Origin of the sequence: Achromobacter sp. B7 (assembly GCF_003600685.1) — a bacterium.
Classification (GTDB): Bacteria; Pseudomonadota; Gammaproteobacteria; order Burkholderiales; family Burkholderiaceae_B; genus Achromobacter; species Achromobacter spanius_B.
In genome coordinates this window covers 5,244,898-5,300,725 of the sequence record NZ_CP032084.1, presented here as the reverse complement: position 1 = coordinate 5,300,725, position 55,828 = coordinate 5,244,898, and the positions used below count along the sequence as shown (strand labels likewise).

The 55,828-nt window shown below is 65.3% G+C and carries 55 protein-coding genes, 1 tRNA gene and 1 pseudogene (2 of these 57 running past the window's edge); 31 read left to right on the top strand and 26 right to left on the bottom strand.

Annotation, left to right across the window (positions count from 1 at the left end):
* The 3 genes from DVB37_RS23990 to mutM form a co-directional block, all read right to left on the bottom strand.
* A protein-coding gene (locus tag DVB37_RS23990; protein WP_120156979.1) for an FAD-dependent oxidoreductase crosses the window boundary here: on the bottom strand, positions 1-499 show its beginning. Its footprint begins 1,181 nt before the window's first position; only the first 499 of its 1,680 coding nucleotides appear in the window; its start codon is at positions 497-499; its stop codon lies off the left edge, out of view.
* 116 nt (positions 500-615) lie between these two features.
* Positions 616-1,569, bottom strand: a complete 954-nt coding sequence (locus tag DVB37_RS23985) for an MBL fold metallo-hydrolase (protein ID WP_046805058.1) — start codon at positions 1,567-1,569, stop codon at positions 616-618.
* Between the two features lie 136 nt (positions 1,570-1,705).
* Entirely contained in the window at positions 1,706-2,533 is an 828-nt protein-coding gene (mutM, locus tag DVB37_RS23980; RefSeq protein ID WP_104141966.1) for a bifunctional DNA-formamidopyrimidine glycosylase/DNA-(apurinic or apyrimidinic site) lyase, read from the bottom strand.
* Here mutM and DVB37_RS23975 point away from each other — a divergent pair.
* Both DVB37_RS23975 and lolB read left to right on the top strand, forming a co-directional pair.
* Positions 2,532-4,418 carry a tetratricopeptide repeat protein gene (locus DVB37_RS23975; protein WP_104141967.1) on the top strand — a complete coding sequence of 629 codons (1,887 nt, stop codon included), beginning with the start codon at positions 2,532-2,534 and terminating at the stop codon, positions 4,416-4,418. The genes mutM and DVB37_RS23975 overlap by 2 nt on opposite strands.
* The gene (gene lolB, locus DVB37_RS23970) at positions 4,418-5,020 is read left to right on the top strand and encodes a lipoprotein insertase outer membrane protein LolB (RefSeq protein ID WP_120156978.1); all 603 of its coding nucleotides are present in this window, start codon (positions 4,418-4,420) and stop codon (positions 5,018-5,020) included. The genes DVB37_RS23975 and lolB overlap by 1 nt, the downstream gene beginning before the upstream one ends.
* A 74-nt stretch (positions 5,021-5,094) precedes the next feature.
* Here the strand turns inward: lolB and DVB37_RS23965 are convergent, their stop codons facing one another.
* Positions 5,095-6,681 carry a BCCT family transporter gene (locus DVB37_RS23965; protein WP_205571587.1) on the bottom strand — a complete coding sequence of 529 codons (1,587 nt, stop codon included), beginning with the start codon at positions 6,679-6,681 and terminating at the stop codon, positions 5,095-5,097.
* Positions 6,682-6,945: 264 nt separating this feature from the next.
* On the opposite strand from DVB37_RS23965, the gene betI reads away from it, so the two are divergent.
* The 11 genes and pseudogenes from betI to DVB37_RS28805 form a co-directional block, all read left to right on the top strand.
* Entirely contained in the window at positions 6,946-7,569 is a 624-nt protein-coding gene (gene betI / locus DVB37_RS23960) for a transcriptional regulator BetI (protein ID WP_104141970.1), read from the top strand.
* A gap of 17 nt (positions 7,570-7,586) precedes the next feature.
* A complete protein-coding gene (gene betB / locus DVB37_RS23955) occupies positions 7,587-9,053 on the top strand; it encodes a betaine-aldehyde dehydrogenase (RefSeq protein ID WP_120156977.1) in 1,467 nt (488 codons plus the stop codon).
* A gap of 78 nt (positions 9,054-9,131) precedes the next feature.
* A complete protein-coding gene (gene betA / locus DVB37_RS23950; protein WP_120156976.1) occupies positions 9,132-10,805 on the top strand; it encodes a choline dehydrogenase in 1,674 nt (557 codons plus the stop codon).
* Between the two features lie 32 nt (positions 10,806-10,837).
* Positions 10,838-11,737 (top strand): 4-(cytidine 5'-diphospho)-2-C-methyl-D-erythritol kinase, encoded by a 900-nt coding sequence (gene ispE, locus DVB37_RS23945; protein WP_120157628.1) that lies wholly within the window; start codon positions 10,838-10,840, stop codon positions 11,735-11,737.
* 1 nt (position 11,738) lies between these two features.
* Positions 11,739-11,815: transfer RNA gene (locus tag DVB37_RS23940), tRNA-Gln, on the top strand.
* 140 nt (positions 11,816-11,955) lie between these two features.
* Complete coding sequence (locus DVB37_RS23935) at positions 11,956-12,906, top strand: ribose-phosphate pyrophosphokinase (RefSeq protein ID WP_006227587.1); 951 nt, start codon at positions 11,956-11,958, stop codon at positions 12,904-12,906.
* Positions 12,907-13,053: 147 nt separating this feature from the next.
* The gene (locus DVB37_RS23930) at positions 13,054-13,665 is read left to right on the top strand and encodes a 50S ribosomal protein L25/general stress protein Ctc (RefSeq protein WP_046805051.1); all 612 of its coding nucleotides are present in this window, start codon (positions 13,054-13,056) and stop codon (positions 13,663-13,665) included.
* 97 nt (positions 13,666-13,762) lie between these two features.
* On the top strand, positions 13,763-14,362 hold the full coding sequence (gene pth / locus DVB37_RS23925) for an aminoacyl-tRNA hydrolase (RefSeq protein WP_046805050.1): 600 nt from the start codon (positions 13,763-13,765) through the stop codon (positions 14,360-14,362).
* Positions 14,359-15,138, top strand: a complete 780-nt coding sequence (locus tag DVB37_RS23920) for a type II CAAX prenyl endopeptidase Rce1 family protein (protein WP_046805049.1) — start codon at positions 14,359-14,361, stop codon at positions 15,136-15,138. Before pth ends, DVB37_RS23920 begins: the two co-directional genes overlap by 4 nt.
* 95 nt (positions 15,139-15,233) lie before the next feature.
* The gene (gene ychF / locus DVB37_RS23915) at positions 15,234-16,325 is read left to right on the top strand and encodes a redox-regulated ATPase YchF (protein WP_046805048.1); all 1,092 of its coding nucleotides are present in this window, start codon (positions 15,234-15,236) and stop codon (positions 16,323-16,325) included.
* A gap of 127 nt (positions 16,326-16,452) precedes the next feature.
* Positions 16,453-16,697 (top strand): annotated as a pseudogene (locus DVB37_RS28805) (PDDEXK nuclease domain-containing protein); the annotation flags it as partial.
* A 69-nt stretch (positions 16,698-16,766) separates the two neighbouring features.
* Here the strand turns inward: DVB37_RS28805 and DVB37_RS23905 are convergent.
* Together DVB37_RS23905 and DVB37_RS23900 are read right to left on the bottom strand one after the other, a co-directional pair.
* Positions 16,767-17,207, bottom strand: coding sequence for a MarR family winged helix-turn-helix transcriptional regulator (locus DVB37_RS23905; RefSeq protein WP_104141978.1), 441 nt, complete (start codon positions 17,205-17,207; stop codon positions 16,767-16,769).
* A 3-nt stretch (positions 17,208-17,210) separates the two neighbouring features.
* Positions 17,211-18,809 (bottom strand): MDR family MFS transporter, encoded by a 1,599-nt coding sequence (locus DVB37_RS23900; RefSeq protein WP_046807924.1) that lies wholly within the window; start codon positions 18,807-18,809, stop codon positions 17,211-17,213.
* A 417-nt stretch (positions 18,810-19,226) separates the two neighbouring features.
* Between DVB37_RS23900 and DVB37_RS23895 the strand changes: the two genes are divergently transcribed.
* Positions 19,227-21,725, top strand: a complete 2,499-nt coding sequence (locus DVB37_RS23895) for an AsmA family protein (RefSeq protein ID WP_120156975.1) — start codon at positions 19,227-19,229, stop codon at positions 21,723-21,725.
* Positions 21,722-22,108, top strand: coding sequence for an MOSC N-terminal beta barrel domain-containing protein (locus DVB37_RS23890; protein WP_046807922.1), 387 nt, complete (start codon positions 21,722-21,724; stop codon positions 22,106-22,108). Before DVB37_RS23895 ends, DVB37_RS23890 begins: the two co-directional genes overlap by 4 nt.
* A gap of 12 nt (positions 22,109-22,120) precedes the next feature.
* On the opposite strand, the gene DVB37_RS23885 is transcribed toward DVB37_RS23890, so the two are convergent.
* From DVB37_RS23885 to DVB37_RS29015, 5 genes are all read right to left on the bottom strand, one after another.
* A complete protein-coding gene (locus tag DVB37_RS23885) occupies positions 22,121-23,335 on the bottom strand; it encodes a benzoate/H(+) symporter BenE family transporter (protein ID WP_046807921.1) in 1,215 nt (404 codons plus the stop codon).
* The gene (locus DVB37_RS23880; protein ID WP_006221659.1) at positions 23,332-23,583 is read right to left on the bottom strand and encodes a YfhL family 4Fe-4S dicluster ferredoxin; all 252 of its coding nucleotides are present in this window, start codon (positions 23,581-23,583) and stop codon (positions 23,332-23,334) included. The genes DVB37_RS23885 and DVB37_RS23880 overlap by 4 nt, the downstream gene beginning before the upstream one ends.
* A gap of 106 nt (positions 23,584-23,689) precedes the next feature.
* Positions 23,690-24,193, bottom strand: a complete 504-nt coding sequence (gene coaD, locus DVB37_RS23875; RefSeq protein WP_046807920.1) for a pantetheine-phosphate adenylyltransferase — start codon at positions 24,191-24,193, stop codon at positions 23,690-23,692.
* A 58-nt stretch (positions 24,194-24,251) separates the two neighbouring features.
* Positions 24,252-24,818, bottom strand: coding sequence for a 16S rRNA (guanine(966)-N(2))-methyltransferase RsmD (gene rsmD, locus DVB37_RS23870; protein WP_046807919.1), 567 nt, complete (start codon positions 24,816-24,818; stop codon positions 24,252-24,254).
* Positions 24,819-25,144: 326 nt separating this feature from the next.
* The gene (locus tag DVB37_RS29015; protein ID WP_371683152.1) at positions 25,145-25,399 is read right to left on the bottom strand and encodes a hypothetical protein; all 255 of its coding nucleotides are present in this window, start codon (positions 25,397-25,399) and stop codon (positions 25,145-25,147) included.
* On the opposite strand from DVB37_RS29015, the gene ftsY reads away from it, so the two are divergent.
* Positions 25,369-26,373, top strand: coding sequence for a signal recognition particle-docking protein FtsY (gene ftsY / locus DVB37_RS23865; RefSeq protein WP_371683091.1), 1,005 nt, complete (start codon positions 25,369-25,371; stop codon positions 26,371-26,373). The genes DVB37_RS29015 and ftsY overlap by 31 nt on opposite strands.
* A 93-nt stretch (positions 26,374-26,466) precedes the next feature.
* On the opposite strand, the gene DVB37_RS23860 is transcribed toward ftsY, so the two are convergent.
* The 9 genes from DVB37_RS23860 to DVB37_RS23820 form a co-directional block, all read right to left on the bottom strand.
* Complete coding sequence (locus DVB37_RS23860) at positions 26,467-28,665, bottom strand: phosphocholine-specific phospholipase C (protein ID WP_046803761.1); 2,199 nt, start codon at positions 28,663-28,665, stop codon at positions 26,467-26,469.
* Positions 28,666-28,701: 36 nt separating this feature from the next.
* On the bottom strand, positions 28,702-28,896 hold the full coding sequence (locus DVB37_RS23855; RefSeq protein WP_104141982.1) for a hypothetical protein: 195 nt from the start codon (positions 28,894-28,896) through the stop codon (positions 28,702-28,704).
* 368 nt (positions 28,897-29,264) lie between these two features.
* Positions 29,265-30,923 (bottom strand): CYTH and CHAD domain-containing protein, encoded by a 1,659-nt coding sequence (locus tag DVB37_RS23850; RefSeq protein ID WP_120156974.1) that lies wholly within the window; start codon positions 30,921-30,923, stop codon positions 29,265-29,267.
* Positions 30,924-31,141: 218 nt separating this feature from the next.
* Entirely contained in the window at positions 31,142-31,966 is an 825-nt protein-coding gene (phnE, locus tag DVB37_RS23845; RefSeq protein ID WP_120156973.1) for a phosphonate ABC transporter, permease protein PhnE, read from the bottom strand.
* Positions 31,963-32,847 carry a phosphonate ABC transporter, permease protein PhnE gene (gene phnE, locus DVB37_RS23840; RefSeq protein ID WP_120156972.1) on the bottom strand — a complete coding sequence of 295 codons (885 nt, stop codon included), beginning with the start codon at positions 32,845-32,847 and terminating at the stop codon, positions 31,963-31,965. The genes phnE (DVB37_RS23845) and phnE (DVB37_RS23840) overlap by 4 nt, the downstream gene beginning before the upstream one ends.
* A complete protein-coding gene (phnC, locus tag DVB37_RS23835; protein WP_046803765.1) occupies positions 32,844-33,614 on the bottom strand; it encodes a phosphonate ABC transporter ATP-binding protein in 771 nt (256 codons plus the stop codon). The genes phnE (DVB37_RS23840) and phnC overlap by 4 nt, the downstream gene beginning before the upstream one ends.
* Before the next feature lie 6 nt (positions 33,615-33,620).
* Positions 33,621-34,619: a phosphate/phosphite/phosphonate ABC transporter substrate-binding protein gene (phnD, locus tag DVB37_RS23830; protein WP_046803766.1), complete on the bottom strand. Its 999-nt coding sequence runs from the start codon at positions 34,617-34,619 to the stop codon at positions 33,621-33,623.
* 155 nt (positions 34,620-34,774) lie between these two features.
* A complete protein-coding gene (locus DVB37_RS23825) occupies positions 34,775-35,590 on the bottom strand; it encodes an IclR family transcriptional regulator (protein ID WP_120156971.1) in 816 nt (271 codons plus the stop codon).
* Between the two features lie 13 nt (positions 35,591-35,603).
* Entirely contained in the window at positions 35,604-36,440 is an 837-nt protein-coding gene (locus tag DVB37_RS23820; protein WP_120156970.1) for an HAD-IIB family hydrolase, read from the bottom strand.
* Positions 36,441-36,588: 148 nt separating this feature from the next.
* Here DVB37_RS23820 and ribBA point away from each other — a divergent pair, with 148 nt between their 5' ends.
* The 6 genes from ribBA to DVB37_RS23790 all read left to right on the top strand — a co-directional run bounded on the left by ribBA (position 36,589) and on the right by DVB37_RS23790 (position 41,058).
* Entirely contained in the window at positions 36,589-37,779 is a 1,191-nt protein-coding gene (gene ribBA, locus DVB37_RS23815; RefSeq protein WP_046803769.1) for a bifunctional 3,4-dihydroxy-2-butanone-4-phosphate synthase/GTP cyclohydrolase II, read from the top strand.
* Complete coding sequence (gene ribH / locus DVB37_RS23810; RefSeq protein ID WP_046803770.1) at positions 37,776-38,306, top strand: 6,7-dimethyl-8-ribityllumazine synthase; 531 nt, start codon at positions 37,776-37,778, stop codon at positions 38,304-38,306. The genes ribBA and ribH overlap by 4 nt, the downstream gene beginning before the upstream one ends.
* Positions 38,275-38,784 carry a transcription antitermination factor NusB gene (gene nusB / locus DVB37_RS23805; protein ID WP_006227614.1) on the top strand — a complete coding sequence of 170 codons (510 nt, stop codon included), beginning with the start codon at positions 38,275-38,277 and terminating at the stop codon, positions 38,782-38,784. The genes ribH and nusB overlap by 32 nt, the downstream gene beginning before the upstream one ends.
* A gap of 139 nt (positions 38,785-38,923) precedes the next feature.
* A complete protein-coding gene (gene thiL, locus DVB37_RS23800; RefSeq protein ID WP_104141989.1) occupies positions 38,924-39,889 on the top strand; it encodes a thiamine-phosphate kinase in 966 nt (321 codons plus the stop codon).
* 90 nt (positions 39,890-39,979) lie between these two features.
* Positions 39,980-40,486 carry a phosphatidylglycerophosphatase A gene (locus DVB37_RS23795; protein ID WP_046803772.1) on the top strand — a complete coding sequence of 169 codons (507 nt, stop codon included), beginning with the start codon at positions 39,980-39,982 and terminating at the stop codon, positions 40,484-40,486.
* 92 nt (positions 40,487-40,578) lie between these two features.
* Positions 40,579-41,058: a CinA family protein gene (locus DVB37_RS23790; protein WP_370638788.1), complete on the top strand. Its 480-nt coding sequence runs from the start codon at positions 40,579-40,581 to the stop codon at positions 41,056-41,058.
* On the opposite strand, the gene pyrF is transcribed toward DVB37_RS23790, so the two are convergent.
* The 3 genes from pyrF to DVB37_RS23775 are packed head-to-tail and all read right to left on the bottom strand — an operon-like array spanning position 41,042 to position 43,634.
* Positions 41,042-41,860 carry an orotidine-5'-phosphate decarboxylase gene (gene pyrF / locus DVB37_RS23785; RefSeq protein ID WP_120156969.1) on the bottom strand — a complete coding sequence of 273 codons (819 nt, stop codon included), beginning with the start codon at positions 41,858-41,860 and terminating at the stop codon, positions 41,042-41,044. The genes DVB37_RS23790 and pyrF overlap by 17 nt on opposite strands.
* A gap of 7 nt (positions 41,861-41,867) precedes the next feature.
* On the bottom strand, positions 41,868-43,187 hold the full coding sequence (locus DVB37_RS23780; RefSeq protein ID WP_120156968.1) for an NAD(P)/FAD-dependent oxidoreductase: 1,320 nt from the start codon (positions 43,185-43,187) through the stop codon (positions 41,868-41,870).
* A gap of 48 nt (positions 43,188-43,235) precedes the next feature.
* Complete coding sequence (locus DVB37_RS23775; RefSeq protein WP_006221640.1) at positions 43,236-43,634, bottom strand: diacylglycerol kinase; 399 nt, start codon at positions 43,632-43,634, stop codon at positions 43,236-43,238.
* A gap of 167 nt (positions 43,635-43,801) precedes the next feature.
* On the opposite strand from DVB37_RS23775, the gene DVB37_RS23770 reads away from it, so the two are divergent.
* From DVB37_RS23770 to DVB37_RS23730, 9 genes are all read left to right on the top strand, one after another.
* Complete coding sequence (locus DVB37_RS23770) at positions 43,802-44,536, top strand: FadR/GntR family transcriptional regulator (protein WP_046803774.1); 735 nt, start codon at positions 43,802-43,804, stop codon at positions 44,534-44,536.
* A gap of 133 nt (positions 44,537-44,669) precedes the next feature.
* A complete protein-coding gene (locus tag DVB37_RS23765) occupies positions 44,670-45,644 on the top strand; it encodes a sialic acid TRAP transporter substrate-binding protein SiaP (protein WP_046803775.1) in 975 nt (324 codons plus the stop codon).
* Between the two features lie 84 nt (positions 45,645-45,728).
* Positions 45,729-46,373: a TRAP transporter small permease gene (locus tag DVB37_RS23760; RefSeq protein ID WP_205571586.1), complete on the top strand. Its 645-nt coding sequence runs from the start codon at positions 45,729-45,731 to the stop codon at positions 46,371-46,373.
* Between the two features lie 57 nt (positions 46,374-46,430).
* Entirely contained in the window at positions 46,431-47,840 is a 1,410-nt protein-coding gene (locus tag DVB37_RS23755; protein WP_046803776.1) for a TRAP transporter large permease, read from the top strand.
* Between the two features lie 14 nt (positions 47,841-47,854).
* Complete coding sequence (locus tag DVB37_RS23750; RefSeq protein WP_120156967.1) at positions 47,855-48,601, top strand: SDR family oxidoreductase; 747 nt, start codon at positions 47,855-47,857, stop codon at positions 48,599-48,601.
* A gap of 85 nt (positions 48,602-48,686) precedes the next feature.
* Positions 48,687-49,553, top strand: coding sequence for a fumarylacetoacetate hydrolase family protein (locus DVB37_RS23745; protein WP_120156966.1), 867 nt, complete (start codon positions 48,687-48,689; stop codon positions 49,551-49,553).
* A gap of 40 nt (positions 49,554-49,593) precedes the next feature.
* On the top strand, positions 49,594-51,129 hold the full coding sequence (locus DVB37_RS23740; protein ID WP_120156965.1) for a UxaA family hydrolase: 1,536 nt from the start codon (positions 49,594-49,596) through the stop codon (positions 51,127-51,129).
* Positions 51,130-51,292: 163 nt separating this feature from the next.
* On the top strand, positions 51,293-52,813 hold the full coding sequence (locus DVB37_RS23735) for a mannitol dehydrogenase family protein (protein WP_120156964.1): 1,521 nt from the start codon (positions 51,293-51,295) through the stop codon (positions 52,811-52,813).
* A gap of 12 nt (positions 52,814-52,825) precedes the next feature.
* Positions 52,826-53,878 carry an Ldh family oxidoreductase gene (locus DVB37_RS23730; RefSeq protein WP_120156963.1) on the top strand — a complete coding sequence of 351 codons (1,053 nt, stop codon included), beginning with the start codon at positions 52,826-52,828 and terminating at the stop codon, positions 53,876-53,878.
* A 10-nt stretch (positions 53,879-53,888) separates the two neighbouring features.
* Here the strand turns inward: DVB37_RS23730 and DVB37_RS23725 are convergent, their stop codons facing one another.
* The 3 genes in view from DVB37_RS23725 to DVB37_RS23715 are tightly spaced (each overlapping or abutting the next) and all read right to left on the bottom strand, a layout consistent with a single transcriptional unit that may run on beyond the window.
* Entirely contained in the window at positions 53,889-54,599 is a 711-nt protein-coding gene (locus DVB37_RS23725; protein ID WP_120156962.1) for an ABC transporter ATP-binding protein, read from the bottom strand.
* Positions 54,596-55,372: an ABC transporter ATP-binding protein gene (locus tag DVB37_RS23720; protein ID WP_120156961.1), complete on the bottom strand. Its 777-nt coding sequence runs from the start codon at positions 55,370-55,372 to the stop codon at positions 54,596-54,598. The genes DVB37_RS23725 and DVB37_RS23720 overlap by 4 nt, the downstream gene beginning before the upstream one ends.
* Positions 55,369-55,828, bottom strand: the final stretch of a protein-coding gene (locus DVB37_RS23715; RefSeq protein WP_240433987.1) for a branched-chain amino acid ABC transporter permease. Its footprint extends 527 nt past the window's final position; only the last 460 of its 987 coding nucleotides appear in the window; its start codon lies off the right edge, out of view — the gene reads right to left on this strand; its stop codon occupies positions 55,369-55,371. The genes DVB37_RS23720 and DVB37_RS23715 overlap by 4 nt, the downstream gene beginning before the upstream one ends.

Sequence of the window (55,828 nt, the reverse complement as noted above, 5' to 3'; positions counted from 1 at the left end):
CGATGGTCAGGGTGACGCCGTCGTCCGTCTGCGTGACGCCGGCGACTTTGTTTTTCCAGCGCAGGTCGATGTTCGGTTCCTGGCGGGCTTGTTCGTACAGATAACCTTCGGCGTAGTACTGCTGAAGGTTGATAAAGGCGGGGCGGCGATGGCCGGGTTCGGGCAAGAGGTCAAAGCGCCACACTTCCTGTTCACGGAAGAACACCTTGCCCACGTTCCACGACACGCCCTTGTCGATCATGCGCTGGCCAACACCCAGACGGTCCCAGATTTCCAGCGTGCGCTTGGAAAAGCAGATCGCGCGCGACCCGGTGGACAATCGGTAATCGTCGTCCAGCACCACCACGCGCACGCCCTGGCGCGCCAGGTCCAGCGCGGTGGTCAGGCCGACCGGGCCGGCTCCCACCACCACTACCTGATGGCGGGGGGGCGTGCCGGCGCTTTGGTCGGCGTGCTTTTCATAGGCGAACTCCATCGCCTGAAAGTCGATGTCTCCCACGGTTGTCTCCTGTGTGGGTCATTTTGTTTTTATGCGCGTAGCCACGCGCCGCCTTGCGACGCGCGCCTTCGGTTCTTGCTGCAATCAATCGGGCCGGGGCTGCCGGCCCGCCGGGGTCAGCCTTCCAGCTGCGCCCACATTTCCAGGTCGCGCTTGTCGGTCCAGATGCGCGGGTGCGTGTGGCCCGAGGCTTCGTCATAGGCGCGCGACACGTCGAACGGCATGCAGTGGTCAAAGATGACCCAGTCGCTATAGCGCGGCTTCATGAAGTCGTAGACCTCGCGGTAGATCGTCTTCAGGTCCTTGCCTTCGGCCACGCCGCGGTTCACGGCGCCGTACAGGTCGGTCAGGAACGCGCGGGTGCCGGCCAGGCCCTGGCGCACTTCGGTGGCGTTCTTAAGCGCGGGGCCGCGGCCGGGCACCATCTTTTCGGCTTCAAAGCCTGACAGCGCGTCCAGCGTGGTGGGCCAGTCGCGAAAATAGGCGTCGCCGCAATACGGGGTGGATTGGTATTCGACCAGGTCACCGGCGAACAGGATCTTCTGCTCGGGCAGCCAGGCGATGGTGTCGCCCTTGGTGTGGCCACGGCCCACTTGCAGCAGCTTGACTTCCAGGTTGCCCAGGTTGACGGTCATTTCGCCCTTGAACGTCATCGTCGGCCAGACCAGGCCCGGCGGAATCGATTCGGCGTTGCGGAACAGGCGGGGGAAGCGGCCGATTTCGCTGGCCTTGTCCTGTTCGCCGCGTTCGACGATCAGGTCATAGGTGTCGCGGCTGGCCAGGATTTCCTGGGCGTTGTAGGCGGACGCGCCGAACACGCGCACGGCGTGATAGTGCGACAGCAGGATGTATTTGATCGGCTTGTCGGTGACTTCGCGAATGCGGCGGATGACGTCTTGCGCCATGACCGGGGTGGCCTGGGTGTCGATCACCATGACGGCCTCGTCGCCGATGATCACGCCCGTGTTGGGGTCGCCTTCGGCCGTGTAGGCATAGGCGTTGTCAGACAGTTTTTCGAACGAGACGACCTTGTCGTCCATGTCGGCGTGCGAGGCGAATTGCTTGCTCATGGAGGCTCCTTCCACTGTTATAGGAATAGTGTGTGGAAGGAATATAGCGTGGCGTTAGTGTTTGTGCAATACGTTTGCTATAAACAAATGGCCGAGGGCATGCAGGGATTTCCCCAGGGATTTCAGGGCCTTAGAGCTAATTCCTTTGGCATTTCGGGCAGTAGTACGTGGCCCGTTGGCCTTGGACGAACCGCCGTATCGGGGTTTCGCACACGCGGCAGGGGCGGCCCTCGCGTTCATAGACGGCGGCGTGGATCTCGAAGTACGCACCGGGTTCACCGGTGGCGCCCACGTAGTCGCGCAGCGTGCTGCCGCCAGAGGTCAGGGCGTCGGCCAGCGTGGCGCGCACCATGTCGGCCAGCCGTTCGCAGCGGGCCAATGACAGTTTGTTGGCAGGGGTCTTGGGGTTGATGCGCGCGCGGAACAGGCTTTCTGATGCGTAGATATTGCCCACGCCCACCACCGCCATGCCCGCCAGCAGCACCTGCTTGACGGCGGCGCCATGGTTCTTGAAATGCCGGTGCAGCCAGGCGCCGTCAAAGCGCGGGTCGAAGGGTTCGATGCCCAGCTTGGCCAGCAGCGGATGCGCGTCGATGGGGCCGTCGGCATGGTCGTGCCACAACACCGCGCCAAACCGGCGGGGGTCGTGCAGGCGCAGTACCGCGTCCTGGAAGATCCATTCGACATGGTCGTGCTTGCGCAGAAATTCACCAGGGGCCACGCTGCGCAGCGATCCGGACATGCCCAGATGCACGATCTGGGTGCCGTGCTCGAACCGCAGCAGCAGGTACTTGCCCCGGCGGGCGCATTCCAGCACGTCGCGCCCGCCGATCAGCGTCGGCAGGTCGGCGGGGATGGGCCAGCGCATGCGGGCTTCGTGGATGACCAGTCGCAAGAGCGTCCGGCCGGTGATGACGGCGTCGATTCCTCGACGCGTGGTTTCGACTTCAGGCAGTTCCGGCATGAGCCAGTGTAAGATCATCAATTGCGTGTACGAAGATTGTGCCATCAACCGGACGGGCCGCGTGAAGTCGTCTTTCAAACAAATGAATATCGGGATCGCCGTGTTGGCGCTTGCGCTGGCAACAGGTTTTTCGCTGCCGGCCCAGGCGGCCGACAGCCGGACGCGTGATGCGACCGGGCCTCGCATGGCCCCGCAGAACCGCCAGCCGGAAACCGAGGTGATCCGCCTGCGGCCGGGTCAGTTGCCCTATGTCTCGCTGACCGCCGACATCTTCTACCGCGTCCTCGCGTCAGAAATCGCCGCCCAGCGCGGCATGTACGGCACGGCGGCCACCACCATGGTCGGCCTCGCCCGCGACACGGGCGACCCTCGCCTGGCGCGACGGGGCCTGGAATTCCAGTTGGCCGGCGGCAATCTTGCCGGTGCGCTGGACGCCGCGCGCGTGTGGGCGCGCCTGTCTCCCAACGACGTCGAAGCCAGCTCCACCGAGCTTGCCCTGGCGGCTGCCAACGGCCAGACCAAGGGCCTGGCCCAGGCGCTGCGCAACCGCATCGACGCCTCGCGCGACAAACCGGCCGCCATCGGCCAGGCGCTGGCCGTGCTCAGCCGCCTGAACGACCGCCGTCTGGCGCTGCGCATTCTTGACGAATCCCTGAGCGACAGCGTACGCAAGCTGCCTGCCGCCCACCTGGCCCTGGCTGACGTGGCCTCGGCCGCCGGCGACTACGAACGCGCCACGCAGGAATCCCGCGCGGCCCTGGCCGGCGACCCGAAATCCGAGCCCGCCGCCCAGCGCCTGCTGGAATACGGGTCCAAGGTGGACCCGCAGCGCGCCCAGGCCGAGGCCCGCGCCTATATCAACCGCAATCCCAATGCCCGCAAGGTGCGCTTGATGCTGGCGGGCCAGTTGGCCGACAGCGGTGACTACAACGGCGCGCTGTCCGAACTGCAAGCCATGTCGCGCCGGTCGCCGGAAGACTTCGACCTGCTGTTCATGCAGGCGCAACTGGCCTACAAGGCGGGCCAACTGCCGCAAGCCAAGACCTTGCTGCAACAGTATCTGGACGTGCAGCAGCAGCGCCAGCGCGCCACGGTGCCGGGCGCAACCGATGCCGGCGCCGCCGCGGCCGACGCGCACGTGCTGCTGTCGCGCATTGCCGAAGACCAGGGCAACTACGACGAAGCCATCCGCGAACTGGGCCGCATCGACGACCCGACGCTGCGTTATTCCGTGCAGATGCGTCAAGCCGCGTTGCGCGCCAAGAGCGGCCGCGTGGACGATGCGCTGGCCATGATCGACGCCGCCGGCCCGCAAGACGAAGAAGAGCGCACGCTGGGCGTCTTGACCAAGGCGCAGATCCTGCGCGACGCGGACCGCGTGCCGCAAGCGGTCAGCACCCTGGAAGCCGCCGATCAGGCGCTGCCGGACACGGTCGAAATCAAATACGAACTGGCGATGCTGTACGAACGCCAGAACCGCCTGGCCGATCTTGAGCGCATGCTGCGCCAGGTCATCGCGCTGGACCCGGACCACGCCCACGCCTACAACGCATTGGGCTACACGCTGGCCGACCACAACCAGCGCCTGCCCGAAGCGCTGGACCTGATCACCCAGGCGCTTGAACTGTCGCCCAACGACCCGTTCATTCTGGACAGCATGGGCTGGGTCAAGTACCGCATGGGCGAATCCGAATCCGCCGCGCAGTACCTGCGCCGGGCTTACAGCGTGCGCCCCGAGGCCGACATCGCCGCCCACTTGGCCGAAGTGCTCTGGAGCCAAGGCAAGCGCGATCAGGCTATTGAACTGCTGCGCGTGGCGCTGATGAAAGACCCCAAGAACAAGACCGTCCAGGACGTCGTCCGGCGGCTGGGAGTCAATCTGTGATGGCTTTGGCATTGCGACGCCTGCCTGGCATGGCTGCCTGGCTGCGCCTGGCGTTCTTGGCGTTGCTGGCGACGGCGCTTGCCGCCTGCACCACCACGCCTAAACCCATTGAAGGCGCCAGCGCCGACGCGTTCTCGCGCATCGGCCGCTTTGCGATCACCGTCAACGAAGAAGGCGGCAAGCAAAACGCCGTGCAGGGCGGGTTTTCGTGGTCGGATGACGGCCAGCGCTATGTGCTGGACCTGACCAACCCGCTGGGTTCAACCGAAGCGCGCGTGCAAGGGCGGCCCGGCGCGGCCACCCTGACCAAGGCCGACGGCACCCGCCTGGAAGCCGATAACCCCGATGCCCTGGCCGAAGAAGCCCTGGGCAGCAGCATGCCCGTGTCGGGCTTGCGTGACTGGCTGCGCGGCAAGTTGCCCGCCGAGCCGGAAGCGTCGGACATCACCCGCGACGACCGGGGCCGGCCTACCGCCTTCGAGCAAGGCGGCTGGCGCGCCAACCTGTCGCGCTACGACAACCTGGGCCCGCAGATGCTGGTGTTGCAACGCCAGGAACCGGGTCGCCGCATCATGGTTCGGCTGGTGGTCAACCAGCCCTGAGTCCGGGTCTGTTTGCACGAGGCGGGGCGGCCAGTCGGCACGCCGGAAGCTCGGCAGGCCTGCGAGCTTGCCACTCAGCGCGCGACGGCCTGGGAGCTGGGCTCGGGGTTGTCTCGGACCAGCGCCCGGTACAGGCTGGCCATGTAGCACAGCAAGATCACCGAAAAGGGCAGGCCGCACAGCACGACCGCGGTTTGCATTGCGTTGAAGTTGCCGGCCAGCAGCAGCCCCACGCCCAGCATCGTAGTCAGCGACGCCCAAAATACCCGCAGCCAGATGGGCGCATCGTGCCCGGCGTCCGCGTTGCGCGCGGACAGGTTGGCGATCATCAGCGTGCCGGAATCGACCGGCGTCAAGAACAGCATGAATGACATCACCACGCCCACGCCGGCCACCCACTGCGTCAGCGGCAGGTATTCCATCAACGTGTAGAACGCCATGGGCGGGTTGGCCAAGGCCATGTCGCCCAGCCCCGCCGCGCCCTCGTTCATCACGAGGTTGATGGCGGTGTTGCCGAAGATGGACAGCCACGCCAGCGTGAAGCCCAGCGGCACCAGCATCACCCCAAAGATCAATTCCCGTATCCGCCGACCACGTGAAATACGCGCGATGAACATGCCGACAAAGGGCGCCCAGCCTATCCACCAGGCCCAATAGAAGATGGTCCAGGAACTGGTCCAGCGCACGGCTTTCATGTCGTACAGGTACAGGTCGAAGCTCTTGCCCAGGAACGCGTTGAGGTAGTCGCCCAGGTTTTGCACCATGCCGTCCAGCAGCAAGCGAGTGGGTCCGGCCAGGAACACGAACAGCAACAGCAGGCACATCAGTGCGGTGTTGACGTTGGACAGCACGGCGATGCCGCGCTTGATGCCCAGCGCGGCCGCGCCGGTGGCCACCACCATCATGATGATGACGATGGGCACCTGGGCGGCAGCGGTGTTCGGAACGTTCAGCAGGTACGTCAGCCCGGCGTGCAGCAGCAAGGCGCCCAGGCCCAGATTGGTGACCATGGAGACGATCGTGGCCAGCACGCCGAACCCATCCACCGCATGGCCGACCGCTTTGGGCAGCGGTTTGTCCGATAGTCCCTGCAAGGGCGAACGCAGCGCCAGCGGCTGCTTGTGGCGATACGCAAAATAGGCAAGCGCGGTGGCGGTCAGGGCATAAAGCGTCCAGCCGTGGATGCCCCAGTGCAGAAAGGTCAGCGTCAACGCGTTACGCGCCGCGTCCTGCGTGCCACCCGCGCCGGTGGGCGGCAACAGGAAATGGTCCAGGGGCTCGTAGACGCCGTAATAGACCAGCGCGATACCGATGCCGGATGAAAACAGCATCGACACCCAAGACAGATAACTGAATTCCGGGGACTCGTCGTCATCGCCCAGGCGCAGCGCGCCGTGGCGCGACAGGGCCAGCCACAGGGCAAAGCCGACACTGACGGTCATGGCCAGCATGTAGTACCAGCCAAAGTGCGATGCCACCAGCAACTGCGCGGCTCGCAGCCATGCCTGCGCGGCATCGGGCTGCCAGATGAGCAGGGCGCCGAACCCCAGCACCGAGACGGCCGCGCTGAGGAAAACGATGGGATTGGTATGCGCCAGCCAGCTGCGCCGGGCCGGTGCGCTTGCCGATGACCGCGTCGAAGTGATCCGTTCATGCCGCACCGCTGTCTCCCCGTGTGGTGATGCTGCCTGGTGCTACCGATGTGTCGTTGTTCGCGCTGTTCGTGCTGTTCGCGTGTTTGCCGTCGATGTGTGTTGCCAGCGTTGTGGCCGTCGGCGATGTGTCTGCGGCACCTTACCGTTTTTATATTGAACGATCAATCAATATAAATTAGACTCGACCGCACTCCGCCGACAGCTAGTTACCGTCATTGCCGTCGGCCGTTCTCGTCGCTTTCTTCATGTCACCCAGGAACTCCGCGCAACATGCCAAAAGTCGGAATGCAGCCCATCCGTTGCAATCAACTTATTCAGGCCACGCTTGAATCCATCGACCAGGTCGGCCTGGCGGAAAGCTCCATCGCGCACATCGCCCGCGCGGCCAAACTGTCCACCGGCATCATCAGCCACTACTTCGGCGACAAGGATGGTTTGCTGGAAGCGTCCATGCGGGAATTGCTGCGCAACCTGCGCGATTCCGTATCGCGCGCGCGCGTCGCCGCCGCGCCAGACGCCCGTGCGCAACTGCACGCCATCATCGACGGCAACTTCGTGCCCACGCAGGTCTCGCGCAGCGCGATGCGCGCGTGGCTGACGTTCTGGGCAGCCAGCATGCACCAGCCGCGCCTGGGCCGCCTGCAACGCGCCAATGACCGCCGTCTGCATTCCAACCTGTGCTGCCAATTCCAGCGCGTGCTGCCGCTTGCCCAAGCGCGAGAAGCCGCGCGCGGCCTGGCCGCCATGATCGACGGGCTGTGGTTGCGCGGTGGTTTGATGGGCGCGGATTTCGCGGGCGAACAAGCGCGCGCCGTCGCTTACGACTATGTAGACCTGCTGCTAGCTCGCAGCCAATTCGTGGGGCAGCCGGCCTTGGGCCCACCCTCACTTTGACAATAGGACGGACTCCCATGCCTTTGCCCATCCAGCAACTCTACATCCACGGTCGGCGCACCAACGCCATCAGCAGCAAGACCATCACCACGGTGAACCCCGCCAACGGCGCGGTGTTGGCGGAAGTGCAGGTGGCCGCCCGCCAGGATATCGACCGCGCGGTGGCCAGCGCGCAAGAAGGGCAGAAGGCATGGGCGGCGCGGTCCCCGGCCCAACGCGGCCAGGTACTGCTGCGGGCCGCGCAGTTGCTGCGCGAACGCAATGACGAGCTCGCCGAACTGGAAACGCTGGATACCGGCAAGCCGCTGTCCGAAACGCGCACCGTGGATATCGCCACGGGGGTGGACGTCATCGAGTACTACGCGGGGATGGCGGCTGCTGTGCAAGGCATCCAGGTGCCGCTGCGCGAGTCCAGCTTCTTTTACACGCGGCGTGAACCGCTGGGCGTGATCGCGGGCATCGGCGCGTGGAATTATCCGGTTCAGATCGCCATGTGGAAGTCGGCCGCCGCGCTGGCCACGGGCAACGCAATGGTGTTCAAACCCGCCGAGATCACGCCCCTGACGGCGCTGCGGCTGGCCGAAATCTATACCGAAGCCGGCGTGCCCAATGGCGTCTTCAACGTGGTGCTGGGTAGTGGCCGTGACATCGGCGACTGGCTGACCGGCCACCCGGGCGTCGCAAAAGTGTCCTTCACGGGCGGCGTGGATACGGGCAAGCAGGTCATGGGCGTGGCGGCGGCATCGCTCAAGAGCGTGACACTGGAACTGGGCGGCAAGTCCGCCCTGATCGTGTTGCCCGATGCCTCGGTTGAACGCGCCGCGGACATCGCCATGATGGCCAATTTCTTCAGCTCTGGGCAGGTGTGCACAAACGGCACGCGTGTCTTCGTGCACCGATCGCAAAAGGCGGCATTCGAAGCCGCCGTGCTGGAGCGCGTGGCGCGCATTCGCGTTGGCGACCCCTTCGACCCCCGCACCAACTTCGGTCCGCTGGTCAGCGCCGCGCACATGGACGGCGTGCTGAGCTGGATTGAAATCGGCAAGCGCGAAGGCGCCACCTTGCTGGCCGGCGGCGTGCGCTTGACGGACGGCGTGCTGGCCAAGGGCGCGTACGTGGCCCCCACCGTGTTCACCGACTGCGACGACAGCATGGAAGTCGTGCAGGAAGAAATTTTCGGTCCGGTCATGACCATCCTGTCTTTCGATAGCCAGGACGAAGTCGTGCAGCGCGCCAACGACAGCCGCTACGGCTTGGCGGCGGGCGTGGTCAGCAGCGACCTGGCTGCCGCCCACCGCATCGCGCATCGCTTGCAGGCGGGCATTTGCTGGATCAACACATGGGGGGAATCCCCCGCGCAAATGCCGGTGGGCGGATACAAGCAGTCGGGCCTGGGCCGCGAAAACGGCCTGGAGGCGCTGGCCCAATACACGCAAACGAAGTCGGTCCAGGTCGAACTTGGCGAGTTCGCCTCGGTGTTCTGACGAGGCCGTCGCACATCGCGCCGGGCGCCGGGCATAACGCCGGGCCGCCCGCTTTCTGTACGTGTAGGGGGGAAGGGCATGTCGATCAAGCGGGAGTACGACTACATCATCGTGGGCGCGGGATCAGCGGGTAACACGCTGGCCACGCGGCTGACCGAGGACCCGGGCACCACCGTGCTGCTGCTGGAAGCGGGCGGGCAGGATCATCGTTTCGATTTCCGCACGCAGATGCCGGCCGCACTGGCCATGCCCTTGCAAGGCAGGCGCTACAACTGGGGCTATCAAACCGACCCCGAGCCGCACCTGAACGGGCGCCGGCTGGACTGCGGTCGCGGCAAGGGCCTGGGCGGGTCGTCATTGATCAACGGCATGTGCTACATCCGCGGCAACGCGTTGGACTACGACCATTGGGCGCGCGTCGAAGGCCTGGCGCATTGGGATTACCTGTCGTGCCTGCCGTACTTCAAGAAGGCAGAAAGCCGCGACGTGGGCGCTTGCGATTATCACGGCGGCGGCGGGCCCGTCAGCGTCACCACGCCCAAGCTGGACAACAACCCGTTGTTCGATGCCATGGTCGCGGCGGGCACGCAGGCAGGCTATCCGCATACGCCTGACATGAACGGTTATCGGCAGGAAGGCTTCGGCCCCATGGACCGCACCGTGACCCCGCGCGGGCGTCGTGCCAGCACGGCACGCGGCTATCTTGATCAAGCGCGCGGGCGCGCCAACCTCACCATCGTGACCCGGGCGTTGACCGACGTGATTCTGTTTTCGGGCCAGCGCGCCGAAGGCGTGGCGTGGGAGCAGCACGGCCAGCAGCACCGCAGCTTTGCCCGGCGCGAGGTGCTGCTGTGCGCGGGCGCCATCGCGTCGCCGCAAATCCTGCAACGGTCTGGCGTGGGCGCGGGGCAGTTGCTGCGCCGCCTGGGCATCGCCGTGCGCCATGAACTGCCGGGCGTGGGCGAAAACCTGCAAGACCACCTGGAGCTTTACGTGCAGGTTGAATGCAAGCAGCCCGTGTCGCTGGCCCCCGCGCTCAAGTTGCGCAATCAGCCGGCGATCGGTGCTGAATGGTTGTTGATGGGGACGGGCATCGGCGCCAGCAACCAGTTCGAAGCCGGCGGTTTCATACGCAGCCACGACGACTTCCCGTGGCCGAACCTGCAATATCACTTCTTGCCGGTGGCCATCAATTACAACGGGTCCAACCCGATCAAGGCGCACAGCTTCCAGATGCATGTGGGCTCCATGCGTTCGCCCAGTCGGGGGCGCGTGCACGTTCGGTCGCGCTCGCCGCATGACCATCCCAGCATCTTGTTCAACTACATGTCGCACGCGCAGGACTGGCGCGAATTTCGCGCGGCGCTGCGCATCACGCGTGAACTCTTCGCGCAACCCGCGTTGGCGCAATATGCGGGCCGCGAGATTTCGCCGGGCGCTGCCCTGCAAAGCGATGCGGACCTGGATGCCTTTGTGCGCGCGCAAGCCGAGACCGCGTATCACCCGTCTTGCTCGAACAAGATGGGGGCGTCGTCGGACCCGATGGCGGTTGTGGACGGCTACGGGCGTGTGCACGGGCTGCAAAACCTGCGCGTGATCGATGCGTCCATCATGCCGGACATTGTCACGGGCAACCTGAACGCGCCGGTCATCATGATGGCTGAAAAGCTGGCCGACCACCTGCGTGGCCGCGAGCCGCTGCCGCGCGCCAACGTGCCGTACTACACGGCGCAGGGCCCCGCGCGTAGCTAGAATGTGGGCTTGTCCCGCACCGGTTGCCTGATGTGACTCTGTACGACGTTCCCGCTCCCGCCAAGCTGAATTTGTTCCTGCATGTGGTGGGCCGCCGCGCTGACGGCTACCACCTGCTGCAAACGGTCTTCCGCTTCATCGACCTTTGCGACACGCTGCATTTCGACGTGCGCGCCGACGGCGTCATCAGCCGCGCCACCGAGCTTGCCGGCGTGTCGGAAGCCGACGACCTGACCCTGCGGGCCGCGCACGCTTTGCAACGCGCCACCGGCACACGCCAGGGCGTGCAGATCGGCCTTGAAAAACGCATTCCACAGGGGGGCGGGCTGGGCGGCGGCTCCAGCGATGCGGCCTCGGTGTTGATCGCATTGAACAAGCTATGGAACACCGGCCTCACGCGGCGCCAGCTGATGGACCTGGCCTTGCCGTTGGGCGCCGACGTGCCGGTATTCGTTTTCGGGCAATCCGCTTTTGCCGAAGGCGTGGGCGAAGCACTGACCGCTGTGACGCTGCCTGAACGCGCGTATCTGGTAGCGCAACCTGACACCAGCGTGCCCACTGTTGGCATATTTTCGGCACCCGATTTGACAAGGGATTCTTCTTACATCACAATAGCGGACTTTCTTGCTTCGCCAACTTTTTCCTTCGGGAAAAATGACTTGGAGCCGGTGGTTCACCGTCTTTATCCTGAAGTATTCAGGGCATCGCGGTGGCTTGCAGAACAGGGTTATCCTGTACGCATGTCGGGATCAGGCGCATGTTTATTCGCCGAATTCTCAGAACTCTCCGAAGCCGTTTTGGCGAAAACAGAAATATCCGCTATAATGCGCGGCGCTGTTAAAACAAACAGCACAACGCATCCACGGTTTCGGTTAGTGCAGGCTTGTACTGGTTTAACTGAACATCCGTTGCGGAATTGGATTGCAAGATAGTTGGGGAGTCGCCAAGCTGGTTAAGGCACCGGATTTTGATTCCGGCATGCGAAGGTTCGAATCCTTCCTCCCCAGCCAACCGAATACATAAAAAAGCTGTTGAACACGCCTGTAAGACACTGGCCCGGGTTCAGCAGCTTTTTTATTTTCCGGATTCGCTGGTGTTTTCACCCCGCATCACTCGTTAGTGTCTTACAACGACCATCGCATCATCCATCATGGCAAACGATAGCTTCATGATCTTCACGGGCACGGCCAACACTCGGCTGGCCGTGGACGTAGTCAACCACCTCGATATGTCCCTGGGCAAGATGACCGTCGGTCGCTTCTCCGACGGCGAGGTGATGGTCGAAATCAACGAGAACGTGCGTGGCAAGGACGTCTTCGTCCTGCAACCCACCTGTGCGCCCACCAATGACAACCTGATGGAAATCATGGTCATGGTCGATGCCCTGCGCCGCGCGTCGGCCGGCCGCATCACCGCCGCGATTCCGTACTTTGGCTATGCCCGCCAAGACCGCCGCCCGCGTTCGGCGCGCGTCGCGATCTCGGCCAAGGTTGTGGCCAACATGCTGCAAGTGGCTGGCGTTGACCGCGTCCTGACAATGGACCTGCACGCCGACCAGATCCAGGGTTTCTTCGACATCCCCGTGGACAACATCTACGCCGGTCCGATCTTGCTGGGCGACATCTGGCGCCGCAATTTCTCGAACCTGGTCGTGGTGTCCCCGGACATCGGCGGCGTGGTTCGCGCCCGCGCGCTGGCCAAGCAGCTGGAAGCCGACCTGGCCATCATCGACAAGCGTCGTCCGCGCGCCAACGTGTCGGAAGTGATGAACATCATCGGTGAAGTCGACGGCCGCACCTGCATCATCATGGACGACATGGTCGACACCGCCGGCACGCTGTGCAAGGCGGCCCAGGCCCTGAAAGACCGCGGCGCCGGTGCCGTTTACGCCTATTGCACGCACCCCGTGCTGTCGGGCGGCGCCATTGACCGCATCGAAGCGTCGGAACTGGACGAACTGGTCGTCACCGACACCATCCCGCTCTCCGAGCAAGGCCAGGCCAGCGGCAAGATCCGCCAGTTGTCGTGCGCCGCGCTGCTGGGCGAGACCATCCTGCGTATCTCGAACGCGGAATCGGTCAGCTCGCTGTTCGTCGACTGACGCGATTCGCGTCGGTCAGGCCACAGCCTACCTTTAGTTTTGCACCTTGCTGGTCGCGGCAAGGCGCAATCAACACGGCGCGCATGTTGCGCGCCGTGCCGTTAACTGGTGAAGCCTCTTCACCTTATTTTGTTTTTGGAGTTTTCCATGAAATTCATCGCCACTGCGCGTAGCGTCCAGGGTTCGAGTGCGAGCCGCCGCCTGCGCCGCGCGGGCCGCGTTCCCGCCATTGTCTATGGTGGTACGGCTGCCCCCCTGAACATCGAACTCGACCACAACGAGATCTATCACGCCCTGCGTAAGGAAGAATTCCACGCATCGATCCTGCAAATGCAGCTCGAAGGCTCGAAGGATGAGCAAGTGTTGTTGCGTTCGGTTCAATGGCACGCCTACAAGCCGCAAGTCCTGCACGTGGACTTCCAGCGCGTGGACGCCAACCAGGCTCTGCGTACCAAGGTGCCGCTGCACTTTGTCAACGCCGAAATCTCGCCCGCTGTGAAGCTGGCCGGCGCCATCATCAGCCACGTGACGACCGAACTGGAAATCACCTGCCTGCCGAAGGCTCTGCCGCAGTTCATCGAAGTTGACCTGACCAACATCCTGGCCGGCGCTTCGATCCACCTGGCCGACATCAAGCTGCCCATGGGCGTGACGTACGTGCCCCACGGCGGTGAAGACAACCCGCTGCTGGCTGCCGCCATCGTCAAGGGCGGCGCTGCCGCTGCCGACGAAGCCGAAGAAGCTGCTCCGGCTGCCTAAGTCTGCTGGAAAGCCTTCGGGCTTTCCGCGGCTTGTGCCCGAAACCCTGCGTGTGCATTTGCATGCGCAGGGTTTTTTGGTTTAAACACCCTCCATCATGTCTATTCCCATACGCCTCATTGTGGGATTGGGTAACCCCGGTCCCGACTACGAAACGACCCGGCACAACGCCGGCTTTTGGCTGGCCGACCATCTGGCGGACGATCTGCGCACTTCTTTTGCGCTTGAAAAATCTTTTTTCGGCATGGTCGCCAAGTCGCGCCTGGGGGCGGACAACGTGCTGCTGCTCAAGCCCATCACTTATATGAACAAGTCGGGCCAGGCTGTTGGCGCCTTGGCGCGCTTCTACAAGCTGGCGCCGGAACAGGTGCTGGTGTTGCATGACGAACTGGATCTGCTGCCCGGGCAGGTCAAGCTCAAGCAGGGCGGGGGTCATGCGGGCCACAACGGCCTGAAGGACATCCAGGCCGTGCTGGGCAGCCCGAACTTCTGGCGCCTGCGCATCGGCATCGGTCACCCGCGCACGCTGGGCTTGGCGCAACAGGTTGCCGACTTTGTGCTGCACCCGCCGCGCCGCGACGAGCAAAAGGAAATCGAAGCCGTCATCGACCGCTGCCGCGCCGTCGTGCCGGCGATGCTGGCGGGCGATTTCGCGCTGGCCACGCGCCAATTGCACAGCGGCAACGTCGCGGGATGAGCCACCCCGCACCGTCCCAGCCCGTCGCCAAGACCCGCTTTCGAACAGAAGTCGCGGATTTCTGGCGGTATATCCGGCACCCACGCTCGCTGTCGCGCGTGCCGGGCCGCGCGGCGGGCAGTGGTTTGCTGGCCGACTGGTGGCCGGGCATACGCCCCGGGCGCCTGTTGGCCTGGGCCGGGCTGCTGTGGGCGCTGAATCTTTTCGCGCTGGGCCCCGTTGCCGTGATGGCCGCCGGCCTGGGCGGCGCCACCCACCGTATCGACCCCACCAACCTGCCGTGGCTGACGGCAGTGATCTGGGCGCCGCTGGTCGAAGAAATGTTGTTCCGCTATGGTCTGCGCCGACCGTTGCAAGTGCTGTGGCTGGTGCCCGCGCTGATGCCGGTCGTGCTGTATGGCCCGAAGCTGTGGACCGGCCTGCTGCTGGCCGCCTTCGTGATCCTGGCATGCTGGGGCGTGCGCCAACGCGCAACGTTGCTGACGGGGTGGGACACGACGTGGCGGCGCTATTACCTGAAGCACTTTGGCCTGGTGTTTCACCTGGTCGCGCTGACGTTCGCGGCGGTGCACCTGACCAACTTTGTCTATAGCAAGACGCCGTACTGGCTGATGCCGCTGCTGGTGCTGCCGCAGTGGCTGACCGGGCTGGTGCTGGGCTGGATGCGCGTGCGTCGCGGCATCGGCGCGGCCATCCTGCTGCACGCCACGTTCAACGCCGGCCCCATTTTGATGATCTGGGCCGTGATGCGCTGGGCGCCGTCCATCGCCCAATAGCGGGGTCGCATCGCCGCGCAGGCGAAACTGCCACGGGGCGCACCCGGGGTAAACTACAACGTTAACGATCAATACCGTACTTACACAGGATTCCCATGGCTCTGCAATGCGGCATCGTCGGCCTGCCCAACGTTGGCAAATCGACTCTCTTCAATGCTCTGACCCGCGCCGGCATCGCCGCCGAGAACTATCCGTTCTGCACCATCGAGCCCAACGTCGGTGTGGTCGAAGTGCCGGATCCGCGTCTGCAAAAGCTGGCTGAAATCGTCAAGCCCGAGCGCATCCTGTCGGCCACCGTCGAATTCGTGGACATCGCCGGCCTGGTTGCCGGCGCCAGCAAAGGCGAAGGCCTGGGCAACCAGTTCCTGTCGCACATCCGCGAAACCGACGCCATCGTCAACGTCGTGCGCTGCTTCGAAGACCCCAACGTGATCCACGTGGCGGGCAAGATCGACCCCATCGCCGACATCGAAGTCATCGAAACCGAACTGGCGCTGGCCGACATGCAAACCGCTGAAAAAGCGCTGCTGCGTCACCAGAAGACCGCCCGCTCCGGCGACAAGGAATCGCAGCGCATCGTGGCCGTGCTGGAAAAGTGCGTGGCGCAGTTGAACGAAGCCAAGCCGATTCGCGCGCTGGACCTCAGCCCCGAAGAACAGGCCGACATCGCCCAACTGTGCTTCATCACCGCCAAGCGCGCGATGTACGTGGGCAACGTGGCCGACGACGGCTTCACCAACAACCCGCTGCTTGACCGCCTGACCGAATTCGCCGCCGCGCGCAACGCACCGGTCGTCGCCATCTGCGCCGCCATCGAATCCGAAATCGTCGACCTGGACGACGCCGATCGCCAGGCCTTCCTGTCCGACATGGGCATGGAAGAGCCGGGCCTGAACCGCCTGATCCGCGCCGCCTTCAAGCTGCTGGGCCTGCAAACCTACTTCACGGCAGGCGTGAAGGAAGTGCGCGCCTGGACGGTGCCCATCGGCGCCACCGCCCCGCAAGCCGCCGGCGTGATCCACACCGATTTCGAACGCGGCTTCATCCGCGCGCAGACGATCGCGTACGAAGACTTCATCACGTACAAGGGCGAGCAAGGCGCCAAGGAAGCCGGCAAGATGCGCGCCGAAGGCAAGGAATACATCGTGCAGGACGGCGATGTGATGAATTTCTTGTTTAACGTCTGATCGACGTCTGAGGCTCGACGGCGGCATGAGCGATAAGCCCGCATCCCTGATGCCCGCCTGAAGGTTACGACCACTGGCTGGGTGAGCTGAAGATCCGTATTCATACGGCGCAGCAACGGGCCGCTCAATGGCGCTGCTGGACAAGCTGCCCAGCCCTGAAGGCCGTAAGTGGTATGCCGCCAAGGCCATCGAGCACAATTGGTCGCGCAACGTGTTGGTGATGCAGATCGAAACCCGCTGGAATTGGGCGCGGGCTTCGCCTTTGTCGGCCGCCAGGTGCTGCTGAATGAAGGGGGAGATGAATTCTTCATTGACCTGCTGTTCTACCACCTGAAGCTGCGTTGCTATGTGGTTATCGAACTCAAGGGTGGGAGCGCGAACTGGGCGGTGCGGATAAATAAGCAGCGCGGCGAAGTTCAAGTCCCGCATCACCCCCCCGCCTTACCCCCTATCCCCCGCCGCCCTCAAGAAATTCGACTCCAGCACGCTCAGCACCCGGTTCAGCGTGTCCACATCCGCCGCTGACAACCCCTTCAACGCCTCTTCGAAAAACGCTGCCCGTTTAGGCAGCGCTTCGTTCACCACCGCCTGCCCAGCGGCCGTCAGCGTGGCGTTGGTCAGCCGGTTGTCCTGGGCATCCACCGCGCGCGAAATCCAGCCCAGCTTCTGCATCGCCTGCAATTGCCGGGTCAGTGATGCCGGGTCCAGCCGGCAGCGTTCGGCCAGGTGCTTCTGCGAACACTGTCCGTTCTCATGCAACGCCAACAGGATGCGCCAGCGGGGCAGGGCGTGGCCTACCTTGCTGCTGAACGCGCTTTGCATGACGCGGTACGTCTGGCCCATGTGCTGGATGACTTGCAGGCCTTGTTGTTGTCTGGGCAAAAGCTATTCTCCGACGCCAGCGGGCTCCGCCTTGGTGGGGCGGGCCAGTTGCACCAGCGGCACGCGTCGCACGCACCAGAGCGCGAAGATGGCGACGGCCAGCGCGATGAGCTGGCCTTCATGGATGGCGCCCACCAGCGCGACTCGCGCGATCTCGATCAGCGACGTGCCGTCCTGGCCTTGATGCGCCAATTGTGCCAGGAACTGTGTCTGCGCTGCGGGGTTCACCAGCATCTGCGGGTCGTTCAATTCAGGCAGCCATTGCGCTGATGCGCCGCGCAGCGTGGACTCGACGCCGCTGAAATAGCTGTGGCTGACCATGGTGCCCACGACCGCCGTGCCCAGCATGCCGCCGATCATGCGCAGCGACTGCAACAGCGCCGTGGCGATGCCCAGGTGCGTGCGGCCCGCCGTCTGCTGCGCGAACACGGTCAGGTTGGGCATGATGAACCCCATGCCCAGGCCGGCCATCAGCATGTACGCGCCAATCAGCACATGCGACGTGTAGTTGTGCGTGGTGACAATGCCCATACAGGACAGCGCCATCAGCAAAAAGCCCGCATACAGCATGCGGTTGGGGTTGCGGATACGCGTGATGATGCGGCCGTTGATGATGCTGCCCACCGTGATGAAAACGACCATCGGCGTAATCAACAGCCCCGCGTCCTGCGGCGACAGGCCAAAGCCGCCTTGCAGCAGCAAGGGCGCGTAGAACAGCAGCGAATACATCGTCACGCCCACCAGCAGCGCCAGCGTGAACAGCGTGGCCAGGCCGCGATTGCGGAACATGTCCAGCGGCAAGAGCGGATGCGGGCAACGCTTTTCCCACCAGATCAGCAGGCCGAACGCGGCAATGCTGCCCGCGCCCAGCAGCACGATGGGGCCGCTGAAGCCTTCCTTGGGCAGCAGCTCGACCAACAGTTGCAGGCTGCCCAGCGCCAGCGCGATCAGCAGCGCGCCTTGCCAGTCCAGCCGCACTTTGCCGGACGTGTGATTGCGCAGGTGCGGCAGGTAGCGCGATACGAACCACAGGCCCAGGATGCCGATGGGCAGGTTCACGTAGAACACTGATCGCCAGCCATAGTGCTCGGTCAGCGCGCCGCCCAGCGTGGGGCCGACCGCGTTGGCGATGCCGAAGGCGGAACTGAGCATGACCTGCCAGCGCAGGCGCACGTGCGGGTCGGGGAACAGGTCGGGGATCGAGGCGAACGCGGTGCCCACCAGCATGCCGCCGCCGATGCCCTGCAAGGCGCGCGCCAGCACCAGCGTCAGCATGCTGTCGGCCGCGCCGCATAGCGCTGATGCCAGCGTGAACAGAATGATGGCCGCCACCACGAACGGCTTGCGGCCGTAATAATCGCCCAGGCGGCCGAAGATCGGCACGGTGATCACCGAGGTCAGCAGGTACGACGTGGCAACCCACGCATACAGTTCAAAGCCCTTGAGCTCGGCCACGATGGTGGGCAGCGCGGTGCCCACCACGGTCTGGTCGATAGCGACCATCATCATGACGAAGCACATGCCCAGCATGGCCAGCAGCGTCTGCCGGAAGGGAAGCACCTGGCCGGGCGAATGCGGGGTGCTGGGAGTGGGGGCGGGCATTGTTGGATATATCAATGATTGATGGATCAACCATTCTAGTCCTACAATCCGCCGGACAGAAAATTGTCAGCTTCAAGGCGGGGCGGACGGGTCTCGTGACCCCACTCCGTTATTAATTCCATCCATGACTTATCGCGTTTTTGGTGTCATGGTCTGACAAGGCCGCTTTAAGGCGGCCCGATTTGTTACGATAGCGAAATCTGCACGTTGGTGATTCCAACGTCTTCAGCACGCCTTCCTGGTAGACCCTCTTTCCAAACGCCGCGGCCACAAGCTTCCGGCAGGAGCGAGGGCTCGCCCTGAAAGGCAGACAGCTCCAACTGGCGCGTGGGTTTTCCGCCGCTACAGCACCATCCCCGCGCGTTGCGCGGTGGGCGGCATCCAAGAATTTCCAGTCGAGGTACCGACGGGGCAGCAATGAAAACGTGGTTCAAGCGCATTTTGATAGGCCTGGTTGTGTTGGTTGTCGTGGCCGTCGTTGGCCTGGCCATCTTCTTGCTGACATTCGACCCCAACGCGTACAAGTACAAGCTGGAAGAGCTTGTGCAGGAACGCTATCACCGCACATTGACGATCGACGGCGAGATCGAGCTATCGCTCTTTCCGCGCATCGGCTTGTCGGTGCAGGGCGTGTCGCTGTCCGAGCCGAACAGCACGGACACCTTCGCTTCCATTGAAAGCACGCGCCTGGCGGTTGCCGTCTGGCCCTTGCTGTCCAATAGCTTCGTGGTCGACCACGTGGCCATCAGCGGCCTGAAGGCCCGGGTGGTGCGCGGCAAGGACGGCCAATTCAACTTCAGCAATCTGGTCGGCGGCGCGTCCACCGTCACCACCGCGCCATCCAACCCGGCAGAAGCCCTGGTGGGCGCGGCGCAGACGGCGGCCCAGGCCATCACCAGCGGCACCTTGCCGGCCAACCGCAACAACATGCAGATCGATATCGCCGGCCTGGACTTGAAGGACGGCGAAGTGCAGTTGCAGGACGAGATTTCCGGCATGGCGGTGGCGGTCACGAAAATCAACGCCAATACCGGCCGCGTCACGTTCAACCAACCCTTTGATGTGCGCCTGACGGCGCGCGTGGAGGGCGGCAACCCGCGCGTGGACGCCAACCTGACGGGGCAGGCCCTGTTGACGCTGGACCCGTCCGCCAAGCGCTACGCGGCGCAAAAGCTGGACCTGCGCATGGACGGCAAGTTGCCCGGCGCCGAGGCCAAGAGCCTGGCCGTGCGTGGCAACCTGGCCTTCAACGGCCAGAAATCCGCGCTGGACGTGGCGGGCCTGGAAGTGGTTTTCCAGGGTGACATCACCGACCCGGCCGCGCGCGCCACCAATGTGGAAGCCAGCGTGGCCATGCCCAAGCTGGCGATCGACCCGCACAAGAGCCAGCTGCAAATCGAAAAACTCGCCGTGCGTGCCAAGGGCGGCTCGGCTGACGGCCCGTTTGAATTCGCCGTGGATGCGCCCGCGCTGAACATTTCGCCCACCTCGGCCACCGGTGAAGCGCTGACCGGCCGCGTGCGCATCAGCGGCCTGGATGCCAGCTTTGGCCTGAACGGCATCAGCGGCAACGCCGCCGAACTCGACATCAAGGAAGCCAAGCTGGACAGCACGTCCAAGAATGGCGACCGCGTCGTGAAGCTGAATTTTGCATCGCCGCTGACCTTGAACCTGTTGCAACGTAGCGGCGGTTTGTCGGCGCTGCGCGGCGACGTCAATATCACCGACCCGGGCTTGCCCAAGGGCAGCTTGCAGATTCCGGTGATCGGCAGCCTGAACGCCGACCTGCTGAAAGACCAGGCAAGCAGCAAGATCAACGCCGTGCTGGAAGGCGGCAAGTTCGACCTGAGCGCCGACATCACCAAGCTGTCGCAAACGCCTGCGGTGAAGTTCGCGCTGGTGGTGGACACGCTGGACCTGGACAAGCTGGTGCCGCCCGTGGTGGCCGCGCCGCCCAAGCCCCCCGCCGATGGCAAGAAGGATGATTCCAAGCCCGCCGCGCCGCCCGCGCCTGCCGCGCCGGTGGACGACACCATCGACCTGTCCGCGCTGGTTGGCCCCAGCGTCAACGGCACGTTGAAGGTCGGCAAGCTGGTGGTGCGTGGCCTGAAGGCGGATGAAGTGGCCGCCGTGGTCAAGCTGGACAAAGGCAAGCTGGAAATCTCCAGCCTGACCGCCGGCCTGTACGGCGGCAAGTTGGCGGGCGCGTTGTCGGTGGACGCGGCGCAAGGCAACCAGCTGGCCAGCAAGATGTCGCTGGCGGGTATCGCGATCGAACCGTTGTTGATGGACCTGGCCAACCGCAACGTGCTTAGCGGCACGGGCAGCCTGGCGCTGGACTTGAAGACGGCCGGCGCCAATGCCTACGCCATGAAGAGTGCGCTGGGCGGCACGATGCAGGTGCGCCTGCGCGATGGCGCGGTCAAGGGCATCAACCTGACCGAGACGCTGCGCGAACTGAAGGCGGCGTTCAAGCCGGAATCGCAAGACGAAACCGTGCCCGCCGACACCAGCAAGCAGACCGAGTTTTCGGAAATGGACGCGGACCTGGCCTTCACCAAGGGCGTGGCGGCCGTCAAGCGCCTGAACATCGTGTCGCCGCTGCTGCGCGTGACGCAGGGCGATCCGGCCAACATCGACTTCGTCAAGAGCGAGCTGGACCTGGTGGCGCGTGCGCGCGTCGTCAACCCGGCGGCCAACCCCGAAGGCCAGGAACTGATCGACCTGAAAGACGTGACGATTCCCGTGCATATAAAGGGCCCGTTCGACAAGCCCACGTACACGCTGCTGTGGAAAGACGCCATCGGCGCCATCCTCAAGCGCAGCGTGGAAAACAAGCTGCGCGACGCCGTCACGGGTAAGAACGGCAATGGCGCGGCCGTGGACAAGGCCCTGAAAGGACTGCTAGGTAAATGAGCACCGATAGCTTTCAACCCATCGCGCAATGCGGCGTCACGGCCCAGCCGGCCGCCGCGGCCTATCACCGCCAATGGCTGATCGCCAACGATTCCGGCCAATGGCTGAATCGTGAGCTGTGCCCACGGCTGGCCGACGTTGCGGTGGAATTGCGCCTGGGCTACCTGGTGTTGAAAGCGCCGGGCATGCTGCGCATGGACATCCCGCTGGACGTTATCGAAGATGACGACAGCGTGCGCTACAGCATGAAGGTGGGCGACCAGACCATCGATGTGATCGACGAAGGGGAACTGGCCGCGGCCTGGATCTCGAACTTCGTGCAGGTGCCCTGCCGGATCATGAAGGTGCACCCCGACACGCCCGTGGCCTCCTGGCCGGACTGAAGGGCAGCGCCCTTACTGACGCCGCTTGAACTCGAACGCGGCATGGGCCAGCAGGCCCGCCACCAGGCCCCAGAAGGCCGACCCAATACCCCAGAAACTGAAGCCAGACGCCGTTGCCAGCAAGGTGATGAGCGCGGCTTCGCGTCGTTGCGGGTTGACCATGGCGGCCGACATGCCGCCCATGATCGTGCCCAACAGCGCCAAGCCCGCCAACGCGGCCAGCAGGGCGGCGGGCAGGGCCTGGAAGAACACGGCTACCGCGCCCGCCACGACGCTCAGGCCCACATAGCCCAAGCCGTAGGTGGCGGCGGCGATGTAGCGCTTGGAAGGGTCGTGATGTGCTTCGGGGCCGGTGCAGATGGCGGCGCTGATCGCGCCCATGGTGACGCTGTGCGCGCCAAACGGCGCGGCCAGCAGGCCCAGAAAGCCCGTGGCGGCCACGATGCGGGAGGCTGGTGGCCGATAGCCCGCCGCTTGCAGAATCGCCAGGCCGGGCAGGTTCTGCGATGCCATGGCCACGACGAACAGCGGAATGCCCAGGCTGACGGCGGCCTGGGCGCTGAACTCGGGCGTGGTCCAGACGAACTGCGTCAGGCTCCAGTCCAGCAGGTCCAGCCGGATCATGTCCAGCGCGAAGGCCAGCGCAATGGCAACGATCATCACCAGCAGCACCGCGTAGCGCGGCGCCCAGCGTCGGCACAACAGGTACGTGGCGCACATGGCCAGCACCAGGCCGGGCTGGTTGGCAACGTTGCTGAAGATGCCCATGCCGAAGTTAAGCAGCACGCCGGCCAGCATGGCGGCGGCGATTTCACCGGGAATGCGGCGCAGGATGGGGTCGATCCAGCCGAACAGGCCACAGGCCAGCGTCAGACCGGCCGCCAGGATATAGGCGCCGATGGCTTCATTGAACGGCACGCCCACCAGCGCGGTCACCAGCAGCGCCGCGCCGGGCGTGGACCACGCCATCACAATGGGCAGGCCGGTGCGCAGGCTGTAGAACGCGCCGCCAAATCCGAATGCCAGGCTTAGTGAACCGATCCACGACCCGATGCGCGCGGCGTCCAGCCCGGCTGCGTGGCCCGCTTGCACCATCAGCACGGCGGTGCCGCCGAAGCTGACCAGCACCGCGACCACGCCGGCGGCAATCGCCGATGCCGAGACATCGCGGCGGGCTTGGTGGGAACCAGGGGGAAGGGGAATGCCGTGTTGCGTGGCGTCGCTCATGCGGCACCGGTCAGGCGGCGGTACTTGGCCATGAGCTGCTCTTGGCCTTCGTTCCACTGAGGGTGCAGTTCAATGCACTCTACCGGGCACACCACCTTGCACTGCGGTTCGTCGTGATGGCCGACGCACTCGGTGCATTTGTCGGGGTCGATGACGTAATAGTCATCACCCATGGAGATCGCGTCGTTCGGGCACTGGGGCTCGCAAACGTCGCAATTGATGCATTCTTCGGTGATGAGCAAGGCCATGGTGGGCAACGGTGTAAAGCCGGGGGCGGCTGCCATTGTACTGCCGGCCCGCCCAGCGCAAGAAGGGCGCGAATCGCGCCCTTCGGGATGGTGCCGTGCCGGTGGATCAGCCCGGCCAGGATTGCTCGCGGCGTTCCTTGGCCTTTTCCTGCAACCAGCGTTCCACGGACGGGAACACAAACTTGCTGACGTCGCCGCCCAGCTGGGCGATTTCGCGCACGATGGTGCCCGAGATGAATTGATATTGGTCCGACGGCGTCATGAACAGGGTTTCGACGTCGGGCAGCAGGTGGCGGTTCATGCCGGCCATCTGGAATTCGTATTCGAAGTCGGACACGGCGCGCAGGCCGCGCACGATGACGCGCCCGTTCTGGTCGCGCACAAAGTCCTTCAGCAGGCCGCCAAAGCTTTGCACTTCCACGTTGGGATAGTGGCCCAGCACTTCGCGCGCGATTTCAACGCGTTCGTCGATGCTGAAGAAAGGCTTCTTGTTGCGGCTGTGGGCGATGCCCACCACGACCTTGTCGAAAAGCGTGGCCGCACGGCGGACCAGGTCTTCGTGGCCCCGGGTCAGCGGGTCGAAAGTGCCGGGATATACAGCGATGATCATGCGAGCTCCGTACCGTTATTAGTGGTGTACACCATCCTCCGAAGCTCGGATTATTGATCTATTTCCGCAATGCAGCAAATTCCAGCAGATGGTAGTGGACCGCGCCTGCCTTGTCCTGCCGCAAGATCTGGAAACCTTCGGGAGCTTCGATGGCCGTTTCCGCCTCGACGTAGACGAGTCCGTGCGGGCTCAGGATACCGGGCAGAATCGGCCAAAGGCGCGGCAGCCAACCCTGTCCGAAGGGCGGATCCAATAGGATTAGGTCAAAGCGGGACGCATCCATCCGTTCGGCGACCTGCATGGCGTCGCCCACGTGGATGCGTATCATGTCGGCTTTGAGCTTGTCGCGTAGTGTCCGCAGCGCGGACGCGGCGGTCTTGTCCCGCTCGACCATCTGCACATGCGCCACGCCGCGAGAGGCCGCCTCGAAGCCCAGGGCGCCGCTGCCGGCGAACAGGTCCAACACCTGTTTGTCGGCGAATTCGCCGGCCCAAAGATGATTCAACCAGTTGAACAGCGTTTCGCGAACCCGGTCGGGCGTGGGGCGCAGCGTCTCCACGTCGGGAACGGCGATGGGGGTGCGCCTGTATTGGCCCCCGACGATACGAATATACTTGTGACCCATGTTTAGCCGCTTCTTCAAGAAAAAAACCCCTCCGCCCGCCGCGCCGGCCCAGCCCGCGCCGCCGCCTGAGGTCGTGGACGCCCCGGTTGCGCCCACGGAACCCGTTGCCGCGCCAGTCAGCCCGGCGCCCGTGAGCCCGGCGCCCGTGAGCCCGGCGCCCGTCAGCCCGGCGCCCGCGCCGATTCCCGCTCCGGGTACCGCGCCTGCGCCTGCCGCGCCTGCACCTGCCGCGCCGTCGCCGCAGATTACGCCCCCGGTATCGCCCGCAGCGCCTACGGTGGCAACGCCGGCCGTCCCGAGCGCGCCGGTTGTGTCGTCTACACCGGCTACACCGCCCGCGCCCGCCGCCGAATCCGTGCGTGCACCGTTGCCGATGTCGGCGCCGACGGTATCGTCCGCGCCTGCACCGGCTGCCGCGCCTCAGACCCCTCCGGCATTCGCGCCTGCGACCGCAACGGTGCCAGCCGCCGCACCAGCACCAGCACCAGCACCAGCACCAGCACCAGCCCCGGCACCGGCACCAGCAGCAGCCGCCGCGCCAGCGCCGGTTGTGCCGCCCGCGCCGATCGTAACGCCTGCACCGGCGCCCGTGTCGACGCCGACGCCCGCCCCCGCACCCGCCCCGGCCCCCGAAGCGCCCAAGAAATCCTCCTGGCTGTCGCGCCTGAAGCAAGGCTTGTCGCGCACGGGGCAGAGCATTGGTGGCATTTTCGTCGGCGTGAAGGTCGATGAAAACCTGTTCGAGGAACTCGAATCGGCGCTCATTATGGCCGATGCGGGCCTGGAGGCCACCGAGAAGCTGCTGACCGCGCTGCGTGCGCGGGTCAAGAAAGAGCGCATTGAAGACCCCGCCAAGGTCAAGACCGCACTGCGTCAGTTGCTGGCCGACCACCTGCGCCCGCTGGAGCGCGGCTTCAACCTGACCAGCGCCAAGCCGCTGGTGGTGATGATCGCCGGCGTGAACGGCGCGGGCAAAACCACGTCCATCGGCAAGTTGGCGCACACGTTCCAGCGCCAGGGCGCCAGCGTGCTGCTGGCAGCGGGCGACACCTTCCGCGCTGCCGCGCGCGAGCAACTGGTGGAATGGGGCAGCCGCAACAACGTCAGCGTCATTTCGCAAGACGGCGGCGACCCGGCCGCCGTGGCCTTTGACGCCGTCAACGCCGGCCGCGCGCGCGGCATGGGCGTGGTCATGGTGGACACGGCCGGCCGCCTGCCCACGCAGCTGCACCTGATGGAAGAACTGAAAAAGATCCGCCGCGTCATCGGCAAGGCGGATGCATCGGCGCCGCACGAAGTGCTGCTGGTGGTCGACGGCAACACCGGCCAGAACGCCTTGGCGCAGATCCGCGCCTTTGATGCCGCCATCAACCTGACCGGCCTGGTCGTGACCAAGCTGGACGGCACCGCCAAGGGCGGCACGCTGGCCGCCGTGGCGGCGGGCAGCCAGGGGGTGCGTCCGATTCCGGTGTATTGGATCGGTGTGGGCGAAAGCCTGGAAGACCTGCAACCCTTCGTGGCGGACGAATTCGCGGGCGCCTTGCTGGCGGATTGACCCGGCGCTGATACGGCGCTGATCCGGCAGCCGATCGCTCGCCCGCCGGACCGCAAAACGGGACGACGCCCAAGGCGCCGTCCCGTTTTATTTTCAGCTGTCCAGCTGCCCCATCGCCGGGTCGCTGATGCCGTGCTTGCCCGTTTCCATGCGGCCCGCAAAGCGCCGCTTGAATGCCGGGTAGGTGTCGCAGCCCACCGTGAAGTCGTACCACTGGCCGCTGCTGGTGACCGGCCAGCTCAGTTCGCCGACCTGTCCCGCCGCCACCGTTGCCGTCCACGGGCCATCGTTGCGGTAGGCCATGGCTTGCACCGTGAAGACGCAGTCCTGCGTGCCATTGTTGTGCAGCTTCACCTGCACCTGGGCGTCGTCGCACGGCACGTAGCAAACCTGGATTTCGGGCTGTGCGCCGGCCGCGCGCATCAAGTCGCCCGAGAACGAACGGTGGTAGCCGTTGGGGCCCAGCACCCACAGATCGTACTGGCCGCTGTCGCCCGACACGTCCCAGACGTCATCCAGCGATTTGCCCGCTTCGACCACGTAGCGGCGCGGAATGCGGTCCAGGTGCAGCTTGTCGTACACATGAAAGACGGCTGCCGTTTGCGCACCGCTTGCGTTGGCGAACAGTAGCTGCACGCGGTTCTCGCGGGCTTGCTCGCGCGCGCTGGTGTGCAGCTCGTACGGCAGCGCGCGCGACGGGCGTGTGCCCGAGGCCTGGGGGGCCAGCGTTTGCTGCGTGGGGATGGCGATGGCCGGCTGCGCTTCCTGCCAGGTCGTCAGCCCGTCGGCGTCCGTCTTGGTCGTGCGGCCCGACAGGGTCGGCAGGCGGGCGCTGTTGGGCGTCACGAAGTCCAGCGTGGTGGTCAGGTCGCCGCACACGGCACGGCGGAACGCGCTGATGTTGGGTTCCACGACGCCAAAGCGCTGTTCCAGAAAGCGCAACGCGGAGGTGTGGTCAAACACTTGCGAATTGACCCAGCCGCCCCGGCTCCACGGTGAAATCACCCACATCGGCACGCGCATCCCCGGCCCGAACGGCTTGCCGTCGGCGGTCAACTGCTTGGGCGTGGCCGGCGGGTAGTCGAAATACTCGAACGCCATTTGCGCGTCGGTCAGCGTGGACTTGCCGGCCAGCGTGCCGTCGTCGTTGCGCGACGGCGCCGAGGGCGTCGGCATGTGGTCGAAGAAGCCGTCGTTCTCGTCGTAGGTCACCAGGAACACCGTCTTGCTCCAGACCTCGGGCGACTGTGTCAACGCGTCCAGCGCGGCCTGGATGTACCACGCGCCCTTGGCGGGGCTGGACGGGCCGGGGTGCTCGCTGTAGGCGGCCGGCGGAATGATCCACGACACTTCGGGCAGCGTGCCGTTCGCGACGTCGTCGCGCAGGCTTTGCAGGAAGCCGCCGTCGGCCATCGTGTTGCCAAAGCCCTTGGCCAGCGGGCTGTACTGGTCGTCGATGGCCGGGTTGTACGCGGGGCCGCCCTGGTTGGTGACGCGGCGGTCCGCCGGCATTTTTTCGATCTCGGCGCGCCAGTGCCGAAAGCTCATCATCTCGTTGCAGCCGAAGTTGTCGGGGATGTTCTGGTAGACCTTCCAGCTGACGCCGGCCGCTTGCAGGCGGTCGGCATAGGTGGTCCACGTCCAGCCTTCGGTGGACGGGCCCACGTCGGCGCCGTCGTTCCATTCGTTCATCACCACCGACACGTTGTCGCCCGACGGGCCGTTGGTGCCGGTCCAGAAAAACAGGCGGTTCGGGATGGTGCCGGCGTGCATCGAACAGTGGTAGTTGTCGCACAGCGTGAAGGCGTCGGCCAGCGCGCGGTGGAACGGCACTTCGGCGGTTTCGTAGTAGCCCATGGACAGCGGCTGCTTGGCGCTGGGCCACTTGTTCATGCGGCCGTGGTCCCACGCAGCCTGGCAATTGGGCCACGAGTGCGGCGTGCTGCCGGCGCGTTGCGCGTTGCCCTGCGCGGCGTCCAGGTGATAGGGCAATTCCTCGGTGCCGTCGCTGCGCGTCTGGTGGAATACCGATTTGCCGTTGGCCAGCGGAATGGGAAAGCGGTCGCCAAAACCGCGCACGCCGGGGAAGGTGCCGAAGTAGCCGTCGAAGGAACGGTTTTCCAGCATCAGCATCACGACGTGCTTCACGTCCTGAATCGTGCCGGTGGCGTTGCTGGCTTCAATGGCGAGCGCCCGGCGAATGCTGGGCGGAAACATCGACAGCGCGCTGACCGCGGCGGTGGCGCCCACGGTGGTCTTGAAGAACTTTCGTTTGGATGCGTCGAACGTCATTGGCTTGTCTGTCCTGGTGATCGATGGGAAACGGGCTCAAGGCGCGCAGTGCACCGCGCACGCGGCAGGGGGCGCGGGCGGGGTGGGCGTCGTGGTGGGCGGAGCAGGAGCCGGTTCGTCAGAGTCGTTGTCGTCGCCGCCGCAAGCGGACAGCGCGAACACCAGCGACAAGGCGCATAAGGCCGCAAGGCCTCGTCTTGCATGGGCGAGCAAGGGGGATTGGGTTTCCATGGTTCGGTCGTTGTGGATGGGCTGACGGCCCGCAAGGGCCGTCGTGCCGTCACACAGGACGAATGTCGGGCGGGATGCTGCGGGCCACGAATGCGTCCGGCGCAGGGCGGCCGGGCGACAGCGATCCAGTATTGACGCCGTTAATGTCGACAAATTGACAGCAAGCTGACCCGTTGCTGATTCTGGCCCCTTTTTTGAAACGCCTTGCTAGATGCGTGTCCAGGTGCAAGGCGCGCGGGCGTTTGTCGCGAAGATGCGGTAGACGGGCCGAGGCGCCGACGCACCCGTCAGGCACTGCCCCCGCAACCGATTCGCGCACGCAGGGGCCACCGCGCCGACGCGCGTGGCGCAGCCGCGCGCGGCCTGGCCTAGCGCCAGAAAGGCTTGCTTTTCGCCAGGGCGTCGAAGGCCTTTTGTGCGTCCACGGCCAGCTCTTCAAGGCGCGCGCTGATCCAGCCCAGCGCGAACCAGGCTTGCGGATGCGTGGCGGTGCACGACTCGTAATAGTCCTTGGCGACGGCCAGGTCATTGATTTCGCCCAGCACGTCCTGCACGCGGGACAACAGCTTGCGATAGCCGCGCAGCTTGGCGGCCGGCAGCAGCGATTCGGCAAACGCCAGGCTGTAGCGCAGCCGCTTGCCACGCTTGCGCAATTCATGGCGCGTGGGGATATCCAGTTTGGCGAACTGCGTGCCCTGTTCCGCCACCTTGCTGTGCCAGCGGTGCAGGCGCCGCGCCAGCTGCTTGCGCAGGTGGTGCGGGTCGGGTTCGGGCGCCAGCATGGGGATGATGGTCGGCTTCACGCTGGTGGCGGCCAGGCCGCCTTCCAGCCGGATGGCCGGTTCGGGCGCGGCATCGCTGGGCGTGCCATTGGCCACGGCCTGTGCGCCCCCGGATGGCAACGCGGGCGGCACATCCAGGCTCCATTCCAGCAGCTCCAGCAGCCAGGCCTGGAATGCCTTGCCGGCGGCAATCGTCCGCGCGTCCTGTTCAGGCGGCGCGGCTTCCATCGGAATCACCGGCATGCCTGCGTGGATCAGCGCGGGCGCCACCGTTTCGTTCAGCACGTCCTGGTCGCGGTTGGCGCCAAAGGCGGCAAAGTGCGTGCGCACGCCTTGCAGCAGCGTGTCCGGCACCGGCGCGACCCAGCCGTCGAACAGCTTCCAGGCCGAGCGCAAGCGGCGCACGCCCACGCGCAGCTGGTGCACGTGTTCGGAATTGCCGGCGCGGTAGACGCCTTCGGTATCGACTTCGGCCAACACGGCGGCGTTGCGCGCGATCTGGTCCAGGCATTCGGCGGCGATGCGGCCCAGGGCTTGCGGGGCCGTCATGTCTTCGCGCAGCTTGACCGGGGCCGCGCCGCGCGGTGCCCAGAATTGCGCAATGGCTTGGGCCCGGCGCGCTTCCAGATCGTCGCCCGGGTTGGCGTCTTCAACGGCAAGCTTGTGGGCCAGTTGCGCCAGCGCGTCGCCGCGTTCGGACTTGCTGCGCGGGTCCAGCACCAGGCTGTGGCGCTGTTGCCAGCCACGCGCCACCGCGAAGATGGCGGCGGGGCGGCCCGACATCAGCTCGAATTCCAGTTCGGAAATCGGCAGCTCCAGCGCGCCCGCGCGCAGGATGCCGGTGTCAAAGGCCAGTTCGACCGTGCCGTAACGGGTGCGGACCTTGCGCAGCAGCCGCAGCACGTCGGTTTCATAGCGCAGGCCCAGTTCGCCCTTGATTGCGGCCAGCGCCTCTTCGACTTCGGTGCCGGCATAGACGGACAGGTCCAGCACGGGGCCGGGGCGGGGGTGGTTCAGTTCGATGCGCGTAATGGCGTTGATGCCGGGCATCTTCAGGGTCTGCACCCAGTCCGGGCCTTCCTGACGCAGCCGGATGGCAATGCGCGCCCGCGCCAGCTCGCGTTCGGGCGTGTCGAAGTACATGGCGTGCAGACGGATGCGCGTGGCATCGCGTTGCTTGACTTCGTTCTGGACGGCCTGGCGCGTCGCGGCGGGCACGTGCAGTTTCAATTCCTGTTCCGACATGGCGGTGGGTGTCCGACGGCAAAAGCCGAGATCTTAATCAAGCAAAGGGGCGGATTTGATGACGGTTCATATTTTGGTCACATCGAGCATAGTCGCCATTCGCGGTGCACAACAAGCCACTGTTGCCGGGACAAAAGAAAAACGCCGCCTTTTTTCAAGGGCGGCGCCAAGGAGCGCTGGTCAGGGGAAACCGACAAGCGTAATTCAGGAAGCAGCGCTTACAGGATGCGCTTGCGCGCCTGCGTGATGATGATTTCGGCCAGCACGACCACCACAAAGATGGCGGCCAGCACCAGCGCCACGCGATCCCACTGGAACAGGTTCAGCGCCGTATCCAGCGCCATGCCGATACCGCCCGCGCCCACCAGCCCCAGCACGGCGGACTCGCGCACGTTGATGTCCCAGCGCAGCAGCACGATGGACCAGAACGCCGGGCGGATCTGCGGCCAGTAGGCATACCAAAGCACGGACGCCTTGCTGGCCCCCGTGGCGGTAACCGCTTCGATCGGCCCGCGCTGCGCTTCTTCGATGGCTTCGCCCACCAGCTTGCCCACGAACCCGATCGAGCGGAACGCAATCGCCAGCGTGCCGGCCAGCGCGCCCGGTCCGAAGATGGCGATGAACAGCAGCGCCCATACCAGCGAATTGACCGACCGGCTGGACACCAGGATCAATTGCGCCAGCATGTTGATGGTTTTGCTGGGCGTCAGGTTGTTGGCCGCCAGCAGGCCCACCGGCACTGCCATGAAGACGGACAGGATGGTGCCCAGCGTGGCGATGTGCAGCGTTTCGATCAGCGCGTTGTGCACGCCGTCCGGGTAGTAGGCCCAGTCGATCGGCCACATGCGGCGGAACAGGTCGGCCATCTGCTCGGGCGCGTCATACAGGAATTCCGGTATGACCTCCACGCCGCGTATGGCCTGCGCGATGGCTGCCACCACCAGCAGGTACAGCGCAAAGCGCAGCAGCCGCTGGCCCATGCTGTAGCGCTGCCACACACGCGGCGAGCCGGGCGGATTCAGGCTTGAGGCATGGGCGTTCATTCTTCCACCTCCGCCTTGCGGGCCACCGGCGGTTTGCCGGTACCGATGCCTCGCGCGCCGGCAAAGCGGCCTTGCAGGATGCGGTCGAACCCCAGGTTGTCCAGGAATACAGCGCGCACGAAGCCCGCGATGATTTCGCCCAGCATGATGATGGCAATCAAGGTCAGCAGGATGGCGCTGACGAAGTCGTAGTCAAAGCGCTGGAACGCCGAGAACAGCGTGCCGCCCACGCCGCCCGCGCCCACGATGCCCACCATGGTGGAGTTGCGCAGGTTTGAGTCGAACTGGTAGGTGGCAAAGCCGATAAAGCGCGCGAACACCTGCGGCAGCACGCCAAAGATGATCACGTTGGCGAACGACGCGCCGCTGGCGCGCACCGCTTCCACCTGCTTGAGCGAGATCTCTTCGATGGCCTCGGTGAACAGCTTGCCGATGAAACCGATGGACGCCACCGTCAACGCCAGGATGCCCGCCAGCGCGCCAAAGCCCACGGCCTTCACGAACAGGATGGCGACGATGACCGGGTGCAGCGCGCGGCACAGGGCCACCAGCGAACGCGCGGGCCAGGACACCCAGGCAGGCATCATGTTGCGCGCGCCAAGCAGGCCCACGGGCAGGGCGAACAGAATGCCCAGCACCGAGGCCAGCACGGCAATTTCCAGACTTTCGGCGATGCCCTTCCACAAGGTGGCGGGCTTTTCGAAATTGGGCGGAAACATGCGCGAAAGAAACGTCGACGCGTGTCCCATGCCGGTTTCAAAGCGCGCCCAGCTGAAATCCAGCTGCGCGCCCGCATAGAGGGTGTAGATCACCAGCAACACCAAGCCCGCCTTGGCGCGCCCGGACATGGCAAAGGGGCGGCTGCCCCGGGGGTGCGTCATTCCAGCCAAGACTCGCCTCCGTAGATGGTCTTGAGCATGGTGGCGTCCAGCCCCTGGCCGTCGCCGTCGTAGACCACGTGCCCGCCAGACATGCCGACGATGCGCGTGGCGTAGCGGCGCGCCAGTTCCACGTCGTGGATGTTGACGATGACGGGGATGCCGGTGGCGCTGCCCTGGTCGGACAGCAGCTCCATGATTTCAACGGACGTCTTCGGGTCCAGCGACGAGGTCGGCTCGTCGGCCAGCAGCAGCTGCGGGCGCTGCATCAGGGCGCGGGCGATGCCCACGCGCTGGCGCTGGCCGCCCGACAGCGCATCGGCGCGCTGGTCGGCAAAACCGGCCAGCCCAACGGTATCGAGCAGCTTGTAGGCGTGCTCGATGTCTTCGGGCTCAAAGCGGCGCATCCATGCCTTGAGCGCCGAGGTATAGCCCAGCCGGCCCGTCAGCAGGTTTTCCATCACGGTCAGGCGTTCGACCAGGTTGTATTCCTGGAACACCATGCCGATGCGCCGGCGTGCGCGGCGCAACGACGCGCCACGCACGCGGGCCAGGTCCACGGCGCCTTCCTTGGACTGCAACACGATCTCGCCCTGGGTGGGTTCGATCAGCCGGTTGATGCAACGCAGAAGCGTGCTTTTGCCGGTGCCGGAAGGGCCGATGATGGCGGTCAGGCCCTGGCCGGCGATTTCAAGGTTGATGCCATTGAGAACCGGCCGGCCGGCCCGGTATTCCTTGACCAGGCCGGAAATGCGTAGCGACGTCGTCATGCTGGATTACTTCTTGCTCTTGGCGGATTCGCGGTCGTAGGCGGCGCGGTTGAAGCTTTCGCCACCCGATTCAGCCACCTGGCGGACGATGGCCCAGTCCTTCTGGTAGGTCACCGGATAGAAGCGGTCGGCGCCATCGAAGGCCTTGGACATTTCCGCGGGGAAGCGGTAGTCGTAGAAGCACTTGAGCATCTGGTCGCGGAATTTGGGCTCCAGGTCATGCGCGTAGGCGAACGACGAAGTCGGGAATTTTTCGCTACGGTAGATGACGCGGAAGTCGGCTTCCTTGACCTGGCCGCGTTCAACCATGCGCTTGAACACGTCCGACGCCACGGCGGCGGCGTCGTAGTCGCCGGAATTGACGCCCATGACGGACTGGTCGTGCTTGCCCGAGAAGATCACCTTGTAATCCTTGTCCGGGGTCAGGCCTTCCTTGGGAAACAGGGCCACGGGCGCCATGTGGCCCGAGTTCGACGACGGCGCGGTGTGAGCCAGCTTCTTGCCCTTCAGGTCCGTCAGCTTCTGGTAGGGGCTGTCTTTTTTGACGATGACGATCAGGTTGTAGCCCTGGAAGCCGTCGGCATAGCCTTTGACGGCAAACGGCACCGCGCCGGCAATGTTCACGGCGAAGGCGGTGGGGCCGGTCGAAAAGCCGCCCACGTGCAGGCGACCCGAGCGCATGGCTTCGATTTCAGCGGCGTTGCTTTGCACCTGATAGAACACAACGCGCTTGCCCGTGCATTCGGACAGGTGCTTGGTGAAGGGCTTGAAAATGTCTTCGTACACCGCCGGGTCTTCCACGGGGGTGTAGGTGAACACCAGGGTCGACGGTGTCTTCAGCTTGGAGGCGTCGGAGGGTGTGTCCGCCACCAGATCCTTGTTGGCGTCGCAGTACATCTGGTCCAGATCGCCACGGTTCGAGCAGGTATCGGCGGCGTTGGCGGCCGAACCGCCAACGGCGAACGCGGCCAGGGCGGCCGCTTGCATTAGACGCATCGCGTGCATGGTTTTGTCTCCTCTTGGGATGAATTTGAATATTTGCTGAATTCAAACACACAAGAGGGGACAGGCACACCTGGGAAAGTCCCTGCCTTTCTTTTCGGGATTTGTTCGAATTGTTCGCTTTATGTTCGTTTGTTTGCGAACGCCGGCAGGGCGGGTCAGCCCCGATAGCCCAGCTTGCGCGAGATCTCGTGCGCGCAGGCCAGAAGCGGTTTGGCAATCGTGCCGTCCCACGACACATCGAACAGCCCCGTCGGGCCCAGGCTGGTCAGTGCCAGCACGATGTTGCCGGTGTTGTCGAACACCGGCACCGACAGCGCATCCACGCCCGGCAGCGGGTTGCCCAGCGCGCGCGCCATGCCGTGCACGCGGATGTCGGCCAGCTGGGCTTCGATATTGGCGCGCGACGCCTTGCGCGGCGGCGGCACGCTGGCGATGACGGCGGTGTCGCCTTCTTCGCGCGCGATGTAGTGGTCGCTGACCTTGGGCGGCAGCCACGCCGCGAACACCAGCCCCGTGGCGGTGTGCAGCATGGACATCACCGTGCCCTTGCGCATGTTCACGTGCACCGGGTAGCTGGCTTCGGTCATGTGGATCATCGTGGGGCCGTGCGAGCCCAGCACGGCGATACCCAGCGTGTGGCCGATGTCCGATTGCAGCTTGGCGATCTCCGGCATGGCGATGCGCACCGGGTCCAGCCGTTGCAGGCTGACCAGCCCCATCTGCAAGGCGAAGGGGCCAAGCTCGTACTGGCCGGTAACGGCATCCTGCTGCACCAGCCCCACGCGGATGAAGCTGACCAGATAGGGGTGCGCCTTGGCGGACGTCATGCCGGCGCCCGCCGCCAGGTCGCGCAGGGTCAGCGGCTTGCCGGCGTCGACCAGGGCGGACAACAACGGCACGCCCACTTCGATGGACTGGATGCTGCGGCGGCCATCATTGGCGGGCGCGGCGGGGGTCTTGGAGGTGGCCACGGTGTGTCTGCCCTTATGCCAATCGGGCTGGGGATGATGGCGCGGCCTGCGGTTGCTGGCGCGCCGCCAACAGTCGGTTGGCCATTTCGACGAACCCGGCGCCGCCGTGATAGGCGGCCACGAACGCGGGGCGGTCCTTCAAGCGGTGCAATTGCGCCTGGATGTTCGCCACGCCCACCGAAATCGGAAAGTACGCGAACATCGGCTCGTCGTTGGGCGAATCGCCGATGAACAGCGTGCTGTCCAGCGCGTCGGCCACGTCCTGGCCGAATTCCCGCTGGAACATCGTGCGCGTCATGGTCAGCTTGTCGTAGTCGCCAAACCAGCCGTTCACGTGGATTGAGCTGACCTTGGCCTGCGCCCCGGCGTCCTGGAAGATCTGGACGATCTTGCTGACGGCCGAATCGGGCAGGGCGGGCACGTCTTCGCAGAAATCGATGGCCAGGTCGGCCACGCGGTAGTCCTGGTCGCTGGCCACCGCGCAGCCCGGCACCTCGGCCAGCACGCGGTCGCGGATGGCATCCAGGCGCTTGCGGCTGGCCTGGCGCGAGGCGGCGTCCGTCCAGTAATGGGTCGTCATGCGGCGGGCCTGGCGGTCATACGCGTAGTAGAACGCGCCGTTTTCCCCCACCACGGCGCGCACCGGCCACATGCGCGCGATATGGTCACACCAGCCGGCCGGGCGGCCGGTGATGGGCACTACCTGGATACCAGCCGCCTCCAGGCGTTCCAGCGCGGCGTAGGCGTCGGCCGGCAGGCGGCCTTCGGTGGTCAGCGTGTCGTCGATGTCGGTCAGGACGACGCGAACCGCCGCCGCCACGGTCAAAGGCATGGCCGCAAGGGCTTGCATGAGGTTTTTCCTTCGAGTTTTAAGGGGGATCTCCGGGCGAAAGTTTAACCGTATGACCCCCGCCGAACGGGCTTCTTGCAGACCAATAGGGGTTCTGGGCCCAGGGGCGGTAAAATCCGGGCTTTCCCGCCTGGTTTGCGTGCCCGCCATGTCCGTCCAGTTGTCCTCTTTGCCCGGCTCCGAGCCGGAATCCTTCGGTATCGCTTCGGTTGCCGAGATCATCGCCGAGCTTCGCGCCGGCCGCATCGTCATCCTGGTTGACGAAGAAGACCGTGAAAACGAGGGCGACCTTGTCATGGCCGCCGAATTCGTCACGCCCGAAGCCATCAACTTCATGGTGACCCACGGCCGCGGCCTGGTCTGCCTGACCCTGACCGAAGAACGCTGCCGCCAGCTGGAGCTGCCCATGATGGCGGCCCGCAACGGCACGCGCTACGGCACCAACTTCACGCAGTCCATCGAAGCCGCCGAAGGCGTTGAAACCGGTATTTCGGCCGCCGACCGCGCCCGCACCATCCAGGTGGCGGTGGCGCGCGATGCCAAGCCGTCCGACCTGGTCCAGCCCGGCCACATCTTCCCGGTGCGCGCGGTGCCCGGCGGCGTGCTGGTACGCGCCGGCCACACCGAAGCCGGTTGCGACCTGACTGCCATGGCCGGCCTGACGCCCGCCGCCGTCATCTGCGAAATCTTGAAGCCCGACGGCACCATGGCCCGCTTGCCGGACCTGGTGGAATTTGCCCGCCAGCACAACCTGAAGATCGGCACCATCGCCGACCTGATCCAGTACCGCAGCGAACACGAATCCATCGTCAAGCGCGTGGGCAAGCGGCCCATGCAGACGGCCTGGGGCACCTTCGAGGCCGTGGCCTACGAAGACGCCGCCACCGGCTCCGCCCACTTGGCGCTGGTGCATGGTAACGTTTCTCCCGACGTCGAAACGCTGGTGCGCGTGCATGAACCGGCTTCCGTGCTGGACGTGCTGGACACCGGCGCCAGCCCGCATAGCTGGGGCGTGGCGAAGGCCCTGGAAGCCATTGCCGCCGCGCCGGCCGGCGTGCTGGTGCTGATGAACTGCCAGTCGTCCACCGAACACCTGTTTGGCCAGATTGCCGGCTGGAGCGACCCCAAGGCCCAGGCCGACGCCGCCGCCAGCACCGACCGCTTCGGCTTGCGCACTTATGGCATCGGCGCGCAGATCCTGCGTGACCTGAATGTGGGCCAGATGAGGCTCCTGGCCCGGCCCCGCAAGATGCCCAGCATGGCGGGCTTTTCCCTGACCATTACGGGTTACGATTGCGACCCGCAGAATACTCCCGCAACACTTAAGGCCGACACATGAACCCTTACATCCTTACCCCCGACCTGAACGGCGAAGGGCTGCACATCGGCATCGTTCGCGCTCGCTTCAACGAAGAAATCGGTCAGGCCGAACTCGAAGCGTGCCTGAAGGAATTGGCCGAGCTGGGCGTGGACGAACGCGACGTGATGGTCACCACCGTCCCGGGCGCCCTGGAACTGGGCGTGGCCCTGTCCCACATGGCCGAAACGTTTGAATTCGACGCTTTGATCGCGCTTGGCGCCGTCATCCGTGGCGAGACCTATCACTTTGAAGTGGTCAGCAATGAAACGGCCACTGCAATCACCCGTATCTCCCTGGAAACCGGCATCCCCGTCGCAAACGGCGTCTTGACCGTCGACACCGACGAGCAGGCGCAAGCCCGCGCCGCCGGCAAGGGCCGCGATTGCGCCCAGGTGGCCGTTGAAATGGCCAACCTGGTGGCGGCGCTGGAACCCGAGGAAGAAGACGAAGACGAAGACGACGAGGACGAAGATTTTGACGACGAAGAAGACGACGACCAGCGCTGATAGCGCGGCGCAAGCCCGCGCCAACGCGCGCAGCGCACGCCGCCGTGCACGCGAATTCGCGCTGCAAGGCGTTTACGCGTGGCTGCTGCGCGGCGGCGAAGGCACGCAGGACGCCGGCGAGATCGACGCCCATCTGCGCGACACCGAGGATTTTTCCGAGGCCGACGCGCAATGGTTCAAGACCTTGCTGCATGGTGTCCTGCGCGAAGCCCCGGCGCTGCGCGAGCGTTTCACGCCCTATGTCGACCGCCCGCTGGCCGAGTTGTCGCCCGTTGAGCATGGCATCCTGTTGATCGGCAGCTTCGAACTGATTCATCATGTCGAAGTGCCGTACAAGGTTGCCATCAACGAAGCCGTTGAACTGGCAAAGTCGTTCGGCGGTACCGACGGCTTCAAGTTCGTCAACGGCGTGCTCGACAAACTGGCTGCCGACGTGCGCGCCAACGAGGTCCAGGCGGCGGCGCAGCAGCGACGCTGACCCCGCCTGATGGCCTCTTAAGGGGTCAGGCGCGGGCTGCCCTGCGCGCATCGTTGTACGGTGCGCCAGGGGTGGTCCGCGCCTGACCCCTTTCTTATGTGTTTTCCAGCCGGCCGCCGGCCGGCGTATCGGAGTTGCCGTGGCGTCCGAATTTGACTTGATCGCGCGCTATTTCACCCGCACCGCGCCTGCGGGTTTGTTGGGCGTGGGCGATGACTGCGCGTTGTTTCCCGTGCCGCCCGGCGAGCAGGTCGCCACCAGCACCGACCTGCTGCTGGAAGGCCGGCATTTCTTTTCCAACGTGGACCCGCGCGCCCTGGGCCACAAGGCGCTGGCCGTGAACCTGTCCGACCTGGCCGCCATGGGCGCGCGCCCGATCGGCTGCGTGCTGGGCCTGGCCTTGCCGCGCCTGGACGAACCCTGGCTGGCTGCCTTCGCGGATGGCTTCCATGCACTGGCCGATGCCCACGGCTGCCCGCTCATCGGTGGCGACACCACCCGCAGCGCGCACGATCTGGCCATCAGCGTGACGGTGTTCGGTGCGGTGCCCGCCGGGCAGGCATTGCGGCGTGACGGCGCGCAGGCGGGCGACGATATCTGGGTGTCGGGCGAACTGGGCGCGGCGGATGTGGCCTACCGATTGCTGGACGGCCAGTATCCCGCCAACGACGCCTTGCTGGCCGCAACCCGCCCCGCGCTGGAATGGCCGCAACCGCAGGTCCCGCTGGGCTTGGCACTGCGCGGCATTGCCCACGCGGCCATCGATCTGTCGGACGGCTTGCTGCAAGACCTGGGGCACATCCTGGCCGCCAGCCGCCTTGGCGCCAACCTGGAATACGCCCGCATGCCGGTGGCTGCCGCCTTGGCGGCGCTGGACGATGCGCCGCGTCGCCGCGCCGTATTGGGCGGGGGCGACGTCTATCAGCTGTGCTTTACCGCGCCCGCCGCGCGGCGCGAGGCCGTGCAACAGGCCGCCGATCAGGCGCAAGCGCGGGTGACGCGCGTTGGCCACACACTGGCCCAACCCGGGCTGCGCGTGTTGGATGCGCAAGGTCAGCCGCTGGCCGACCTGCCCGCCGGCTTCGATCATTTTCCGGCGGCTTGAATGTGAATAGCCGATTCCGGTTTCCGTTTTCCTCCTCCTCTTTCAAGCGGCCCAGGCACCATGTCCTCTTCCGATAAGTCCTCCCCGTCCATGCGCGAACGCTCGCGGGCTGCGTATCCCACGCTTGGGTGGGTGTGCCGTGACCCTGGCCGCCTGATCGCCTTTGGCCTGGGCAGCGGCCTGATCCGGCCGGCCTCGGGCACGTGGGGCACGCTACTTGCTTGGGGCATCTGGGTTGCCGCCGCGCCCGCGGCATCCGACCTGGCGATTGGCGTGTTCCTGGCGTTGGCCTTTCTGTATGGCTGCTGGGCCTGCCATCGCGTAGGCCGTGAACTTGGGCAGGCCGATCATGTCGGAATGGTCTGGGACGAGATGGTGGCGTTTTGGCTGGTGCTGTGGCTGACGCCGGCGGGTTGGTTGTCGCAGTTGTTGGCGTTTGCGTTGTTTCGCACGTTCGACATCGTCAAGCCGCCGCCCATCAAGTTCTTCGACGCCCATATCAAGGGTGGCTTTGGCGTCATGTGGGACGATATCGTCGCGGCGGGCTATGCCCTGTTGGTCATGGTGCTGGTCGCGCGCACAGGAGTCTTGGGATGAGCGAACTGCAAGGAAATACCCGTTCGAATCTGTCGGCGGCGCAGTTGTCGGAAGCCACTCTGGCCGGCTTGGCCGAACGGCTGGGCGACGCAATGCGGCGCCATGGCTGGATGCTGGGCACGGCGGAATCGTGCACCGGTGGGCTGTTGGCAGGCGCGATGACGTCGGTGGCGGGTTCCAGCGATTGGTTCGAACGCGGCTTCGTCACCTACAGCAACGATGCCAAAGTGACCGAGCTGGACGTCTCGCCCGACGCGCTGCATCACTTTGGCGCGGTCAGCGAACCCGTGGCGCTTGAGATGGCCAACGGCGTGTTGTTGGTTGCGCCCGCCGCGCACGTGGCCGTGTCCACGACAGGCATTGCGGGGCCGGGGGGCGCCACGCCGGGCAAGCCGGTGGGCATGGTGTCGTTTGGGTTTGCGATGCGGGTGGGCGACGGCATCACCAGCCGCGCCGCCACCCACGTGTTTCCTGGCGACCGTACGCAAGTGCGTCAGGCCGCCGTGGAGTTTGCGTTACGCGGCTTGCTGGAATTCGTGGGGGCTGATCAGGAAATCAACGCACTGCGTTGATCGCATCCCGCAAGCCCTTCGCAGCTTGGCCGGCGGCTTCGCGCCAGTCGTCGCCGCCGCTGGCGTAGATGATGGCGCGCGATGAGTTGATCATCATGCCGCTGCGCGCCGCGTTGGCGCCGGCGTTCACCGTGGCGGTAATGTCGCCGCCTTGCGCACCGATGCCCGGCACCAGCAGGGGCAGGGCGTCGCCAATGCGCTGACGCACCGCCGCCAATTCGTTCGGGAACGTGGCGCCCACCACCAGGCCGCACTGGCCGTTGGCGTTCCACTTGTCGGCAACCAGACCGGCAACGTGCAGGTACAGCGGTTCGCCGTTATCCATCTTCAAGAATTGCAGGTCCGAACCGCCCGGGTTGGACGTGCGGCACAACACGATCACGCCACGGTCGCGCCACGCCAGGTAGGGCTCGACGGAATCCAGCCCCATGTACGGGCTGACCGTCAGCGCGTGCGCCTGGTAGCGTTCGTACGCCTCACGCGCATAGTTCTCGGCGGTGGAACCGATGTCGCCACGCTTGGCGTCCAGCACGATCGGCAGGTCGGGATGCTTGTCGCGGATGTGCTGGCACAGCGCTTCCAATTGGTCTTCGGCGCGGTGCGCGGCAAAGTACGCAATCTGCGGCTTGAAGCTGCAAGCGTACGGCGCGGTGGCATCGACGATGTCGCGGCAGAACTGGAAGATGGCATCCGGCTTGTCCTGCAATTCGCGCGGAAAGCGTTGGGGGTCGGGGTCCAGGCCCACTTGCAGAAGCGAGTTGCTGGAGGTCCAGGCGTGTTCGAGTTTTTGCAGGAAATTCATGGGGAGTTCAGTGCAGTTTGACCCGGGGGCGCGTGCGCCGCATCAGCAGGCGAGCCAGGGCAAGGGAGGCCGTGCGCGAAATGCCCAATACCGCTTTGTGGTGCATCAGGTGCAGGCTCATGTACATCAAGCGCGCCAGTGTACCGCTTACGAACAGTCCCCGTCCGGCAAGCTTGCCCATCAGGCTGCCCACGCCGGCGTCCTGCCCCAGCGACACCAGCGAGCCGTGGTCCTGGTAGACGTAGGGTTCGGTGGGTTCGGCTTTGTGGCGCAGGCGGGCCGTCAGTTTCTTGGCCAGGTAGTCGGCTTCCTGGTGCGCGGCTTGCGCGCGGGCCGGCACGCTGCGGCCGTCGCGCCAAGGCGCCGAGCAGCAATCGCCCAGGGCCAGGATGTTCGGGTCCGGCGTTTCCAGCCGTTCGTTCACTTCCACCTGCCCCAGCTTGTTCAGCGGCAAGCCCAGGTCGGCCAGCAAGGCCGGGCCTTTGATGCCGGCGGCCCACATGCACAACTGCGCGGGGAATTCGCGGCCATCGGCCGTCTTGACGCTGTGGCCGGTCACTTCCGACACGCGGCAGGCGGTTTCAACGCCGATGCCCAGTTCGGTCAGGCGGTGGGTGGCGGCCTCTGAAATCTTTTCCGGCAGCGCCGACAGAATGCGTGGCGCGCCTTCCACCAAGGTAATGGCCAGGTCGCGTTCGGCGCGGAAGTTAGGCAGGCCGTAGGCGCTGACGACGTGGCTGGCTTCCGTCAGTTCCACGGCCAATTCCACGCCGGTGGCGCCGCCGCCCACAATCACCAGGTCCAGCCGGGCGGACGGGTTGTGCACCTTGGCCTGGTCCACCAGCGCCATGGCCTTGAGCATGGTCAGGCGGAACTGTTCGGCGTTTTCGGTGGTGTCCAGCGTGACGGCGTGTTCGGCCGCGCCGGGCGTGTTGAAAAAGTTGGACGTGCTGCCCAGGGCCAGCACCAGGGTGTCGTACCCGAGTTCGCGGCGCGGCAGCACTTCCAGGCCCTGCGTATCGTTGACGGCGTCCACCACGATCTGGCGGCGCTCGCGGTCTATGCTGACCAGGCGGCCCTGCGCGAACGAAAAGCCGTTCATGTGGGCCAGCATCAGGTAGGACAGGCCTTCCTGGTGTATATCCAGGGTGCCGGCGGCCGCTTCATGCAGCGACGGCTTCCAGATGTGGAAGGGCCGGCTGTCGACCAGCGTGATGTGCTGGCGGCCGTGGACCCGGCCAAGTTTGGCGGCCAGTTCAAGGCCACCCGCACCGCCGCCGACGATGACGATGCGTTCAGAGCGTGTTGACGTCGAATTAGGCATCATGGCTCCCAGTATAAAGACGGCCGCATCCCCCACGGGATGCTGACCGTTTCAATGCATGACGAAACGGCTGATCGCCACGCCGATCCAGACGGCGCCTGCAAAAATCAGCAGCAACATGACCGCCGCGCTGCCCAGGTCCTTGGCGCGGCCCAGCAGCGGGTGGCGTTCCACGGACAAGGCATCGGCCAGCGCCTCGATGGCGGAATTAAGCAGCTCTGCCGCCAGCACCATCACCACCGTGCCCACCAGGAAGAACACCTCGACCGTGGTGCGGCCCAGGAAGAACGCGGCCGGGATCATCAGCACGGCCAAGGCCAGTTCCTGGCGGAACGCCGCCTCGTATTTGACGGCCGCCTGCAAGCCTTGCCACGAGTAGCGCAGCGCATTCAGGATGCGGCGCAAGCCGCCGGAGCTTTTGAAGGGCGAGTGTTGCGGGTCGTGGGTCATGTGCGCGTAGGAAGGCCGGGTGTGGCGGCTTTTTAACAGATATGGGTTGCCCGCGTGACGCGGCGCGAACCTATGGGCAAACCCTAATTGTGACGCATGGCCGGCAGGCGCAGGATTCTGGTCAATTGGTAAGGCCACTTTACCCGTCCGGTTTCACCCCACCCACCATGCCGATCCAGACCATCGAGCCGCGCCGCTTGTACCGCCAGATCGCCGACCAGCTGCGTTTGCTGATCGAAGCGGGCGAATTCCCCGTGGGCGCGCGCTTGCCGCCGGAGCGCGACCTGGCGCTGAAGCTGGGCGTGTCGCGCCCGTCCGTGCGCGAGGCCTTGATCGCGCTGGAAGTCGAAGGCTGGGTGGAAGTGCGCATGGGGTCGGGCGTGTACGTGCAAAGCCTGTCGGGCTCGCCGCGCGCCAGCCTGACCGCCGAAAGCCCCCTGGAAACCATCCGCGCCCGCTGGACCATCGAAGGCGAACTTGCCGCCCAGGCCGCCCGCAGCCCCACGCCCGCGCTGGTCGACGGCCTGCTGGAAGCCGTGGGCGCCATGGAAGACGAAGCCCGCGCGGGCTTCGTGCCCATCCGCGGCGACCGGCTGTTTCATTTGCGCGTGGCCGAAATGGCCAACAACGCCGTGCTGGTGCGCGTGGTGGGCGAACTGTTCGACGAACGCCACAACCCCCTGTCCGTGAAACTGGGCGACTACTTTGAAAACCCGGACAGCTGGGCCGTCGCCATCACCGAGCACCGCCGCGTTATCACCGCCATCGCGGCGGGCGATGAGCCTGCCGCGCGCGCGGCCATGCATCACCATCTTTCCTGCTCGTTCGACCGCTTGACCGCCAGTTGGCCGGGCGCGGCCGAGACGATGCGCATCGATAGCAAAGAACCGGCGGCGTCCTGACGCCACCGGGGTTCTCACAGTCGCAGTCGCAGTACCAAGGTGCACCACGTATGTGAAATTCCGATGTGAAACATAAGGCGGGTCGGCCACCCCATCCTGCGCCGCGCCCGCTACCTCAAAGAGAGGAGACAACATGAATAAAGGCAACGCTATCAAAGTGCTGTTTGCCGCCGTCGCGCTGGCCGTCAGTGGCAGCGCGCTGGCGCAAACCAAGTTGAAATGGGCGCATGTGTACGAGACGTCCGAACCCTTCCATACCTCGTCGGTGTGGGCGGCTCAGGAAATCGAAAAACGCACCAACGGCCGCTATCACATCGACGTCTATCCCGCCTCTCAGCTGGGCAAGGAAAACGACATCAACCAGGGCCTCACCCTGGGCACGGTGGACATGATCATTTCCGGCTCCAGCTTCGCCGCCAAGAGCTTCCCGCGCATCGGCGTCACCTACTACCCCTACACCTTCCGCAACCCCGAGCACCTGATCGCCTACACCAAAAGCGACATCTACAAAGAGCTGACGGGCGGCTACGACCAGAAAAGCGGCAACCACATCGTCGCCACCACCTACTACGGCACGCGCCAGACCACGTCCAACCGCGCCTTCACCAAGTGCTCTGAAATGAAGGGCATGAAGATCCGCGTGCCCGACGTGGCCGCCTACCTGGCCATGCCGCGTGCCTGTGGCGCCAACACCGCGCCCATTGCATTCGCCGAGGTCTACCTGGCCTTGCAGAACGGCACCGTGGAAGCGCAGGAGAACCCGCTGACCACCATCGAAGCCAAGAAGTTCTACGAGGTGCAGAAGAACATCGTGCTGACCGGCCACATCGTCGATCACCTGAACACGGTGATCTCGGGCAAGCTGTGGAAGAGCCTGTCCGACGAAGACAAGAAGATCTTCGCCGAGGTCTCGCAGCAGGCGGCCGAAAAGGCGTCGGCCGAAGTGGCCGCCAGCGAAAAGAAGATGGTTGAAGTGTTCAAGAAACGCGGTCTGAACGTGGCCGAAGTCAACATCGACGACTTCCGCAAGACCGTGCTGGAGAAGGTGCCGTTCGAGCAGTACGGCTATCAGAAATCGGATTGGGAAAAGATCCAGGCGGTGAAGTAAGTCCGGGTAGGCCCCCGGTAAGCGCCCGCGTGGGCGGGCCTTGCCGGCCCGCCCCACCTTACCCATTCCGATCAGGGGAACGTCATGCACTCCAACGCGAAAGCGGCGCCGATGGCGGCCGTAAGCCACGGCCCGACGCCGCCGCACAGCCACGCAACGTCATCTTCCGGCCCGCACCAGACCAGCGTGGACGACATCGTCCATAGCTTCGAAGAGGCCGACCAGCACGAAGTCAGCCTGGCAGGCTATCAGCCGGAAGACTGGATCTGCCTGGGCATTTTCTGGGTAATGTCCGGCCTGGTCTTCCTGCAATTTTTTTCCCGCTACGTGTTGAACGATTCCTTCGCGTGGACCGAGGAATTGGCGGTGTACTGCCTGATCGGCGTGGTGTTCCTGGGCGCCGCCATGTGCGTGCGCGCCTGCCGCCACATTCAGGTCGACTTCCTTTACCGCTACCTGCCCAAGCCGGTGGGGCGCGTGCTGGCCACCGTCATCGACATCCTGCGCACCGTGTTCTTCGGCTATGCCGTGTGGCTCACGTATCGCTACATCGTGCTGGTGGGCGACGAGCCCATGACCACGCTGTTCTGGAACAAGTCCTATGTGTACTGGCTGGCCCTGGCGGGCTTTGCCATGATGTTCGTGCGGTCGATGCAGGTGTCCGTGCAGAACTGGCGACAAGGCTATTCCATCCTGGAAAATCCCGCGGCCTACGAGTCGCAGGATTGATCCGACACGCCGGGGCTTGGCCCCTATGACGTTGCAGTGCCTTTCCAGGAGCATGCCATGGGCACATTGATTGGAACCTTTCTGCTGTTGATGATTCTGGGCCTGCCGGTGGCGGTGTCCATGGCGGGCGCGTCGCTGTTGTTCGTGCTGATCTCGGGCAGCGTGCCCGACGTGGTGGTGGCGCAGCGCATGATCGCCGGCGTGGAGTCGTTTCCGCTGCTGGCCGTGCCGTTCTTCATCCTGGCCGGCAACCTGATGAACATTGCCGGCATCACCGGCCGCATCTACAACTTCGCGGTGGCGCTGGTGGGCTGGATGCGCGGCGGGTTGGGGCAGGTCAACATCATCGGCTCGGTCGTCTTCGCCGGCATGTCGGGCACCGCCATCGCCGACGCGGCGGGCCTGGGCACCATCGAAATCAAGGCCATGAAAGACCATGGCTACGAAACCGAATTCGCCGTGGGCGTCACCGCCGCGTCGGCCACGCTGGGCCCCATCATTCCGCCGTCCTTGCCGTTTGTCATCTACGGCATGATGGCCAACGTGTCGATTGGGTCGCTGTTCCTGGCGGGCCTGATTCCGGGCGCCGTGTTGACGATATTGATGATGCTGACCGTGGCGTACTACGCGCGCCGCAACAACTGGGGCGGCGACGTCGCCTTCAACTGGAAGCGGTTGGCCGGCGCCGGGCTGGAAGTGCTGATCGTGCTGGCGTTTCCTTTTTCGATCTGGCTGATGACGCTGGCCGGCGTGTCGCCCAACGTGGCCACCGGAATTTCATTCGTGGCATTGCTGGTGCTGGACTGGCGCTTCAACTTTTCGGCGGTGATGGCGTTGATGGCGCCCGTGATCCTGATCGGCGGCATGACGCTGGGCTGGTTCACGCCTACCGAAGCGGCCGTGGCGGCGGTGATCTGGGCGCTGTTCCTGGGCCTGGTGCGCTACCGCTCGATGACGCTGCGCACGCTGGCCAAGGCCACCTTCGACACCATCGAGACCACGGCGTCCGTGCTGTTCATCGTGACGGCCGCGTCGGTGTTTGCATGGTTGCTGACGACCACGCAAGCGGCGCAGGCGCTGACCGACGCCATCCTCAGCGTGACGCAGAACAAGTGGGTGTTCCTGCTGATGGCCAACGTGTTGATCCTGATCGTGGGCTGCTTCATCGACACCATCGCCGCCATCACGATCCTGGTGCCCATCCTGCTGCCCATCGTGCTCAAGCTGGGCATCGACCCGATTCACTTCGGTTTGATCATGACGCTGAACCTGATGATCGGCTTGCTGCATCCACCCATGGGCATGGTGCTGTTCGTGCTGGCGCGCGTGGCGCGGCTGTCCGTTGAACGCACCACCATGGCCATCCTGCCGTGGCTGGTGCCGCTGTTCGTGGCGCTGATCGCCATTACCTACATCCCCCAGATCACCCTGTGGCTGCCCACCGCAATGGGCATGGCCGGCAAATAAAAAAGGACGCACTCATGTCGGAAAGACTGCAAGGCAAGACCGCCATCGTCACCGCCGCCGGCCAGGGCATCGGCCGCGCCGTGGCCGAGGCGTTTGTGCGAGAAGGCGCCAACGTGCTGGCCGTGGACATCAACGCGGCCGCGCTACAGACGCTGTCGGGCTGCCGCACGCAGGTGGTGGACGTGACCGACGGACGCGCCATCACCGCGCTGGCGCAAGACGCGGGGCCGGTCAACGTGTTGTTCAACGGCGCGGGCTTCGTGCACGCCGGCACCATCCTGGACTGCGACGAGGACGCGTGGGACTTTTCATTCAACCTGAACGTGCGGTCCATGTACCGGCTGATCCGCGCGTGCCTGCCGGGCATGCTGGCGCGCGGCGGCGGTTCCATCGTGAACATGGCGTCGGTGGCCGGCAGCATCAAGGGCGCGCCCAACCGCTGTGCGTACGGCGCCACCAAGGCCGCCGTCATCGGGCTGACCAAGGCGGTGGCGGCCGACTTCGTGGCGCAAGGCATCCGCTGCAATGCCATCTGCCCGGGCACCGTCGAATCGCCGTCGTTGCGCCAGCGCATTGAAGCGCAGGCCGCGGCTAGCGGGCAGACGATTGCCGCCGTGCAGGCCGCGTTCACCGCCCGCCAACCCATGGGCCGCATCGGCCGTACGGATGAAATCGCCGCGTTGGCGGTGTATCTTGCCAGCGACGAATCCGCCTTCACCACGGGCACCACCCAGGTGATCGACGGCGGCTGGACGAACTGAAGCTTTCCCTATTTCCTCTTTCCTATTTCCTATTTCTATTTCCTATTTCCATTTCCTATTTCCATTTCCGCAACAAGGAACCGATATGAAACTGATGCGCCATGGCCCCAAGGGCTCTGAAAAGCCCGGTCTGATCGACAACCAGGGCAAGGTGCGAGACCTGTCCTCCGTATTGCCCGACATCACCGCGCAAACGCTGACGTCCGCGCGCCTGGCCGAACTGCGCGCGCTGGACGCGTCCACGCTGCCGCTGGTGGCCAACCCGGGCCGCATCGCGCCGCCCTGGAGCGGCATGGGCAAGTTCATCTGCATCGGCCTGAACTACGCCGACCACGCCGCCGAATCGGGCCTGCCCGTGCCGGCCGAGCCCGTCATCTTCATGAAGCCCACGTCCGCCGTCGTCGGTCCCAACGACCCCGTCGTGCTGCCGCAGGATTCCGTCAAGACCGATTGGGAAGTCGAGCTGGGCGTGGTCATCGGCGAAAAGGCGCGCTACGTCAGCGAGGCCGACGCCATGAAGCACGTGGCCGGCTATTGCGTGGTCAACGACGTGTCCGAACGCGAATACCAGATCGAACGCGGCGGCACCTGGGACAAGGGCAAGGGCTGCGACACCTTTGGCCCCATCGGCCCTTGGCTGGCCACCGCAGACGAAATCCCCAACCCGCAAGACCTGGAGATGTGGCTGGAAGTGAACGGCAAGCGCTATCAGAACGGCAGCACGCGCACCATGGTGTTTGGCGTGGCGCAGCTGGTGGCGTATGTCAGCCGCTTCATGACGCTGTATCCGGGCGACCTGATCAGCACCGGTACGCCGCCCGGCGTGGGCATGGGGCAAAAGCCCGCGCCCGTGTACCTGAAGGCGGGCGACGACATCAAGCTGGGCATCGCCGGCCTGGGCGAGCAGCGCCAGCGCGTGCATGCCTGGGACCCGGCCTTGATCGACGGCTGATCGCTCGCCCGCCCCGCACCCCTTACTTTCCGGAGTCTTCATGTCCCACAACGATACGGCCGTCATACGCATCCACCCGGCGGATAACGTGGTGATCGCCCGGCGCCAGCTGGTCAGCGGCACGCGGCTGGAAAGCGAAGGGGTGACGGTGCAAGGGCTGGTGCCGCCCGGCCACAAGGTGGCCGTACGCGCCATCGCGGCGGGCGAGCCGGTGCGCCGGTACAACCAGATCATCGGCGTGGCGCGCCAGCCCATTGCGGCCGGGCAGCACGTCCACACGCAGAACCTGGAATTCTCGGCGTTTCAGCGCGACTACGCCGTGGGGCAGGGCGCACACCCCACCGAGTACGTGGCCGAACCCGCCACCTTCGATGGCATCGTGCGCGCCGACGGCCGCATCGCCACGCGCAATTACATCGGCATCCTGACCAGCGTGAACTGTTCGGCCACGGTGGCGCGCGCCATCGCCGACCACTTCCGCCGCGACATCCATCCCGATGCGCTGGCCGCCTGTCCGAACGTGGACGGCGTGGTGGCGCTGACGCACGGCGCGGGCTGCGCCACCGGCAGCGAGGGCGAACCCTTGAAGGTGCTGCGCCGGACCCTGGGCGGCTATGCACGCCATGCCAACTTCGGCGGGCTGATGGTGGTGGGGCTGGGCTGTGAAACCAACCAGATCGGCGGCCTGATGGAACAAGAGGGCCTGCGTGAAAGCGGCCTGCTGCACACCTTCAATATTCAGGACACAGGCGGCACGCGCAAGACGGTGGCGCGCGGCATCGAACTGGTGGAACGTATGCTGGAGCAGGCCAACCAGGTGCAGCGCCAGCCCGTGCCGGCCAGCCATCTGACGGTGGGCCTGCAATGCGGCGGCTCCGACGGCTATTCGGGCATCAGCGCCAACCCCGCGCTGGGCGCCGCGGTGGATCTGCTGGTGCGCCACGGCGGCACCGCCATCCTGTCGGAAACGCCCGAGATCTACGGGGGCGAACACTTGCTGACGCGTCGCGCGCAAACCCCGGCCGTGGCCGACAAACTGCTGGCGCGCGTGCGCTGGTGGGAAGACTACTGCGCCCGCAATGATGCCGAGATGGACAACAACCCGTCGGCCGGCAACAAGGCGGGCGGGCTGACGACCATTCTGGAAAAGTCGTTGGGCGCCATCGCTAAAAGCGGCACCACCAACCTGACCGACGTGTTCGAATACGCCGAGCCCGTGCGCTCGCGCGGGCTGGTGTTCATGGACACCCCGGGCTATGACCCCGTATCGGCCACCGGCCAAGTCGCGGGCGGCGCCAACCTGATCTGCTTTACCACCGGGCGCGGCTCGGCGTATGGCTGCGCGCCCGCGCCGTCGTTAAAGCTGTCGACCAACACCGCGTTGTGGCAGCGCCAGTCCGACGATATCGACATCAATTGCGGCGAAGTGGTGGACGGCGCGCAAAGCGTGGCGCAGATGGGCGAACGCATCTTCCAGCTGATGCTGCAAACCGCTTCGGGGCGGCGCACCCGCAGCGAAGAACACGGCTATGGCCAGAACGAATTCGTGCCGTGGCAGCTGGGCGCGGTGATGTAGGCGAACGGCCCGCGGATACCGGCGACGAGGATCATGATGATGGGGTGTTGCATTTTGTCACTGTCCGGGCATCGAACAATTCTGTGTCTGGGGATATCCTCACCCGCGCGCCGACTGGCCGGTCATCCGACAGGTGCATGGCGCCTTCCGCCCCTGGTCAACCATGCTTGAGCGTTTGAATACGGAGTCGTTGCCGCGTCTGCCCGCAGACGTGGAGAAACCCATCTATGACCGCAGCCGGCTCACGCCCGGCATCGTGCATCTGGGCTTGGGCGCCTTTCATCGCGCGCATCAGGCGGTGATGACGGACCTGGCCATGGAGGCCAGCGGCGATCTTAGCTGGGGCATTCTGGGCGTGTCGTTGCGCCGGCCCGACACGCGCGATGCGCTGACGCCCCAAGACGGCTTGTACACGTTGGCCCTGCGCGACGGCGGCTTCGACGGCCAGGCGCGCGAGCAACTGCGCGTGGTGGGCTCGGTGCTGCGCGTGATGGTGGCCGAAGAAGACCCCAACGCCGTGCTTGAGCGGATTGCGTATCCGCAGACCCGCATCGTCAGCCTGACCGTGACCGAAAAGGGCTACAGCCACGAGCCGGCCACGGGCCATCTGCGCTGGGACGATCCCGACATCCTGCACGACCTTGAAAACCCGCATCGTCCGCGCAGCACCATCGGCATTCTGGTCCATGGCCTGGCGCTGCGCCGCGAGCGCGGCTTGCCGCCCGTCACGCTGATGTCGTGCGACAACCTGCGCGGCAACGGCGACCTGCTGCGCAACCTGGTGCTGGCCTTTGCGCTGCGCGTGGACGTCGCGCTGACCGGCTGGATCGACAAGCACTGCACCTTTCCCAATTCCATGGTGGACCGCATCGTGCCGGGCACGGATGACGATGACCGTCGGCGCATCGCGGACAAGCTCGGCGTGCAAGACGCCTGGCCCGTGGTGGGCGAGCCCTATCTGAATTGGGTGATCGAAGACAAGTTCGCCGCCGGCCGTCCGGCTTGGGAAACGCAGGGCGGCGCCACCTTCGTGCGTAACGCCGCGCCCTACGAACGCTTGAAGCTGCGAATGGTGAACGGCCCGCATTCCGTTTTCGCCTACCTGGGCGCGCTGCTGGGGCACCGGACGATCAGCGAGTCCGTGCAGACGCCCGCGCTGCATGCGTTCGTGGATGCCATGATGCGGCTGGAAATCGCGCCTACGTTGAAGGGCATTCCGGACGGCGGGCTGGAGGAATACCGCCGCCGCTTCCTGGAACGGGTCGCCAACCCCGCGCTGCCGCATCCGATCCCGCAAGTGGCGATGGACGGCTCGCAAAAAATCCCGCAGCGGCTGCTGGAAACCATACGCGACCGCTTGCGCGCGGGCGACGACATCCAGCGCCTATCCCTGGCAGTGGCCGCGTGGCTGCATTATCTGCGTGGCGAGGACGAGCAAGGCGGGCGCTACGCCATCGACGACCCGCTGGCCGCGCGGCTTGCCAAGCTGCTGTCGCGCGCCGAGGTCGCCGCCCGCGCGTCCGCGCCCGCGCAATCGGCGCACCGCCGCGCGATGGTGCTGGCGGGATACAAGCCGGTGTTCGGCAACCTGGGCCGCGTGCCCGACTTCGTGGCCGCGCTAAGCACGCATCTGGAAAACCTGCGCCAGCATGGCGTGCTGTACGCCGTGCAAGCCGCTACCTGAGGAGAGCGCCGCATGTCTGGGCAAAGCCGAGTGGATGCCGATGAATGGGAACGCTGGGGCAGCGCCTGCCTGCACGCACAAGGTTTCAGCGATGAAGACGCGCGCAGCCTGGTGGCCAGCTTGGCGCAGACCAGTTTGTGGGGCATTGATTCGCACGGCATCGCCCGGCTGCCGCACTACCTGAACCGTGTCGCGCACGGCTCGATCGTGCCGCGCCCCGCCATTCGCATCGACCGGACCGGGCCCGGCACGGCGCAGCTGCACGGCGGGCAAGGGCAGGGCATCATCGTGGCGCACCGGGCCAACGCGCTGGCCATTGAGCTGGCGGGCGAAGCGGGCATCGCCGCCGTGGGCGTCAGCGATTCTTCGCATTGCGGCGCCGTCGGCTTGTACAGCCGCGCGGCGGCACGGCAAGGTTTGATCGGCATTGCGTTCACCCATTCGGATTCGATTGCCGCGCCGCATGGCGGCCATCAGCCGTTCTTTGGCACCAACCCGATATCGCTGGCGTTTCCGCGCGCAGGCGCGCAGCCCTTGTGTCTGGACATGGCAACCACCGCCATTCCGTGGAACCGCGTCATGAACGCGCGCCGCGATGGCGTGGCGTTGCCGCCCGGGGTGGCGCTTGATGCCGCCGGGCGGGATTGCACGGACGCAGACGCCGTGCGCGCCCTGCGGCCGTTGGGCGGCGAAGAATACGGCTACAAGGGCTACGGCCTGGCGATGATGATCGAGCTGCTGTGCGGCCCGTTGAACGGCAACCCGTTCGGCCCGCATATCTCGCCCATGTATGAACAATTGCAGCGCCCGCGCGAGCTGGGTGCGTTCTTTATCGTGATCGATCCGGATCGCTTCGCGGGCGGCGCGGCGCTGGCGGGCGTGGTGGCGGCAATGGCGATGGAACTCTCGGCGCAACCGGGCGCGCCGCGCATGCCGGGCGACCCTGAAGCGGCGGCCGAGGCCGCGCGCCGGCAAGACGGCATTCCCGTGCCGCCCGCCTTGTGGGCGCAGATGCAGGATTGGAGCCTGCGCCTGGGCGTGCCGCTGCCCGCGCAACGTGTCTGAGCAAGCGGACCTACACCCCCAGGTACTGCAACAGCCGGGGCTCGTCATCCAGAAACGCTTGCGATGATCCCGTCCACGCCACGCGCCCCTTTTCGACAATGGCGTGATGGTCGGCGGTGGCCAGCAGCGGCTCCAGGTTCTTGTCGATGCACAGCACGGCCAGCCCGGTCTGCTTCAGGCTGTCCAGCGCCTGCCAGATTTCTTCGCGCACCACGGGCGCCAGCCCTTCGGTGGCTTCATCGAGAATCAGCAAGCGCGGGTTGGTCAACAGCGCCCGCCCGATTGCCAGCATCTGTTGTTCGCCGCCGGACAAATGGCTGCCCAGATGCCGCGCGCGTTCGGCCAAGCGCGGAAACAGCGCGTACACGCGGTCCAACGACCACGGTTGCGCCAGGCCCTGGCGGTTGTGCGCGGTGGCAATCAGGTTTTCGCGCACGGACAAGTTCGGGAAGATATGCCGCCCTTCGGGCACCAGTCCGATGCCGCATTGCGCCACCTTGTAGGACGGCAGCCGGCTGATGTCCTGGCCATCAAAAACAATGCTGCCCGTGGTGGCGCGCGCCAGGCCCATCACGGTTTTCACGGTGGTGGACTTGCCCATGCCGTTGCGGCCCAGCAGCGTCACGAATTGGCCCGGCCCAATGTCCAGGTCGATGCCGAACAGTGCCTGGCTGGCGCCATAGTGCGCCGTCACGCCGCGCAGCGATAGCAGGGGGCTCATGCGGCGGCCTCCTGCTTGCGGCGGGCGCTGGCGCGTTCGCTGCCCAGATAGCATTCGCGCACGTGCGGGTCGTTGCGGATCTGGTCGGCCGTGCCGCAAGCCAGCGCGCTGCCGTAGACCAGTACCGTAATGCGGTCTGACAGCGCGAAGACGGCTTGCATATCGTGTTCCACCAGCAAGATCGTGTAGCGGCCGCGCAGCTGCAATAGCAGGCGCGTCATGGCTTCGGATTCGTGTTGGCTCATGCCCGCCATGGGCTCGTCCAGCAACAGCAGCGACGGCTGGCACGCCAGCACCATCGCCAACTCCAGTTGCCGCAGTTCGCCATGCGCAAGCTCGGCTGCCGGGGTGTTGGCGCGGGCCGATAAGCCGGCCAGCGCCAGCGCGTCGCGGGCCGGCTCCGTCAGCGCGGGCGTGCCCAGCACGGGCTTGAAGAATCGAAAACTGTGGCCACGCCGCGCCTGCACTGCCATCGCCACGTTCTCCAAAGCGGTGAACGGCTTGAACACCGAGGTGATCTGATACGAGCGGGCCAGGCCATGGCGCACCCGCGTGTGCACGGGCATGCGGGTAATGTCGCGGTTATCCAGCAGCACGCGCCCGGCATCGGGGCGAAGTTCGCCGCTAAGTTGGCCGATCAGCGTGGTCTTGCCCGCGCCGTTCGGGCCGATCACCGCATGCAATTCGCCCGCTTGCACGTCCAGCGACAAGTTGTCCGTGACCGTCAGTCCGCCATAACGCTTGACCAGGTTTTCAACACGCAAGGCGCTCATTGCGGTTCTCCGGAAGGCTGGCCCAGCGGCGCGGCGGGGTGGCGACGCCAGGGCGTGTCGGGCAAGCTGCCATACACGCCGCGCCGCGACACGAGCACCACGCCCACGATCAACAGCCCCATGATCAGCATCCAATGCCCGGTCAACAGCTTCAGCCCTTCTTCCAACAGCAGGAAGGCCAGCGCGCCGACAACGGGGCCGAACAGCGTGCCGATGCCGCCCAGCACCACCATCACAATCAATTCGCCCGACGTGGTCCATGCCAGATAGGACGGCGATACGTACATCGTGAGGTTGGCCAGCAGCACGCCCGCCACGCCGCAGATCATGGCCGACAACACGTAAGCGGCCAGCCGGTAGCGCAGCGTGGGAAAGCCCAGCGCGCGCATGCGCCGTTCGTTGGCCTGGCAGCCGCGCAACGCCATGCCGAACGGCGCGTGGATCAGCCGATGCATC

What these genes read in the sequence shown, in the direction of transcription:
- DVB37_RS23985 (WP_046805058.1), bottom strand. Translation starts at nt 1,569, where the DNA reads ATGAGCAAGCAATTCGCCTCGCACGCCGACATGGACGACAAGGTCGTC.
- DVB37_RS23975 (WP_104141967.1), top strand. Translation starts at nt 2,532, where the DNA reads ATGAGCCAGTGTAAGATCATCAATTGCGTGTACGAAGATTGTGCCATC.
- mutM (WP_104141966.1), bottom strand. Translation starts at nt 2,533, where the DNA reads ATGCCGGAACTGCCTGAAGTCGAAACCACGCGTCGAGGAATCGACGCC.
- lolB (WP_120156978.1), top strand. Translation starts at nt 4,418, where the DNA reads ATGGCTTTGGCATTGCGACGCCTGCCTGGCATGGCTGCCTGGCTGCGC.
- betI (WP_104141970.1), top strand. Translation starts at nt 6,946, where the DNA reads ATGCCAAAAGTCGGAATGCAGCCCATCCGTTGCAATCAACTTATTCAG.
- betB (WP_120156977.1), top strand. Translation starts at nt 7,587, where the DNA reads ATGCCTTTGCCCATCCAGCAACTCTACATCCACGGTCGGCGCACCAAC.
- betA (WP_120156976.1), top strand. Translation starts at nt 9,132, where the DNA reads ATGTCGATCAAGCGGGAGTACGACTACATCATCGTGGGCGCGGGATCA.
- DVB37_RS23935 (WP_006227587.1), top strand. Translation starts at nt 11,956, where the DNA reads ATGGCAAACGATAGCTTCATGATCTTCACGGGCACGGCCAACACTCGG.
- DVB37_RS23930 (WP_046805051.1), top strand. Translation starts at nt 13,054, where the DNA reads ATGAAATTCATCGCCACTGCGCGTAGCGTCCAGGGTTCGAGTGCGAGC.
- pth (WP_046805050.1), top strand. Translation starts at nt 13,763, where the DNA reads ATGTCTATTCCCATACGCCTCATTGTGGGATTGGGTAACCCCGGTCCC.
- DVB37_RS23920 (WP_046805049.1), top strand. Translation starts at nt 14,359, where the DNA reads ATGAGCCACCCCGCACCGTCCCAGCCCGTCGCCAAGACCCGCTTTCGA.
- ychF (WP_046805048.1), top strand. Translation starts at nt 15,234, where the DNA reads ATGGCTCTGCAATGCGGCATCGTCGGCCTGCCCAACGTTGGCAAATCG.
- DVB37_RS23900 (WP_046807924.1), bottom strand. Translation starts at nt 18,809, where the DNA reads ATGCCCGCCCCCACTCCCAGCACCCCGCATTCGCCCGGCCAGGTGCTT.
- DVB37_RS23895 (WP_120156975.1), top strand. Translation starts at nt 19,227, where the DNA reads ATGAAAACGTGGTTCAAGCGCATTTTGATAGGCCTGGTTGTGTTGGTT.
- DVB37_RS23890 (WP_046807922.1), top strand. Translation starts at nt 21,722, where the DNA reads ATGAGCACCGATAGCTTTCAACCCATCGCGCAATGCGGCGTCACGGCC.
- DVB37_RS23885 (WP_046807921.1), bottom strand. Translation starts at nt 23,335, where the DNA reads ATGAGCGACGCCACGCAACACGGCATTCCCCTTCCCCCTGGTTCCCAC.
- DVB37_RS23880 (WP_006221659.1), bottom strand. Translation starts at nt 23,583, where the DNA reads ATGGCCTTGCTCATCACCGAAGAATGCATCAATTGCGACGTTTGCGAG.
- coaD (WP_046807920.1), bottom strand. Translation starts at nt 24,193, where the DNA reads ATGATCATCGCTGTATATCCCGGCACTTTCGACCCGCTGACCCGGGGC.
- rsmD (WP_046807919.1), bottom strand. Translation starts at nt 24,818, where the DNA reads ATGGGTCACAAGTATATTCGTATCGTCGGGGGCCAATACAGGCGCACC.
- DVB37_RS23860 (WP_046803761.1), bottom strand. Translation starts at nt 28,665, where the DNA reads ATGACGTTCGACGCATCCAAACGAAAGTTCTTCAAGACCACCGTGGGC.
- DVB37_RS23855 (WP_104141982.1), bottom strand. Translation starts at nt 28,896, where the DNA reads ATGGAAACCCAATCCCCCTTGCTCGCCCATGCAAGACGAGGCCTTGCG.
- DVB37_RS23850 (WP_120156974.1), bottom strand. Translation starts at nt 30,923, where the DNA reads ATGTCGGAACAGGAATTGAAACTGCACGTGCCCGCCGCGACGCGCCAG.
- phnE (WP_120156973.1), bottom strand. Translation starts at nt 31,966, where the DNA reads ATGAACGCCCATGCCTCAAGCCTGAATCCGCCCGGCTCGCCGCGTGTG.
- phnE (WP_120156972.1), bottom strand. Translation starts at nt 32,847, where the DNA reads ATGACGCACCCCCGGGGCAGCCGCCCCTTTGCCATGTCCGGGCGCGCC.
- phnC (WP_046803765.1), bottom strand. Translation starts at nt 33,614, where the DNA reads ATGACGACGTCGCTACGCATTTCCGGCCTGGTCAAGGAATACCGGGCC.
- phnD (WP_046803766.1), bottom strand. Translation starts at nt 34,619, where the DNA reads ATGCACGCGATGCGTCTAATGCAAGCGGCCGCCCTGGCCGCGTTCGCC.
- DVB37_RS23820 (WP_120156970.1), bottom strand. Translation starts at nt 36,440, where the DNA reads ATGCAAGCCCTTGCGGCCATGCCTTTGACCGTGGCGGCGGCGGTTCGC.
- ribBA (WP_046803769.1), top strand. Translation starts at nt 36,589, where the DNA reads ATGTCCGTCCAGTTGTCCTCTTTGCCCGGCTCCGAGCCGGAATCCTTC.
- ribH (WP_046803770.1), top strand. Translation starts at nt 37,776, where the DNA reads ATGAACCCTTACATCCTTACCCCCGACCTGAACGGCGAAGGGCTGCAC.
- DVB37_RS23795 (WP_046803772.1), top strand. Translation starts at nt 39,980, where the DNA reads ATGCGCGAACGCTCGCGGGCTGCGTATCCCACGCTTGGGTGGGTGTGC.
- DVB37_RS23790 (WP_370638788.1), top strand. Translation starts at nt 40,579, where the DNA reads ATGCGGCGCCATGGCTGGATGCTGGGCACGGCGGAATCGTGCACCGGT.
- pyrF (WP_120156969.1), bottom strand. Translation starts at nt 41,860, where the DNA reads ATGAATTTCCTGCAAAAACTCGAACACGCCTGGACCTCCAGCAACTCG.
- DVB37_RS23780 (WP_120156968.1), bottom strand. Translation starts at nt 43,187, where the DNA reads ATGATGCCTAATTCGACGTCAACACGCTCTGAACGCATCGTCATCGTC.
- DVB37_RS23775 (WP_006221640.1), bottom strand. Translation starts at nt 43,634, where the DNA reads ATGACCCACGACCCGCAACACTCGCCCTTCAAAAGCTCCGGCGGCTTG.
- DVB37_RS23770 (WP_046803774.1), top strand. Translation starts at nt 43,802, where the DNA reads ATGCCGATCCAGACCATCGAGCCGCGCCGCTTGTACCGCCAGATCGCC.
- DVB37_RS23765 (WP_046803775.1), top strand. Translation starts at nt 44,670, where the DNA reads ATGAATAAAGGCAACGCTATCAAAGTGCTGTTTGCCGCCGTCGCGCTG.
- DVB37_RS23760 (WP_205571586.1), top strand. Translation starts at nt 45,729, where the DNA reads ATGCACTCCAACGCGAAAGCGGCGCCGATGGCGGCCGTAAGCCACGGC.
- DVB37_RS23755 (WP_046803776.1), top strand. Translation starts at nt 46,431, where the DNA reads ATGGGCACATTGATTGGAACCTTTCTGCTGTTGATGATTCTGGGCCTG.
- DVB37_RS23750 (WP_120156967.1), top strand. Translation starts at nt 47,855, where the DNA reads ATGTCGGAAAGACTGCAAGGCAAGACCGCCATCGTCACCGCCGCCGGC.
- DVB37_RS23745 (WP_120156966.1), top strand. Translation starts at nt 48,687, where the DNA reads ATGAAACTGATGCGCCATGGCCCCAAGGGCTCTGAAAAGCCCGGTCTG.
- DVB37_RS23740 (WP_120156965.1), top strand. Translation starts at nt 49,594, where the DNA reads ATGTCCCACAACGATACGGCCGTCATACGCATCCACCCGGCGGATAAC.
- DVB37_RS23735 (WP_120156964.1), top strand. Translation starts at nt 51,293, where the DNA reads ATGCTTGAGCGTTTGAATACGGAGTCGTTGCCGCGTCTGCCCGCAGAC.
- DVB37_RS23730 (WP_120156963.1), top strand. Translation starts at nt 52,826, where the DNA reads ATGTCTGGGCAAAGCCGAGTGGATGCCGATGAATGGGAACGCTGGGGC.
- DVB37_RS23725 (WP_120156962.1), bottom strand. Translation starts at nt 54,599, where the DNA reads ATGAGCCCCCTGCTATCGCTGCGCGGCGTGACGGCGCACTATGGCGCC.
- DVB37_RS23720 (WP_120156961.1), bottom strand. Translation starts at nt 55,372, where the DNA reads ATGAGCGCCTTGCGTGTTGAAAACCTGGTCAAGCGTTATGGCGGACTG.